A 49,285-nucleotide genomic window follows, 5' to 3' on the forward strand; every position below is an offset into this window, starting at 1 on the left:
TACGACAGGCCCGGCTGCGGCTGGTTGACGCGGCGACGGCGCAGCATCACCTGCCGCGTGCCGTCCCGGTACAGCCGCACCCGGGCCAACTCCCAGCCGGAGAACTCCGCCTGGATCGCCAGCTGCGCCGCAGCGGTCAACCGGTCGACATTCGAGGGCAACCGTAACGGCGCGTATTCGTAGTCCATGCTCCCTATGCTGCCCAGCGCTGCGGCCCTCCGCCACCCCCTGAAGGTGGTCCGGATCGTCGGCCGCCGCAGCCACCGTTCAGCCGTCGCGCTCTGGGTAACCCACCTCCAGCGCCGAGACGTCGTCAAGCGCCGTGGTGATCTCCTCGGGGAGGGTCATCCGCTCCACCTGGAGGGCACCGAGCAGTTGCCCGGCGGTGCGCGCGCCGAGGATCGGCGCGGTGACCCCGGGCCGATCCCGGATCCAGGCCAGCGCCACCTCCAGCGGAGAGACCCCGAGCCCGCTCGCGGCGGTGGCCACCGCCTCCACGATGCTGGAGCAGCGCGGCTCCAGGTAGGTGGCGACGAAGCGCTCGAAATGCGGTGACACCGCCCGGGAATCCGCCGGCCGCCCGTGCCGGTACTTGCCGGTGAGCACCCCGCGACCCAGCGGCGACCAGGGCAGCACCCCCAGTCCGAGCGCCTCGCAGGCCGGCAGCACCTCCCGCTCCACCCCCCGCTCCAGCAGCGAGTACTCCACCTGGGCGGCGACCACCGGCGCCCGCCCCGGCCAGGCCGCCTGCCAGGCCGCCGCCCGGGCGGTCTGCCAGCCGGAGAAGTTCGACACACCGATGTAACGGACCCGGCCACTGGCCACCGCGTGGTCCAACGCGGCCAGGGTCTCCTCCAGCGGGGTCTGCGGGTCGTAACAGTGCACCTGGAAGAGGTCGACGTGGTCGGTGCCCAACCGGCGCAGCGAGGCGTCCAGGGTGCGCAACAGGTGCCCACGGGAGTTGTCCCGACGCCGCGCCCCGCCCGGTCGCAACCCCGCCTTCGTGGCGATCAGCAGGTCCTCCCGAGGCACCAGGCTGCCCAGCAGCGAGCCGATCACCGACTCGGCGTCGCCGTCGCCGTACACGTCGGCCGTGTCGATCAGGTTGCCACCCGCGTCGAGATAACTCTTCAGTTGCGCCGCCGCGTCGTCGGCGTCGGTGTCCCGGCCCCAGGTCATCGTGCCGAGCGCGAGCCGGGAAACCGCCAGCCCGCTTCGGCCGAGCGGTCGCTGCTGCATGGGTGAACCTTATTTCGAACCAGGCCGGACCGATATCCTCGCTCCCGTCGAGTCTGCCGGCGACTCGGGGGTGAGCCGGTGATCCTCCCCTCCGCCGGCATTGCGTAACCTGATGCGACTGCGGATGGGGGAGGACTCTGTGCGACTCGGGCTAAGCCTCGGATACCAGACAGCGTGGAGCACACCGGCCGACCACCTGGCCCTGGCTCAGGAGGCGGACCGGCTCGGCTACTCGGTGGTGTGGTCGGCGGAGGCGTACGGCTCCGACTCGCCGAGCATGCTCGCCTACATCGCCGGGCAGACCGAGCGGATCGACGTCGGCAGCGCCGTGATGCAGATTCCCGCCCGTACGCCCGCGATGACCGCGATGACCGCGGCGACCATCGACGCGCTCTCCGGTGGCCGGTTCCGGCTCGGCCTCGGGGTCTCCGGCCCACAGGTCTCCGAGGGCTGGCACGGCGTACGCTTCGGCAAGCCGCTGGCCCGCACCCGGGAGTACGTGGAGATCGTGCAGCTGGCGGTGGCCCGCAAGGAGGTCGCCTACGACGGCGAGTTCTACACCCTGCCGCTGCCCGACGGTCCCGGCAAGGCGCTGCGGCTGGGCTTCCACCCGCCGCGCGAGCACATCCCCACCTACCTGGCCGCGGTCGGACCGAAGAACCTGGAGCTGGCCGGCGAGATCGCCGACGGCTGGCTGGCCGTCTTCTTCGCCCCCGAGTTCGCCGACGAGCAGCTCGCGGCGGTCAGCGCCGGCCGGGCCAAGGTCGGCAAGGAACTGGCCGGCTTCGACGTGGTGCCCTCCGTGCCGGTCGTGGTCGGCGACGACGTCGCCTCCTGCGCCGAACTGGTCCGCTGGTACGCGGCCCTCTACGTCGGCGGCATGGGCAGTCGGCAGCAGAACTTCTACAACCAGCTGGCCACCCGGATGGGCTACGGCGACGCCGCCCGCGAGGTGCAGGATCTCTACCTGGCCAAGCGGCAGCGCGACGCCGCCGCCGCGGTGCCGCTGGAGTTCATCGACCGGACCTCCCTGCTCGGGCCCAAGGAACGCATCGCCGAACGGATGCGCCAGTTCGCCGAGGCCGGGGTGACCACCCTCTCGGTGACCCTCTTCACCGCCGACCGCGAGAACGGGGTGCAGACCCTGCGGACCGTCGCCGAGGCACTGGAACTCTCGGGAGTCGGGGAGTGACCTGGATCGAAGCCATCGTCCTGGGCATCGTCCAGGGCCTGACCGAGTTCCTGCCGGTCAGCTCGTCGGGGCACCTGCGGATCACCTCGGCGATCTTCTTCGACCGCGACGCCGGTGCCTCCTTCACCGCGGTCACCCAACTCGGCACCGAGGCGGCGGTACTCCTCTACTTCGCCAAGGACATCTGGCGGATCGGTCGGACCTGGGTCATCGGCATCTGGGACTCCTCGGTACGTAGCAGCCTCGACTACCGGATGGGCTGGTACGTGATCGTCGGCTCCATCCCGATCGGCGCCTTCGGATTCCTGTTCAAGGACCAGATCCGGGAGACCGCCCGCAACCTGTGGGTGGTGGCCACCACCCTCATCGTCTTCGCCTTCGTGCTCGCGTTCGCCGAGTACTGGGGTCGGCAGACCCGGACCCTGCGCGACTTCCGGATGCGCGACGGTGTGGTGATGGGCTTCGCCCAGGCCCTCGCCCTGATCCCCGGTGTGTCCCGGTCCGGCGCGACGCTCACCTTCGGCCTCTTCCTCAACCTCACCCGGGAGACCGCGGCCCGCTACTCGTTCCTGCTGGCCATCCCGGCCGTGGTGATGTCCGGCATCTTCAGTCTGGGCGACGTCTTCGAACCGGCGGCCCCCGGCACCTCGGTGCCCTCCGTCGCGCAGATGGTGGTCGCCACCCTGATCGCCTTCGCGGTCGGCTACGCGGCCATCGCCTGGCTGCTGCGCTACGTCGCGCACCACACCCTGTACGTCTTCGTGCTCTACCGGGTCGCGGTCGGCACCCTCGTCCTCGCCCTCCTGCTCACCGGCACCATCAGCGCCACCTGAGGTGTAAGGAAGGGCCCCTTGTTAACGCCTCGTGCATAGCAGGGGCCCCTTCTAACACCACCGCCCTACCGCGCACCGCAGTAGCGGTGCGCGGTGGGTGGCGGGACACGTACGTGGTCGGTACCGGGGGCCTAGGGTGGTCGGTGTGGCGACCCTCTTGCTCCTGCGGCACGGACGTACCACCGCCAACGCGGACGGTGGGTTGGCCGGCCGGCAGCCGGTCGAACTGGATGAGACCGGCCGGGCCCAGGCCGGCGCGGTGGGCGAGCGGCTGCGGCCGGTGCCGCTGGCGGCCGTCGTGACCAGTCCGCTGATCCGCTGCCGGCAGACCCTCCAACTGGCGCTGCCGCAGGCGTCGCCGGTGATCGACGAGGGGCTGATCGAGTGCGGGTACGGCAGCTGGGAGGGGCAGCCGCTGAAGAAGCTGGCAAAGGAGCCGCTCTGGCCGGTCGTCCAGCAGCATCCCAGTGCGGCGGTCTTCCCCGAGGGGGAGTCGATGGCGCAGATGGCGGCCCGCGCGGTCGCGGCGGTACGCGCCTGGGACGCCCGGTTGACCGCCGAGCACGGCCCCGAGGCGGTCTGGCTGGCCTGCAGCCACGGCGATGTGATCAAGGCCATCGTCGCCGACGCGCTCGGCGTACACCTGGATCTCTTTCAGCGGATCGTGGTGGACCCGGCGTCGGTGACGGCGATCCGCTACACCCCGCTGCGTCCCTTTCTGGTCCGGCTCAACGACATCGGGGGTGACCTGAGCGGCCTGGTCCCGCCGCCGGGCAAGCGGCGCCGGCGGGCCGGCCGCCCGGCGGACTCGGACGCCGCGGTCGGCGGTGGTGCGGGAGCGCCCCGGTGAGTCGACCGGCAGGGGAGCGTCCGGGTGAGCCGGTCCGTGTCGGCCCCGGGGGGCAGCGATTCGGGTCGGTGGGGTGCGCGGTACGTGGGGGCGCCGGATAGGGTCTCTGGTATGACCCACCAGGTGCACGCCTTCGAGCCGCCGGAGCGGTTCGTCGCCGGGACCGTCGGGCCGCCGGGGGAGCGCACATTCTTCCTTCAGGCGCGCGGCGGTGGCCGGCTGGTCAGCGTCGCGCTGGAGAAGGTCCAGGTCTCTCTGCTCGCCGAGAAGCTGGAGGAACTGCTCACCGAGGCGCAGCGCCGGTTCGGGGTCGAGTTGCCCGAGGCGCCGGTCTCGCTCGGTGACAACGACCCGCTGGAAACGCCGGTCGACGAGGAGTTCCGGGTTGGCACGCTGGGCCTGGCCTTCGACGCGGACACCGCGACCGTGGTGATCGAGGCGATCGCGGTCGGCGAGGCGGAGGCCGAGATAGAGCTGGGTGAGTCGGAGGAGGACGAGGCCGACGACGTCGAGCCCGACGAGGACCTCGACCGGCTCCGGGTGCGGTTGACCCCCGAGGCGACCCGCGAGTTCATCGAACGTGCCCGCCGGGTGGTCAACGCCGGCCGTCCCCCCTGCCCGCTCTGCGGCCAGCCGCTTGACCCGGCCGGTCACCTCTGCCCCCGGAACAACGGCTACCACCGGTGACCTCGTCCGGCCTGGCACCCCGGCGGGAGGGCGACGCCGCGCTGCGTCTGCTGCGCGACGGCGAGCTGACCATCGAGGGGCGACTGGTCGACGCCTCGAACACCACCCTGCGCGGCATCCTCACCCTGGACGGCACCACCGCCCGATGCGTCTACAAACCGATCCGCGGCGAGCGTCCGCTCTGGGACTTTCCCGATGGCACGCTTGCCGGTCGGGAGGTGGCCGCGTATCTGGTCTCCGCAGCCACCGGCTGGGACCTGGTGCCACCGACGGTGCTGCGTCCGGGCCCCTTCGGTCCGGGTTCGTGCCAGCTCTGGATCGACGAGCCGGCCGACGGCGAACCGCTTGTCGCGTTCGTGCCTGCCGACGCGCTGCCGCCCCGGTGGTTCCCGATCGCGGCGGCCCGCGACGACGACGGCACCCCGTACGCCCTGGCGCACGCCGACGACCCGCGGCTGGCCCGGCTCGCGCTCTTCGACGCCGTGATCAACAACGCCGACCGCAAGGGCGGGCACGTCCTGGTCGGCCCGGACGACCGCATCCACGGCGTCGACCACGGGGTGAGTTTCCACGTCGAGGAGAAGCTGCGCACGGTCCTCTGGGGCTGGGCCGGCCGGCCGCTGCCCGAGGACGCGGTCGAGACGCTCGACCGGCTCGCCCGTCAGGTCGCCGAACCGCTCGGCGAGGAACTGGCCGAGCACCTCACCGTCAGCGAGATCGCCGAACTGGCGGCCCGGATCGACCGGCTGCGCGCCGACGGCCGGTTCCCCCAGCCGTCGCAGGACTGGCCGGCCGTGCCATGGCCGCCCCTGTAGCGCTCGCCTGAGGCGTTGATCACTGCCGGCCCTGCGTACCGGTGACCCACCGCTGGTTAGGCTGGCGGACATGGAGTCTTGGGTGGGGCACGAGGTGCCGCGGTTGCCGGGCAGGAGCGGGCCGCTGAGGTTGTTCGACTCGGCACGCCAGGGCGTGCACCCCACCGAGCCCGACGGTGTCGCGACGATGTACGTCTGCGGCATCACCCCGTACGACGCCACCCATCTCGGTCACGCCGCCACCATGATCACCTTTGATCTGGTGCAGCGGATGTGGCGCGACGCGGGCCACCAGGTGCGGTACGTGCAGAATGTCACCGACATCGACGATCCGCTGCTGGAGCGGGCCGAGCGGGACGGCGAGGACTGGAAGGTCCTGGCGATGCGGGAGACGGCGTTGTTCCGCGAGGACATGGAGGCGTTGCGGATCATCCCGCCGGAGCACTACGTCGGTGCCGTCGAGTCGATCCCGGACATCGCCGAAAAGGTGCTGCTGCTGCTCAAGGACGGTGCCGCGTACCGGCTGGACGACGGGAGCGGCGACGTCTACTTCGACATCTCGGCCGCGCCGCGCTTCGGCTACGAGTCGAACCTGTCCCGCGACGAGATGTTGAAGATCTTCCCCGAGCGCGGTGGTGATCCGGACCGGGTCGGCAAGCGTGATCCGCTCGACCCGCTGCTGTGGCGCGGTGCCCGGGAGGGGGAACCCGCCTGGCCCGGCGGCGACCTCGGGGCGGGCCGGCCCGGCTGGCACATCGAGTGCGCGGTGATCGCCCTGGGACTGCTCGGCTCCACCATCGACGTGCAGGGCGGCGGCAACGACCTGCTCTACCCGCACCACGAGTGTTCCGCCGCGCACGCCGAGCGGCTGACCGGGGCGGCGCCCTTCTCCCGGCACTACGTGCACGCCGGGATGATCGGCCTGGACGGCGAGAAGATGTCCAAGTCGCGCGGCAACCTGGTGTTCGTCTCCCGGCTGCGCGCCGACAAGGTCGACCCGATGGCGGTGCGGCTGGCGCTGCTCGCCGGCCACTACCGCGCCGACCGGTCGTGGACCGACGACCTGTTGGCCGCCGCCGAGGAGCGACTGGGCCGCTGGCGCCGGGCCGCCGCCGCAGCCGCCGGGCCGTCCGGGGAGGCCTTCCTGGCCGGCGTACGCGATCGCCTGAACGATGACCTCGACTCGCCCGGTGCCCTGCGGCTGGCCGACGAGTGGGCCGAGCAGACCGAGCGGCTCCCCGCCGGCACCCCCGCCGACCCCAGCGCCCCCGCCCTCTTCACCGCCACCCTCAACACCCTCCTAGGCATCCGCCTCTAACAGCCCTCCCCGCCTCCCCGCCTCCCCGCCTGCCCGCCTCCCCGAGCACCCGCGATCTTGCAGTTTTGGTCGCTGTTTTGCGGCTTCTGTGGCTTATGCGGCGACGGAAAGTGCAAGATCGCGGGCGGCTCGGGGTGGTGCGGGTGCTCGGGGTGGTGCGGGTTGGTGTCAGCCGAGGACTAGGCCGGGGTCGGGGTCGGGGGTGGCGGCGGGAGCGGGGATCTGGTACTCCTCGGTCAGCGTGGTGACCGGGCCGGGCCAGGTTGCCTGGGCCACCTCGATCGGCTTGTGCCGTGGGTCGTACGCCACGTGCAGCAGGTGCAGGACGGGAGTGTCCGGCCGGATCTGAAGGGTCTCCGCCTCCTCCCGGCTCGGCTGACGCGCCGTGATCGTGTCGGTGGCCGTGGCGTACCGCCGACCGGTGGCCTCCTCGGCCTCCTGGTAGAGGGGACGGCCGAACGCCTCGGCCCGCTCCAGCGAGGTGCCGGCGGTGTCGGCGGGCAGGAACCAGGAGGCGCCGACCTCGACCGGTGAGTCCTCGGTGCGGACCAGGTGGCGGCGGCAGAGCAGCTCGGTGCCGTCGGGTACGCCGAACGCGTCGGCCACCTCGGGCGGCGCGGGGGAGCGGCCGACGGAGACCAGTTGCTGCCGGTATCGGGCGGCCAGGTCGGTGTGGTAGCCGCGGAACCCGCCGTAGCGGCCCCGGGAGAGGCGGTTCAGCCGCCGTCGGGTGCCCCGCACGTACGTACCGGAGCCGGGCTTTGTGATCAGGATGCCCTCGACCCGCAGCTGGTCGACGGCGCGTTGCACGGTCTGCTTCGCCACGCCGAACATCTCCGCGATCGCCGGGATCGACGGCAGTCGTTCACCCGGTGCCCAGTCGCCGCGCCGGATCTGGGTCTTGAGTTGCGCGGCGATCTGCCGGTGCGGGAATTCCGCCGCCCCCGGATTGATCTGCATGTCCGCCTCCTAACAACTAGGTTCCTAGGATGCCGTACGCGGAGTGATCCCGCCACCCCGCCACGCGCACGGAAACGGGGCCCGGACAGATTCGCCCGGGCCCCGGAAGGTCGAACTGGAAAGGATTACCAGGAGCCGGCGGTGGGGCCGGCGGAACCGCCCCGACGGCGCAGATACTTCTCGAACTCCTGGGCGATCTCGTCCCCGGTCAACGGGGTGATGCCTGCGTCGCCGACGCGTTCCTCCAGCTCACGCACGTACTCGCCGAGTTCGGCGTCCTGCTCGGCGGCGCTGCGTACCCGCTGTTCCCACTCGGCGGCCTCCTCGGCCAGGTCGGCCATCGGCACCGGCAGGTCGACCACTTCCTCGACCCGGTGCAGCAGGGCGAGGGTCGCCTTCGGGCAGGGCGGGTTGTTTGCGTAGTGCGGCACGTGCACCCAGAACGAGACCGCGTCGACCTCGGCACGGGTGCAGGCGTCGTGCAGCACGCCCACGATGCCGGTCGGCCCGTCGTAGCGGGTCGGGGTGAGCTGGTAGCGCTTGGCGGCGTCGGCGTCGGAGGCGCTGCCGCTGATCGGCAGCGGCCGGGTGTACGGCACGTCGGCAAGCAGCGCGCCGAGCAGCACCACCCGCTCGACCTCCAGGCTGTGGCAGATCTCCAGCACCTGCTCGCAGAAGGTGCGCCAACGCATGCTCGGCTCGATGCCCCGGATCAGCACCACGTCCCGGTCCGTGCCGGAAGGGCTGGCCACGGTGAACCGGGTCGTCGGCCACTCCACCCGGCGGGTCGCGCCCTCCGACATCGCGATGGTGGGCCGGCTGACCTGGAAGTCGTAGAAGTCCTCCGGGTCCAGCTCGGTGATCGGTCGGGCCTGCCACACCTGCTCCAGGTGCTCGACCGCGGCGGTCGAGGCGTCGGCGGCGTCGTTCCACCCCTCGAACGCGGCGATCGCCACCGGAGACCGCAGCACCGGCAGTCCGTCGAATTCGGTCACGCCGTCACCTCACCCACTCGTCACCGGCGACGCCGGGGCCGGCCCCGGTCGTCTGCCCGCCGTGCATGGTGGTGTCGCTGTAGTCCCTCACATCAGTCAGCCTACGTGCCGCGCGGGAAGGTGGCCCGTCGGCCGCGCCGGATCACGGCCGGGTGCCCGCTCCGACCCTCCCTGGCCACCGGACCCGGATCCGCCCCGATTTGCCGGCATAGCAGCGCAAAGTGGGACAGCGTGATCCCGGTGACACGATGTGGGACGGGCCCGCACGGGAGGTTGCGGAACGCTCGCGCCGACTAACCTGGCAATGTGCGGACTTCGTTGCTCGACGCGCTGGCAGACCGGATCCTCGTCACCGACGGGGCGATGGGGACGATGCTCCAGGCCGCGGAGCTGACCCTGGACGACTTCGACGGCCTTGAGGGGTGCAACGAGATCCTCAATGTCACCCGCCCCGACGTCGTACGCGGGGTGCACGAGGCGTACCTCGCCGCCGGCGCGGACTGTGTGGAGACCAACACCTTCGGTGCCAACCTGGCCAATCTCGGCGAGTACGACATCCAGCACCGGATCCGGGAGCTGTCGGCGGCCGGCGCCCGGATCGCCCGGGAGGCGGCCGACGCGTACACCACGCCCGAACGACAGCGGTTCGTGCTCGGCTCGATCGGTCCCGGCACGAAGCTGCCCACCCTCGGCCACGCCGCCTACGCCACGCTGCGCGACGCGTACCAGGAGAACGCCGCCGGCCTGATCGAGGGCGGTGCGGACGCCCTGATCGTGGAGACCTGCCAGGACCTGCTCCAGGTCAAGGCCGCCGTGGTCGGGTCGCGGCGGGCCATGGCTGAGCTGGGCCAGCGGGTCCCGCTGATCTGCCACGTCACCGTGGAGACCACCGGCACCATGCTGCTGGGCAGCGAGATCGGCGCCGCGTTGACCGCGATCGAGCCGCTCGGCGTCGACCTGATCGGGCTGAACTGCGCCACCGGGCCGGCGGAGATGAGCGAGCACCTGCGCTACCTCTCCCAGCACGCCAGCATTCCGCTCTCGGTGATGCCGAACGCCGGTCTGCCGCAGCTCACCGCCGACGGCGCGGTCTACCCGCTGACCCCGGTGGAGTTGGCCGACGCCATGGAACGTTTCGTCACCGAGTACGGCGTCTCCCTGGTCGGCGGCTGTTGCGGCACCACGCCGGAGCACATCCGGCTGCTCGCCGAGCGGCTGGCCGGTGCCCGGCCCGGCCCGCGCGAGCCGCGTACCGACCCCGGTGTCTCCTCGATCTACCACCACGTGCCGTTCGCCCAGGACGCCAGCGTGCTGATGGTGGGGGAGCGGACCAACGCCAACGGCTCCAAGGCGTTCCGTGAGGCGATGCTCGCCGCCGACTGGCAGTCCTGCGTGGAGATCGCCCGCAGCCAGGCCCGCGACGGCTCACACCTGCTGGACCTCTGCGTCGACTACGTCGGCCGCGACGGCACCACCGACATGCGTGAGCTGGCCGGCCGGTTCGCCACCGCCTCCACGTTGCCGATCATGCTGGACTCGACCGAGCCGGCGGTGATCGAGGCCGGGCTGGAGATGCTCGGCGGACGATGCGTGGTCAACTCGGTCAACTACGAGGACGGCGACGGCCCCGAGTCCCGCTTCGGCCGGGTGATGCCGGTGATCAAGGAGCACGGCGCCGCGGTCGTGGTGATGTGCATCGACGAGGAGGGGCAGGCCCGTACCGCCGCGGACAAGGTCCGCATCGCCTCCCGGATCATCGATGACCTGACCGGGCGCTGGGGCATGCGGCTGCCGGACATCATGGTCGACGCGCTGACCTTCCCGATCTCCACCGGCCAGGAGGAGACCCGCCGCGACGGTGTGGAGACCATCGAGGCGATTCGTGAGATCGCCGCGCGCTACCCGGGGATCAACTTCACCCTGGGCATCTCCAACGTCTCGTTCGGACTGAACCCGGCGGCCCGGCAGGTGCTCAACTCCGTCTTCCTGCACGAGTGCGTGCAGGCCGGGCTCACCTCGGCGATCGTGCACGCCAGCAAGATCCTGCCGATGTCGAAGATCCCCGATGAGCAGCGCGAGGTCGCCCTCGACATGGTCTACGACCGCCGTCGCGAGGGCTACGACCCGCTCCAGCGCTTCATCGAGCTGTACGAAGGCGTGGACGCCGCCTCGGCGCGGGCTACCCGGGCCGAGGAGTTGGCCGCCCTGCCACTCAACGAACGTCTCAAGCAGCGGATCATCGATGGCGAGCGCAACGGCCTGGAGGCCGACCTGGACGCGGCGATGGCCGCTGGCACCGCACCACTGCTGATCATCAACGACATCCTGCTTGACGGCATGAAGGTCGTCGGTGAGCTGTTCGGCTCCGGCCAGATGCAGTTGCCGTTCGTGCTCCAGTCCGCCGAGGTGATGAAGACCGCGGTGGCGTACCTCGAACCGCACATGGAGAAGGCCGACGACGGCGGCAAGGGCCGCATCGTGCTCGCCACGGTCAAGGGCGACGTGCACGACATCGGCAAGAACCTTGTCGACATCATCCTCTCCAACAACGGCTACGAGGTGGTCAACATCGGCATCAAGCAGCCGATCGCCGCCATCCTCGACGCCGCCGAGCAGCACCGCGCCGACGCCATCGGCATGTCCGGCCTGCTGGTCAAGAGCACGGTCATCATGAAGGAGAACCTGGCCGAGATGGCGTCGCGCGGGGTCGCGGAGCGCTGGCCGGTCCTGCTCGGCGGCGCGGCGCTGACCCGGGCGTACGTCGAGGACGACCTGCGGTCGATGTTCCCGGGCCAGGTGCATTACGCCCGCGACGCCTTCGAGGGACTCTCCCTCATGGACCGGGTGATGACCGCCAAGCGCGGTGGAGCGCCGGTGATCGACGCCGAGCGGGAGGCCGCCCTCGCCGCCCGGCGGGCCCGTCGGGAACGGCAGCGCGCCGTGGTTGCCGAGTCGTTGCCGGACCTTGATGACGCCTCGGTCCGCTCCGACGTGGCGCTCGACGTGCCGGTGCCGACCGCACCGTTCTACGGCACCCGGGTGATCAAGGGCGTGCCGCTTGCCGACTACGCGGCGCTGCTGGACGAGCGGGCCACCTTCATGGGCCAATGGGGGCTGCGCGGCGCGCGCGGCGGCAAGGGCCCCTCCTACGAGGAGCTGGTGGAGACCGAGGGCCGTCCCCGGCTGCGTTACTGGCTGGACCGCCTCATCGCCGACCAGGTGCTGGAGGCGGCCGTGGTGTACGGCTACTTTCCGGCCTACTCCGAGGGCAACGACCTGGTGGTCCTGGACGAGAACGGGCACGCCGAGCGGGCCCGCTTCACCTTCCCCCGGCAGCGGCAGGAGCGGCGGCTCTGCCTGGCCGACTTCTTCCGCCCCCGGGGCGAGGAACCGGACGTGGTGGCGTTGCAGCTGGTCACCGTCGGCCAGCCGGTCAGCGAGTACGCGGCGAAGCTCTTCGCCGCCAACGAGTACCGCGACTACCTGGAGGTGCACGGCCTTTCCGTGCAGCTCACCGAGGCCCTCGCCGAATACTGGCACAAGCGGGTACGTGCCGAGCTGACCCTGCCCGACGGCCGTACCGTCGCCGACGACGACCCGGCGGACCTGGCCGGCCTGCTACGCACCGACTACCGGGGCTGCCGGTACGCGTTCGGCTACCCGGCCTGCCCCGACCTGGAGGACCGGGCCAAGATCGTGGACCTGCTCGGCGCCGAGCGGATCGGCGTGCAGCTCTCCGAGGAGTTCCAGCTGATGCCCGAGCAGGCCACCGACGCCATCGTCGTGCACCATCCCGAAGCCAGCTATTTCAACGCCAAGTGACGAACGCAGGTCGGTAGGTGCGGCTGCCCTGCTCCGCGGCCGACGCGGAGCAGGGCATTGGGCGGGCCTTGGTGACCGCCGCTGACTAGTCCGCCGTCACGTACGCGTACCCGCAGTTGTGCGGCGAGCCGTTGGTGCCGTTCTGCCGGCACACCTCGATCTCGAGGCGGTCTCCCCGAACGAAGTACCCGCCCAGGGTGGCGGAGCCGCGCGTGCCATTGGCGCCGTTGGCGTCTTCGGCCGAACCGACATGCAGACCTCCCAGGCTCATGTTCCAGACCCAGGCCTTGACCCGCTCACCGTCGCCGTAGTTGTCCCAGACCGTGAGGACGCGGGTCTTGGTGTTGAAGCTCGCGCTGCCGATGTACGACGGGCTGTCCTGGTGCCGGCGGGAGGGGGAGATGTTCGTCATGCTGCGGTCGGGCCCCGGTCTTGGTGGCGCTCGGCTAGGTGTTTGAGGTTCAGCAGCTGCCGTCGGGCCATGACCAGTTGTCGATCCAGTCGTAGGCGTACGGCGCCAGCCGCACCTGGGCCACCCAGGGCCACACCGTGGCGGCCGGCGCGGCCACCCGTACCCCTCGCCAGGCTTGCAGCGTGGGGGAGCGGACGAATTCGTCGCAGGGGTAGGCCCGCCGGATCTCGCTCTCCGTCACGCCCCAGCGGTCACCGAGCATCGTCCTTTCTTCGCCCCAGCACCAGCGTGGTGCGTAGGTCGAGGACGACGGTGCCGCCGAAGTCGTCGACCAGGCGGCTCAGCGCGTCCAGGCCGCGCTGTTGCTGCTCCGGTGGTCGGGTCAGGTACGGACCGAAGGTGCGGATCAGGGCGAGGTAGCGCTGCTTGTCCAGCGGCAGGGCCCGCCGGAACACCGTCTTGCGTACGTCGGTGAACTCGCCCTGGGCGAGGACATCCTGGTGGAACCAGTCTGCGGGCCGTTCCTGGATGGTCGGGTCGACGGCGTGCAGCGCGGTCTGGATCGCGGCCCGCTGGTCGGAGTCGGCGTAGTCGTAGCGGTGCCCGAAGATCGCCAGGGTGCCGCCCGGTGCGAGAGCCTGCCGGGCGCGGGCGTTGCGGGTGGCCGGGTCCAGCCAGTGCCAGGCCATCGCGGCGGCCAGCAGCCCGACCCCGCCGGCCGGCGGTGACCACCCTTCGAAGGTGACGGCCTCGACGCGGGCGGCCGGGAAGCGTGCGGCCAGCTTGGCCGCCATCCCCGGATCCGGTTCGACGCATGTCAGCGGCGCGCCGATGCGGGCAAGCACCTCGGTGCCCTTGCCCGTGCCCGCGCCGATTTCGACCACCGACGCCGGCTGGCCACCGTGGTACGCCACGATCGCGTCGGCGATCTCCGTCGGATAGCCCGGTCGAGTCGTGTCGTACAGGTCAGCCACCTGCCCGAAGACATCCATGGTCTCGCTCCTCCCGTGCGCGGTCGATGACGTCGTTTCTCCTGGCCCGCGTGTTCGAGCCGAGCCGCTGAGGGATCAGTAGGTGTTGTTCGCCGTGATCAGGCGTACCTCGCCGGCCGGCAGGTCCGGGCAGACCGGGGCGCCCTTGTAGGTCGCGCCGGGTGGGGTGATCACCCATACCGGCAGGTTGGCGTTACTGCCGATCAGGTAGGTGCCGAGGTCGTTGCCGGCAAACCGGTTGTGGTAGGACGAGCACTCGTCGGCAGCCTCGTTCACCTCCTCCCGGTAGTGCACCATCGACGGTGAGGAGCGTACGAATCCGTTGGCGCCGAACACGTTCTGCTCGAAGCTGTTGAAATTGCTGCCGTCACGAACCTTGATCGGTTCGCTGCTCACGCCCGTCACCTGGTTACCTACGAACCGGTTACGGGAACTCTTGTGCGTCACGTAGATGGCGTGGATGTAGCTGTGCTCGGAGTTGCGCAGGTCCACGAAGTGGTTGTTCTCGATGCGGTTGTCGGACGACTCGGTGAGCACGATCCCGCCGTAGCCGCACCGCCGGAAGTCGGGGTCGTCACAGGAGCCACCGGTGTAGGCGTTGCCGAGCTTCGTGAAGCGCATCCCGAAGACGGTGTTGCCGTCGAGCCCCCGGGCCGACGGCATTCCCGGTGGCGAGGAGCGTTGGTAGCTGCCACCGCACGAGCCCGCCGAGCCGTCCAGCGACAGTGCCGAGTTGGCGTAGTACTCCACCTGGAGGTAGTAGAAGCGCAGGCCAGCCGTGCCGCCCTCGGCGAGTGGCTGGCCGCTGTTGCCGGGACAGGCATGGAACCACGGCCCGGTGATGTAGCGGCCCGACCCGCTGGCGCGGCGGTTCTGGAAAACCGGGCGTGCCGCGATGCCACCGATGCCTTCGCCGTACTCGTAGTCGTCGGGCATGAACGTGATCGTGTGGCCCGGCCGGTAGGTCTGCCAGACGATGCCCTGGGCCACGTAGGTGCCGGCGTGGATGCGGACCTCGACATCCAGGTCGGGTGGGCCAGCGGCGATGAGCTGCTGCACCCGCACGAGGCTGCTTACGGCGGTGGCAGGTGTCGCACCGTCGCGGCTGTCGTCGCCGGCCGCGTTGAGATAGATGGTCTGCACGTCCGCCGCGGCGGCGGACGGAGCGGCCACCACCACCGCAGACAGCCCGATCATGACTGTCACCAGCAGTCGCCTGAACATCTTCATGGATTTTCTCCCCCGTACGCAGATCTGCCCGCCCTCCATCGAGCTGGCGGACGCCGATCTCTGCGATTGTCATGATGCCATTGGGCCCGAGCCGCTGGTGCCCCATCGCTTCGGCGTGCACCATTGTCTGGTGCCTCCATCGTCGACTGTCGCCCCGGCCGAATTGCGGCCACGCCGGTTCTGGTTCGCCGTCGCGGCGTCGGTCGCCGTCGGCGGTGTGCTGGCCTCGGCGGTGTTGATGTTGATCGTGCTCGGTGCCGAGGGTGAGTTGGGCCAGCGTGTCGTCGCGGGAGAGCCGGTCGCGGTGGCGCTCTCATCCGACGAGAAGGTGGTGTGGGTCCGGGAGCCGGACGGGGGCGGGCAGCGCATCAGCTGTGCCGCGTCGCCGCTGGACGGCCTGACGATCACCGAGTACGGAGCGGCCCACCTGGAGGCTCACCGGCTCGAACTGACGGTCGACGGCGAGCGGTGGCGCGGCCGGGTGGGGCTCTCCGCAGATCCGGCCGGGCGGTACGAGGTGACCTGCACGGCACCGGGAGCCGAGCCGCCACCGGCTCTCGCGATCGGTGATCCGCCCCGGTTCTCCGGTCCCCGGTCCGCCGCCCTGGCCACCCTGACGGCCGTCGGCGTCTCCGCGCTGAGCGTGCTTACCGGTGTCGTGCTGGCGGGGGTGGTGGCGGTTCGTCGTCGCCGGCATGCGCGCGCGTCGCGCCCGGGTACGGCGAGCTAGCGCACCGGGCGGTGGTGCCTCAACGCGTCGCCGTCCCGGCGGGCCGGGCGCGGCGTCCTGGCCGGTGCAGCCAGGGCGCGATCCGGGGCGCGGCACCGACCAGGGCGATCGCGAGCAGTGTGATCACCGCCTGCCCGATTCGGCCCGGTGTGATCCCGCCGGTCGGGTCGAGCACGTAGTTGGCGTAGCCGTTGGCCGCCGCGTCGGTGACCAGTACGGCGCAGCCGAGCAGCAGCCCCTCGATGCGGCGCAGGGCCAGCAGCAGCGCCGCGAGCGGGTCGAACAGGGTCAGGGAGGTGAAGTACAGCAGCAGCCAGGTGGGTGTCGTGGCGGTGTCGGGGCCGCCGGGTCGGAGGCCGAACAGGTCGCCGAGGTGCGCGATCCCGCCGTAGGCGAACACGCAGACGGCGACGATGATGACGAGGCGTACCCGGCGGGGCACGCCGGTCCAGCGTCGTGCCCGTGTCGCCGTGCTCATCAGCCCTCGTTCCGCCCGTCCGCGCGGCACCGATGCTAGCGGCTGGTCGGGGACTCTCGCCGCTTCAGCCACTGATGATCATCACGGCTGGCAGGATGAGGATCATGCTCGCGTTGCGCCGTACCATGACCACCTGGACCGTGTCCGTGCCGCTGGCCGCCCTCGTGGTGCTGGCACTGACCTGGAACCAGAAGCTCAGCGGCGTCATGGTGGTCGTGGTGGGGGCGTTCCTGGCCGGCGCGGTGCTGGCCGCCGTGCACCACGCCGAGGTCGTCGCGCACAAGGTCGGCGAGCCGTACGGCTCCCTGGTCCTCGCGGTGGCGGTCACCGTGATCGAGGTGGCGCTGATCGTCACCCTGATGATCAGCGGCGGGGAGAAGACCCAGTCGCTGGCCCGCGACACGGTCTTCGCCGCGGTCATGATCACCTGTAACGGCATTCTCGGTCTCTCCCTGCTCATCGGCGCGCTACGCCGACGGCTGGCGGTGTTCAACCCGGAGGGCACCGGCGGCGCGCTGGCCACCGTGGCCACCCTCGCCACGCTCAGCCTGGTCGTGCCGACCTTCACCATCGGCCGGGCCGGCCCGGAGTTCAACCCCGCCCAACTCACCTTCGCCGCCGTCGTCTCCCTCGCCCTCTACGGCCTGTTCGTGATGGTCCAGACCGGACGGCACCGCGACTACTTCCTACCCGTCGGCCGCGACGGCGAGGTGCTGCCCGAGGAGATGCACGCGGACCCGCCCTCCACCCGACGTGCCCTGGCCAGCCTCGGACTGCTGCTGGTCGCCCTGGTCGCCGTCGTCGGGGACGCCAAGTCCGTCTCGCCGGCCATCGAGGCCGGCGTCGCCGCGGTGAATCTGCCGCCGGCCTTCGTCGGTGTCATCATCGCCCTGCTCGTCCTGCTGCCGGAGACCCTCGCCGCAGCCCGCGCCGCGCGTCGCGACCGGGTACAGATCAGCCTCAACCTCGCCCTCGGCTCCGCGATGGCAAGCATCGGGCTGACCATTCCCGCCATCGCGATCGTCTCCATCTGGCTGGAGGGCCCGCTCCTGCTGGGTCTCGGCGGCACCCAGGTCACCCTGCTCGCGCTGACCGTCGTCACCGGTGTCCTCACCGTCGTACCCGGCCGCGCCACCCTGCTCCAGGGCGGCGTGCACCTGGTACTGCTCGCCGCCTTCGTCTTCCTCGCCGCCAGTCCCTGACCGGCCTCCAGCCGGCCCTGACCCGTAGCCGGCGATCGACCGGCCGCAGCGCGGATCACTCCCGGTCGAGACGGTCCGCCCGGGTGTTCAGGTAGCGCTGCTGCGCCAGGTTGGTCGCCCGCCCGGCCGCCGCGCGGTACTCGGCGCGGGCCGCCGCCGGGTCGCCGCGCCGCTCCAGCAGATGCGCGCGTACGGCGGGCAGCCGCGCGTCCCGGGCCAGCCGTCCGTCGGCCGCCACCGCGTCGACAAGCGCGAGCCCGGCGTCCGGGCCCTCGGTCATCGCCACCGCGACGGCGTGGTTGAGCGCCACCAGCGGGTTGTCGTCGAGCCGCCGCAGCGCCTCGTACAGCGCGGTTATCTGCGCCCAGTCGGTCTCCTCGACGTTCGCCGCCTCGTCGTGCAGTGCGGCGATCGCCGCCTGGATCTGGTACGGGCCGACGCGGCGCCGGGGCAGCACCTCGGTGACCAGGGCGACGCCCTCGGCGATCTGGTCGGCGCGCCAGCGGGAACGGTCCTGTTCGGCCATCGGCACCAACTCGCCGTGCGCACCGGTACGCGCCGGCGCGCGGGCGTCGGTGAGCAGCAGCAACGCCAGCAGCCCGGTCACCTCCTCGGCGTCGGGCAGCGCCCGGTGCAGCAGTCGGGTCAGCCGGATCGCCTCGGCGGCCAGGTCGGGCCGGAGCAGTCCCGGGCCGGAGGTGCTCGCGTACCCCTCGTTGAAGATCAGGTAGAGCGCCCGCAGCACGGCCGCGAGGCGCGCGGGGTGCTCGGCCGGCGTGGGCATCGCGAAGGGCAGGCCGCTGTCGCGGATCCGCTGCTTGCCCCGGGTGATCCGCCGGGTCATCGTCTCCTGCGGCACCAGGAACGCCCGAGCCACCTCCGCCGTGCTCAGTCCGCCCACCGCGCGCAGGGTGAGCGCGACCTGTGACGCGGCGGGCAGCGCCGGATGGCAGCAGAGGAAGAGCAGGATCAGCGTGTCGTCGCCGTCGGGCGCCGCCTCCACCGCAGGCACCGGGCGCCACTGGTCGAGCATCCGCCGGCCCGCGACCTCCTCCCGTCGTCGCCGGGCCTGCTCAGCCCGGAGCAGGTCGGTCAGCCGGCGGGCGGCCACGGTGATCAGCCAGGCCCGGGGATTGTCCGGTACGCCGTCGCGGGGCCAGCCGGTGGCCGCCGCGATCAGCGCCTCCTGGGTGGCGTCCTCGGCGGCGTCGAAGTGACCGTAGCGCCGCACCAGCGCGCCGAGGACCTGCGGCGCCATGCCCCGCAGCAGGTCCTCGACGGCCGGTACGCCCATCAGTACAACTCGTCGGTGTGCTCGGCGATCGGGCGGATGTCCACGTACTCGCCGGGGTTGTCGGGGTTGACGAACCTGGCCGCGATCTCGGCCGCCCGGTCGAAGCTGGCGCACTCGACCACCGTGTAGCCGGCCAGCACCTCCTGGGTCTCCGGGTACGGTCCGTCGGTGACCAGCGGCGCGCCGTCGCGCACCTGGACCCGCCGGGCGTGCACCGGGGCGGTCAACCCCTGGGCGTCGACGAGTTCGCCGGCGTCGGCCAACTCCTGGTGCAACTTGCCCATGTACGCGTGCATCGCGGCGACCTCCTCCGCCGACATGGCCGGCCGGTCGGTGGCCTGGCCGGCCATCGCGTCGTAGTCGCGCTGCGAGCCGTACAGCATGATCATGTATTTCACGGGTGTCTCCTTCGCCTCCGGCGCCGCACGGTGCCGGTCACCGGAGACGTCGGAGCCGCACCGCCGATCCGGACACGGCCGGCCGCACCCGATGGCGACCCTACCGGCCGACCCGTTCGCCTCGGTCTGAACCAGTTGGCGCGGTAGGCCGTAGCAGACGGCAAAGGGCGTGACGGCCGTACCGTCGGGGTACTGGATCCGGCAGCGCCGAGGCGGGAGGATGCGGTGGCGGTAGCTGGGCGAGGGCAACGTCAGGGAAGGCTCGCCGGCCTTGCGGTGGCGCTGGTGGCGGCCGCCGCCTGCATGGTGGAGCCGGTGGACGGTCCGGCGGCCCCGACCGAACCACGGCAGTCGGCGTCGCCGAGCGGCGAGGTGACCCGGGCCGACGGCACCGACACCGTCGAGGAGTTTCGGCAGGACATGGCCGACGCCCAGCGGCTCGCCGAACGCTACTGGGCCGACCAGTTCGAGGACTCCTCCTTCCAACCGATCCGGCAGATCATCCCGTACCAGCGCGACGGTGAGATCTCCTGCGGCGGGCAGGAGGTGCCGCGCAACAACGCGGTCTACTGCACGGTGAGCGACTTCATCGCGTACGACATCAACTGGTCCTTCGGCGCGTTCCGGCAGATCGGCGACGCGTTCGTGTTCTACCTGCTCGGTCACGAGTACGCCCACGGCGTGCAGACCCGGCTCGGCATCCGCTACAACTTCACGATCCAGCAGGAGTTGCAGGCCGACTGCATGGCCGGGGCGTACCTCGGCGACTCGGTACGCGCCGGCCGGCTCACGCTCGACGACGGTGACCTGGAGGAGTTCAACGAGGGGTTGCTGGCCGTCGGCGACGACCCCGGCCAGCCGTGGTTTGCCGAAGGCTCGCACGGCACCCCGGAGCAGCGCTCCGAGGCGTTCTTCCGGGGCTACGAGCGGTCGCTGTCCGCCTGTGGCCTGAGTTGACGGAGGTCACTGCGGCGGGCACCGCCGGGTACCGGTCGCGGCCCGGCTGACAGGATCGGCCGGGTAGCCGTAGGTGCCCGGCCGGTCAGGAAGGTCGCCACCGTCAGCCGAGGAGGATCGTGACCAGTCGCCATCCCGCCGCCGTGCTCTTCGACATGGACGGCACCCTGGTCGACAGCGAACGGCTCTGGGACGTCGCGTTGGCCGAACTCGCGCAGACCTACGGCGGCACTCTCTCCGCCGCCGCGCGCCGCGCGATCGTCGGCACCGCGATGGCCGACTCGATGCGCATTCTGCACGACGACCTGGGCCAGCCGCACCGCGATCCCGAGGTCAGCGCGGAGTGGGTCAACGCCCGGATCCTGGAACTGTTCCGTACCGGGTTGCAGTGGCGCCCGGGGGCGCTGGCGCTGCTCGACGCGGTACGGCAGGCGCGGATTCCGACCGCCCTGGTGACCTCCAGTGGCCGGGCACTTGTCGAGATCGCGCTGGACACCCTGGGCCGGGAGAGCTTCGACGTGGTGGTCTGCGGCGACGAGGTCGATTCGGCCAAGCCGCACCCGGAGCCGTATCTGACCGCCGCCCGGCTGCTCGGGGTACCGATCGAGCGCTGCGTGGCGATCGAGGACTCACCGACCGGGGTGGCCAGCGCGGTGGCGGCCGGGGCGGCGGTGCTGGCCGTACCGGCTGAGGTGCCGCTCGCGCCTCGCGACGGCGTCCACCAGTTGGAGAGCCTGCTCGCCGCGGACCTGGAACTGCTGGCCGGGCTGCTGCACCGCGCCTCCGCCTGAGCGCCGCCGCAGAGAAGGGCCCCTGGCGTTAACCAGGGGCCCTTCCTATGCACGAGGCGTTAACAAGGGGCCCTTCCTTGCACCTCAGTCGTGGGCGATGGCGCCCAGGACGTTGATTCGCGCGGCGCGGATCGCCGGTAGGACCGCGGCGATCACGCCGATCATCGCGGCGAGGCCGAGGAAGACGCCCATCTGGCCCCAGGGCAGCACCAGCTCGGTGATCCCCTCGTCCTTGAGCGCCTCGACCACCGCGGCACCCAGGCCGCTGCCGACGACCACGCCGAGCAGCGCGCCGAACACCGAGATCACCACGGCCTCCACGGTGATCATGCCCATGGTCTGCGAGCGGCGCAGGCCGATGGCGCGCAGCAGACCCAGCTCACGGGTCCGCTCCAGCACCGACAGGGCGAGGGTGTTGATGATGCCGAGCACGGCGATCACGATGGCCAGGGCCAACAGGATCTGGATCATCTGGAGCAACCCGTCGAGCTGGCCGGTCTGCTCCTCGAGGAACGCCTCCCGGTCGGCAACCGACACCTCCGGGCTGTCCGCCAGCAGCGCCTCGATCCGCGGCAGCACATCGCTGACGCCGGTGCCCGATTCGAGCTGGATGAAGGCCTGCATCGGCTGGGTGACGCTGAAGTTGCGGGCGGCGTCGGCCGGCAACATCACCGGCCCGAAGATCGGCGAGCTCTCGTAGATGCCGGTGACGGTGTAGGTCTGCGGCTCACCGCGGGCGAGCTGGACCGGCACCGTCGAACCGACCGAGAGCCCGCGGGACTCCGCCGTGTCCGAGCTGATCAGCATCTGGCCGGCGGCCAGCCGGTCGATGTCGCCGGCGGTGGCCTCGGCCCCGTAGATCTGCCGCATCGCTGCCGGCTCGGTGACCGCACCCACCCAGGTCCGTTCGTCGCCCACAAGCGCCATGTCGCCGTACTGGCCGTCGACCATGCGAACCCCGGGGATCGCCTTCGCCTCGTCCAGCACGGCCGGATCGAAGGTCGGCGGGCGGGGGCCGCTCTGCACCCCGGCGATGACCAGTTCCGCCTTGACGTTGTCCTGGATCAGCCCGGTGATGCTGCTCTTGGCCGAGTCGAGGATCACCGTGATGCCGGTGACCAGCGCGATGCCGACCATCAGCGCGGCGGCGGTGATCGCCGTACGGCGCGGGTTGCGACCGGAGTTGAGCCGGCCCAGCTTGCCCGGCACCCAACCGGAGAAGATCGCGCCGAGCGCCGCCACCACCGGCTTGCTGATCAGCGGCGTCAGCAGGGCCACCCCGATGAACGCGAAGAGCACGCCGCCGAGGATGGTGGCCAGGGTGTTGTCACCCGCGTGGCCGCCCAGGCCGAGGAAGAGCAGGACGGCGCCGACCGCGGTCACCAACGCGCCGGCGACGGTGATCTTGGTCAGTGGCCGGTCGGGCGTGGCCACGTCCTGCATCGCCGCGATCGGTGGGATCCGCGCGGCCCGCAGCGCCGGCAGCAGCGCCGCCAGCACGGTGATCACCAGGCCGACGCCGAACGCGCCGATCACCGCCGACGCGGGCACCGCCACCCCGGCCAGCGCCAGCCCACCGGCGAGGTTGCCGAACAGGTACGCCAGCAGCGCGCCGATGCCGATGCCGGCGGCCAGGCCGAGCAGCGAGGCGATCAGGCCGACCGCGACGGCCTCCAGCACCACCGACCCGATGATCTGCTTGCCGCTGGCGCCGACCGCCCGCAGCAACGCCAGCTCCCGGGTGCGCTGCGCCACGATGATCGAGAATGTGTTGAGGATCAGGAACGTGCCGACCAGCAGGGCCACCGCGGCGAAGCCGAGCAGGATCCGGTTGAAGAAGGCGAGCCCTTCCTTCAGCCCGGCAGCGGCGTCGGCGGAGAGCTGCTCACCGGTCTTGACCACGAAACCGTCACCCACCGCCGCGGCCACCGCGTCGCGCAGTTGCTCGTCGGAGACGCCGGAGGCGCCGGTGACCACGATGTTGTTGTAGACGTCCGGCTCGCCCAGCATCAGTTGCTGCGCCACCGGCGTGGTGAACATGACCTCGTTGACGCCGCCGAGGGAGTCCCGGTCGCCGCTGTAGCCGAAGATCCCGACGATTGTGAAGTCCCGGCGGGGCTCTAGGGTGAGCACCCCCACCCGGTCACCGAGCGCCACCTTGCCGGCGTCCGCCAACCCCTTGTTGATCACGATTTCGTCGTCGGCCTGCGGCTCCCGGCCCTCCCGCAGGCGTACCAGATCACTCTCGCCGAGCCAGTTGCCGCCCAGCTGCGGCGGCCCGAACGAGGTGACCGCCTTGCCGTTGCTGCCGATCAGCCGGGCCCCGTCGGTGGCGATGACGCCGGTGGCCTCGGCCACCCCGTCCACCGCCCGCACCGTCTCCAGGGTGGCCGCCGGGAAGGGCGCGGCCAGCTGCTCGCCCTCCATCTCGCCGAGTTCGAGCCGCGGCTTGGCGGCCACGTTGACGTCGACCTCCTCGTACGCGTCGGCGAAGATCTGGTCGAAGGAGCGGCCGAGGGTGTCGGTGAGCACGAAGGCGCCGGAGACGAACATGACGCCGAGCACCACCGCCAGGCCGGACAGCACCAGCCGGACCTTGCGGGCCAGCAGGCTCTTCAGAGTCGCCCGGAACATCAGCCTGCCACCTCGGCGGGAGTGTCCAGCTTCTTCATCGTGTCCAGCACCGTGTCGGCGGTCGGCTCGATCAGCTCCGAGACGATCTGCCCGTCGGCGAGGAAGACCACCCGGTCGGCGTACGCGGCCGCCGTCGGGTCGTGGGTCACCATGACGATGGTCTGGCCGTGCTCACGCACCGAGTTGCGCAGGAAGTTCAGCACCTCGGCACCGGCGCGCGAGTCCAGGTTGCCGGTCGGCTCGTCGGCGAAGATCACCTCGGGGCGGGCGACCAACGCCCGCGCGCACGCCACCCGCTGCTGCTGGCCGCCGGAGAGCTGCGCCGGCCGGTGGTCCAGCCGGTCCCGCAGCCCGACCGTGTCGATCACGATGTCGTACCACGCCGGATCGGGCTTGCGCCCGGCGATCGAGAGCGGCAGCAGGATGTTCTCCTTGGCGGTCAGCGTCGGCAGCAGGTTGAACTGCTGGAAGATGAAGCCGACCTTGTCCCGGCGCAGCTTGGTCAGGCCGGCGTCACCCAGCCCGGTGACGGTGGTCTCGCCGACCTGCACCGTGCCCCGGGTCACCGTGTCCAGCCCGGCCAGGCAGTGCATCAGCGTCGACTTGCCGGACCCGGACGGACCCATGATCGCCGTGAACCGGCCACGTTCGAACTCGGCGCTTACCCCCCGCAGCGCGATGACCTGAGCTTCACCGCTGCCGTACACCTTCCACACGTCGTTCGCCCGAGCTGCCGCCGATGCCGGCTGACCTGTCGTAGCGGTCACGTCACGTACCTCTCCGTCGCTGTCGAATCGCACCGCCCCCGCTGGTCCGGCGCGAGTCCATCATCTGTGCTGCACAGCGGGGATCCGTCCGACTCCGGGCGGAGCCGGGGCGGATTTCCGGCTGCGGGTACCCCCCACTCGGAGTCAGGGTTGTCCCCGACCCCACGCCGACCACATCACGGCCGACGTCAGAACGATCATCAACCCTCTCACCACGAGAGGGTCAACCGCTGCGCGCACCAGATCGTCACGGTAGGTGATGGATGCAACGAACGCGTTACGCCCCAGGCCGGACCAGGCCCGTCTCGTACGCCAGCACCACCGCCTGCACCCGGTCCCGCAGCCCGAGCTTGGTCAGCACGTGCCCGACATGGGTTTTGATCGTGGTTTCGCTCACCGACAGCGCCCGGGCGATCTCGGCGTTGGACAGGCCCCGCGCGACGTGCACCAGCACCTCCCGTTCGCGCTCGGTGAGCGTACTGAGCGCCTTCGGCGGCGACGCCGCCGGATCGGGCAGCACGTCGGCGAAGCGGTCCAGCAGCCGGCGCAGGATCCGCGGGGCCACCACCGCGTCCCCACCGGCCACCGTGTGGATCGCGGTGACCAGGTCCTCGGCCGGTACGTCCTTCGCCAGGAAGCCACTCGCTCCGGCCCGCAACGCGCCCACCACGTACTCGTCCAGGTCGAACGTGGTCAGGATGAGCACCCGCACGGGCAGCCGCGCGTCGACGATGGTCCGGGTGGCGGTCACCCCGTCCATCCGGGGCATCCGGATGTCCATCAGCACCACGTCGGGCAGCAGCCGGCGGGACAACTCCACCGCCTCCACCCCGTCGCCCGCCTCGGCCACGATGTCCAGGTCCGGCTCGGCACCGAGCACCATCCGGAACCCGGTGCGCAGCAGCGGCTGGTCGTCGGCGAGCAGGATGCGCACCGGCCGGGCCGGCGCCGTCGGGTCGACCATTCAATCCTCCCAGGTGGCGCTAACGGGTGACGCCGTCGGCCAGCGGCTCCACCGGGATCCGCGCGTACACCCGGTAGCCACCGCCGGGCCGCGCTCCGGTCCGTAGGACACCACCGTAGAGGGCGACCCGTTCCCGCATTCCGACCAGGCCGTGGCCGACCCGCTGCGGGTGCTCCGGTGCCGGTCCCCGGCCGGTGTCGGTGATCTCGACCTCCAGGGCACTGTCGGTGAAGCTCACCCGTACCTGCGCGGTGGCCGTGCCGGCGTGCTTGAGCGCGTTGGTGAGCGCCTCCTGCACGATCCGGTACACGGTAAGCGCCTCGCCCTCCTCCAGCGGCCCCGGAGTGCCCTGCACCGTCAGCGTCACCGGCAAACCGGCCTCGCGGACCTGCTCGGTCAGCGCCTCGATGCCGGCGATGCCGGGCTGGGGCGCCAGGTCGGCCGCCGGCTCCGCCTCGGTACGCAGCACGTCGAGCAGCCGGCGCAGCTCCCGCAGGGTGGCCCGGCTGGTCTCCTCGATGGTGCCGATCGCCTCGGCGGCGGCGTCCGGGTCACGGCGCAGCACCCGGCGGACCCCGGTGGCCAGCACCCCCATCACGCTTACGTGGTGTGCCACCACGTCGTGCAACTCCCGGGCGATGCGCCGCCGCTCGTCGGCCACCGCCTGGTCGGCCAGGGCCCGCTGGTTGGCCTCGGCGGTCCGGGCCCGCTCCCGCAGCGCCTCGGTGGAGGAGCGCCGGGCGTGCACCGTACGCCCCACCGAGAACGACACGATCCCCACCAGCAGGTTGTTAGCCACCACGTAGGCCGCGCTGATCTGCGGCAGCACCTCGGGCGACGCAAGCGTGTTGGCTGCCGCCACCGGCACCCAGAGCAGCACCGCGGCCAGCAGCGCCGGACGCATCGGCCGGTACGCGGCCAGCGTGTAGGTGAGCACGACGAAGGTGAAGCTCTGCGCGGCCGGCGCCACCTTGAACGCGACGGGCAGGACCAGGGTCGCCAACGCGGCCAGCACGGCGGCCCACGGCGCGATCCGGCGCACCAGCACCGGTGCGGCGCAGAGCAGGCTCCACCCCAGCGCCGCCGGCAGCGACCGCGGCCAGAACTCCCGCGGGGTGAGCAGGGTGAACACGACCTCGCCCAAGACCAGCCCGCCGGCCAGCAGCGCGTCACCGGCCAGCGGACGCCGGCGTAGCCACTCCCTCAGCTCGGTACCCACGCCCCGACGCTAGCCGCCCCCGCCGCCGAAAGATCGTCTTGCGCGGTGAGTCTGCCCTCATCCCTGGGGAGGAGACCTACTCGTCGGCGCCGGGCTGCGCCGGCCGGGAGCGGGCGTCACGCAGCGGATCCGGCGCCGCCGCCTGCTCGGGGAAGGGTGGCGGGGTGCCACCGTAACTGGGACAGTGCGCCTGGTGGCTGCACCAGTCGCAGAGCCGGCTCGGCCTGGGCCGGAAGTCCCGCGCGGCGGTCGCCTGCTCGATCGCCCGCCACAACGCCACCACCGTGCGCTCGAACCGCACCAACTCCTCGGCGTCGGGGGTGTAGTCGCACACCTCGGCGTCCTTGAGGTAGAGCAGGCGCAACACCCGGGGGACCACGCCCCGGGTGCGCCACAGCACCAGCGCGTAGAACTTCAGCTGGAACAGCGCCCGGGCCTCGAACGCCTCACGCGGCGCCCCGCCGGTCTTGTAATCCACCACCCGCAGCGCGCCGTCCGGTGCCACGTCGAGCCGATCCAGGTAGCCCCGGATCAGCAACTCGTCGTCGACCACGGCGGAGATCAGGGCCTCCCGCTCGGCCGGCTCCAGCCGGCGCGGATCCTCCACCGTGAAGTAGCCCTCCAGCAGGGCCGCCGCCGAACGCAGGAACTCGGCCGGATCGGCGTCGGCGAAGAGCCCGGCCAGCTCCGGCTGCTCGGTGACCAGCCGGTCCCACTGCGGGGCCACCAGGTCGCCGGCGGCCTGCGGGGTGCGCCCCGCCGCCGGCAGGTCGAACAGCCGCTCCAGCACCGCGTGCACCAGCGTGCCCCGGGCCTGCTCGATGGTGGGACGCTCGGGTAGCCGGTCGATGCTGCGGAAGCGGTAGAGCAGCGGGCAGGTCTTGAAATCCGCAGCCCGCGACGGGGACAGCGACGCCCGCACCGTGGCCGGCAACTGCGTCGGAGTCGGAGTCGGAGTCTGCGTACTGATCACCGGATCCGCCGTCATGCCCGGAAGAGTAGGGCACCGGTGTGACAGGACGGCCAGCGCCGCACCGGTACGTGATCTCCCGCCGCGTAGCATCAGCCCGATGGAGCGCAGCAGGAGATCGCGGCCGGCCCGGCGTCCCGGCCTCCAGGTGGGTCGGGTCTTCGGGGTGCCGCTCTACCTGAACGCCTCGATCCTGCTGCTCGCCCTGCTGATCATCGTGCTCTACGGCGAACTGGCCGGTCAGCGGTTGCAGCTCTCCCCGGCCGGCGGCTACCTGGTGGGCGCCGGCTTCGTCGTCTCGCTGCTCGGCTCCGTGCTGGCCCACGAACTCGGCCACGCCCTCACCGCCCGGCACTTCGGCATCGGTGTGCGGGGGATCACGCTGGAACTGCTCGGCGGATACACCGAGATGGACCGGGACGCGCCCTCGCCCCGAGTCGACCTGCTGGTCTCACTGGCCGGCCCGGCGGTCTCCGCGGTGCTCGGCGTGGCCGCGGTCGCCGCGATGCTGGCCCTGCCCGACCGCACCGTGGCCGACCAACTCGCCTTCCAACTGGCCGCGAGCAACATCATCGTCGCGCTCTTCAACATCCTGCCCGGGCTGCCGCTGGACGGCGGGCGGGCACTGCGCGCCGTGCTCTGGGCACTGACCCGGGACCGGCACCGGGCCACCGAGGTGGCCGGTTGGGCAGGCCGGGTCCTGGCGGTCGCCACCGCCCTCGCGGTCGCCCTCCTCTACGCGATCGACGTGCTCAGCCTGCTCGCGCTGCCGCTTACGGCACTTGTCGCACTGACGCTGTGGCACGGCGCCGGCCAGTCCATCAGGCTCTCCCGGATCAGCCGCCGGCTGCCCCTGGTCGACCTGGCCCGACTGGCCCGCCCCACCCTCGCCGTACCCTCCGGCACCCCGCTGGCCGAGGCGCAGCGCCGGGGCACCGAGGCGCAGGCGACGACGAGTCAGCCGGTCGCGTTGCTGGTGACCGACTCCGCCGGCCGGCCGGTGGCCGTGGTCGACCCGGCCGCCGCGGCCGCCGTACCACCGGAACGGCGGCCCTGGCTCGCCGTCGACATGGTCGCCCGATCCGTCGCCGACCTGCCGAGGATGCCCGTGGCGACAAGCGGGGAACAGGTGCTGGAGACCGTACAGGCCCACCCGGGCGCGCAGTACCTCGTGACGGCAGGCGAAGATGTCGTCGGCATCCTGCACATCGCGGATCTGGCTCAACTGCTCGAACCTCACCGGAAGATGAACACGTGACCGTGACCCATTCGACCCCGGCCGCCCCGGGCACCGACGTGCCCGCCGAGACACCGGAGCTGCCCGCCGTACGCCGTGGGCCGTTCCGGCCCGGTGACCGGGTGCAGCTGACCGACCCGAAGGGGCGGATGCACACGGTCACCCTGGAACCCGGCAAGGCGTTCCACACCCACCGGGGCATCCTCGAACACGACGCGCTGATCGGCCTGCCCGACGGCAGCGTGGTCACCACCTCCGGCGGCGGTACCGCGTTCCTGGCGCTGCGCCCGCTGCTCTCGGACTACGTGCTCTCCATGCCCCGCGGCGCCCAGGTGATCTACCCCAAGGACGCGGCGCAGATCGTCGCCATGGGCGACATCTTCCCCGGCGCCAAGGTGCTCGAGGCCGGCGCCGGTTCCGGCGCGCTGAGCTGCTCGCTGCTGCGCGCGGTCGGCACCGACGGCGAACTGCACTCGTACGAGCTGCGCGACGACTTCGCCCAGATCGCCCGGCGCAACGTCGAGGCGTTCTTCAACGGGCCGCACCCGGCCTGGCGGCTGCACGTGGGAGACGTCGCGGAGTGCGCCGAGACCGGTTTCGACCGGATCATCCTGGACATGCTGACCCCGTGGGAGAACCTCGACATGATCGAGCGGGCCCTGCTGCCCGGCGGGGTCTTCATCGGCTACGTGGCCACCACGCCGCAGCTCTCCGAGCTGGTCGAGGCGCTGCGCGAGCGGGGCGGCTGGACCGAGCCGCGGGCCTGGGAGTCGCTGGTGCGGGACTGGCACGCCGAGGGGCTGGCCGTGCGTCCCGACCACCGGATGATCGCCCACACCGCCTTCCTCGTCTCCGCGCGTAAGCTCGCACCGGGGGTCACCGCCCCGCCGCGCCGGCGCAAACCCAGCAAGGGCACCGAGGCGTACGCGCAACGGCGGCAGGCGCTGCGCGAGGCGGAGGCGGCGCGACAGGCGACAGGCGACGGGACGCGACCCGAGGCGATGCAGGAGGCGGACAGGCCGTGACGGCGGAATGGGGCGGCTGGGCGTGAACGGGCTGATCCTTCCGGCCCAGGTCGGCGCCGAGCGCAGCGAGGTGACGGCATGAGCCGTCCTGGATTCGGCGGGGGTGACCTGCCCGCCGTCTTTCCCGACTGGTCCCCCTACACCGATCTCGAATCGGCGGCCCGGGCCTACCTGCGGGACCCGGACGTCGCCCTGGAGGCGCTCGGCGGAGTGCTGCGCGGGGCGTCCGTGCTCGGGTTCACCCTGGAACGCTTCGTCAACGAGGTGAACGGGGTGTGGCAGGAGGTCGTCGTCTGCGACGGCAGCCGGCTGGTGCTCTGGCACGGCGAGGACGTGCCGGCGGGGGAGGGGCCGCCCGGTTCGATGACCTCGTCGCTGCGGGTGGTGCCGGTCTCCTCGGTCACCGAGGTCGGCTGCCGCCGCCGGCTGTTCCGGCACGACAACGGCGAGATCCGGGTCGACAGCATCGACGTCTACCTGCTGCTGACCTCGCTGGACGAGACCCCGCCCAGCGAGGAGGCCGCCGGCGCGCCCCGGCACGACGCGTTGCGATTCGGCAAGACCCTCGACGACGGCGGCGCCGGCCAGATCGCCCGGCTGGAGGAGTTCGCCCGACTGGTCGCCTCGGTGGTCGGTCGTCCGCTGCTGTAGCGGGCGGTCGCGTCCGCGCGTTCAGGTCGCGGGCGCGGTCACTCCTCGGCGTCCGGCCCGGCCACCTCGACACCGTCGCTGCCCCGGACCACGTGGATGCACTCGCCCGGGCACTCCTTCGCCGAGTCGATCACCTCGAGGCGCAGGTGCTCCGGGACCGCCACCCGTTGGCCCGGCGCCTGCCGCAGCTCACCGTCGGGGCCCTTGACGTACGCCAGACCGTCGACGTCGAACTCGAAGACCTCCGGTGCGTACTGCACGCAGAGCCCGTCGCCCGTGCAGAGATCCTGGTCCACCCAGACCTCCAGCTGATCGGTCGCGACCTCGGCCACCGGTGCACCCCCCATGTTCTCCCGTCCCACCCCCCGACGGTACCCGAATGCCGGTACCCGCCCGCCAACCCACCCTTGGCGATCAAGCTTCGGTGACGGGCGCGTTGCGGAGGACCGAATCGGGCTCATAGCGGCTAGTGTTAGGTCAGAACGTTCAAGCCCCCCGGGGAGGTGGGACGTGGCACGCAGCGACGACGCGGACTCGCGCGCCGCACGGTGGGAGAAGGAGGCCCACGATCTCTCCACGCAGGTCGCGTTCCTTCAAGAGGAACTCGCTCTGGTGCGGCGCAAGTTGACCGAAAGCCCCCGACACGTCCGGCAGCTCGAAGAGCGGCTGGCCGCCACCCAGGCGCAGTTGGCACGGCTGACCGAGAACAACGAACGGCTCGTGAGCACCCTCAAGGAGGCTCGCGCGCAGATCGTGACGCTCAAGGAGGAGATCGACCGTCTCGCCCAGCCGCCAAGTGGTTACGGCGTCTTCCTGGCCCGTCACGACGACGGCACGGTCGACGTCTTCACCGGCGGGCGCAAACTGCGCGTAGCCGTCTCGCCCTCGCTCGACGTGGGTGAGCTCCGGCGTGGCCAGGAGGTACTGCTCAACGACGCGCTCAACATCGTCGACGCGTTCGGCTACGAGCGGGTCGGCGAGGTGGTCATGCTCAAGGAGATCCTCGCGGGTCCCGACGGCGCACCGGGCGACCGGGCGCTTGTGGTCTCGCACTCCGACGAAGAGCGGATCGTGCACCTGGCCGAAACCCTGATCGGCAGCGCGATCAGGGCCGGCGACTCACTCATGATCGAGCCGAGGTCGGCGTACGCGTACGAGCGGATCCCGAAGAGTGAGGTCGAGGAGCTGGTCCTGGAGGAGGTGCCGGACGTCGACTACACCGACATCGGCGGCCTCCATTCCCAGATCGAGCAGATCCGGGACGCGGTGGAACTGCCGTTCCTGCACGCCGATCTGTTCCGGGAGCACCAGCTGCGCCCGCCGAAGGGCATCCTGCTCTACGGGCCGCCCGGCTGCGGTAAGACGCTCATCGCCAAGGCGGTCGCCAACTCGCTGGCGAAGAAGATTGCCGAGCGGCGGGGCGAGGAGAAGCACACCAGCTTCTTCCTCAACATCAAGGGCCCCGAGCTGCTCAACAAGTACGTCGGCGAGACCGAGCGGCACATCCGGCTGATCTTCCAGCGGGCCCGCGAGAAGGCCGGCGAGGGCACCCCAGTCATCGTCTTCTTCGACGAGATGGACTCGGTCTTCCGTACCCGCGGCTCCGGCGTCTCCTCCGACGTGGAGAACACAATCGTCCCGCAGCTGCTCAGCGAGATCGATGGTGTGGAGGGGCTGGAGAACGTCATCGTCATCGGTGCCTCCAACCGGGAAGACATGATCGACCCGGCGATCCTGCGCCCCGGCCGGCTCGACGTGAAAATCAAGATCGAGCGGCCGGACGCCGAGGCGGCCAAGGACATCTTCTCCAAGTACATCCTCTCCGGCCTGCCACTGCACGCCGACGACCTGGCCGAACACGGCGGCGACGCCCAGGCCACCGTCGCCGCCATGATCGACGCGGTGGTGCTCCGGATGTACTCGGAGACCGAGGAGAACCGCTTCCTGGAGGTCACCTACGCCAACGGTGACAAGGAAGTCCTCTACTTCAAGGACTTCAACTCCGGCGCGATGATCCAGAACATCGTCGACCGGGGCAAGAAGATGGCCATCAAGGAGTTCCTCACCTCCGGCCGTAAGGGGCTGCGGTTGCAGCACCTGCTCGACGCCTGCGTCGACGAGTTCCGCGAGAACGAGGACCTGCCCAACACCACCAACCCGGACGACTGGGCCCGCATCTCCGGCAAGAAGGGCGAGCGGATCGTCTACATCCGCACGCTCGTCTCCGGCGGCAAGGGCACCGAGGCCGGCCGCTCCATCGAGACCGCCAGCAACACCGGCCAGTACCTCTGACCGGCGCGCCACCAGGGCCCGTGACGCCAGGCGTCACGGGCCCTGCGCGTACTCCAGCGCGGCCTGGCCAGCGCGGGCCGCGGGCCACGCGACGTCCCTCGTCGCGTCGATCTTGCACTTTTGGTCGGCCTTACGCGTGTTATACGCGAAATGTCGCGACCGAAAGTGCAAGATCGCGGAGTGGCGACGGGGTGGTGCGAACGCGCCGACCACGGGAGGGCCCCGTCGGCGGGGGCGCGGACTACTCTCGACATGATGGGGGAGCCGGTCGGGCAAGCGGGAGCGGGTAGGTCGATGAGCGTAAGACGGATCATGGGTACCGAGGTCGAGTACGGCATCTCCGTGCCCGGTCAGGCCGGTGCCAACCCGATGGTCACCTCGTCCCAGGTGGTGAACGCCTATGGCGCCCGCCCGGAACTCAACCGCGGCGGCCGGGCCCGCTGGGACTACGAGGAGGAGTCGCCGTTGCGCGACGCCCGGGGCTTCACCTACTCCGGCGCCGCCTACGACCCGGCCGAGGCACTGGCCGACGAGGACCTCGGGCTGGCCAACGTCATCCTCACCAACGGGGCGCGACTCTACGTCGACCACGCCCACCCCGAATACTCCACACCAGAGGTGACCAACCCGCTTGACCTGGTCCGCTGGGACAAGGCGGGGGAGCGGGTGATGGCCGAGGCGGCGCGCCGCGCCGCCACCATCCCCGGCACCGCACCGATCCACCTGTACAAGAACAACACCGACAACAAGGGCGCCAGCTACGGCGCGCACGAGAACTACCTGATGCGCCGGCAGACGCCCTTCGCCGACATCGTCGCGTACCTGACGCCGTTCTTCGTGACCCGGCAGATCGTCTGCGGCGCCGGGCGGGTCGGCATCGGCCAGGACGGCGGCCAGAGTGGCTTCCAGATCTCCCAGCGTGCCGACTTCTTCGAGGTCGAGGTGGGCCTGGAGACCACCCTCAAGCGGCCGATCATCAACACCCGCGACGAGCCGCACGCCGACGCGGACAAGTACCGCCGGCTGCACGTCATCATCGGCGACGCCAACCTCTCGGAGATCTCCACCTACCTGAAGGTGGGCACCACCGCGCTGATCCTCACCATGATCGAGGAGAAGGCGCTCGGCAGCGACCTCGGCATCGCCGACCCCGTCGGCGAGCTGCGCGCGGTCAGCCACGACCCGTCCCTGACGCACCTGATGCGGCTGCGCGACGGCCGTCGACTCACCGCGCTGGACGTGCAGTGGGCGTACCTGGAGCGGGTCCGCGAGTTCGTGGCCGACCGCTACGGCGACGACGTCGACGAGCAGACCGCGAACGTGCTGGACCGGTGGGAGGCCGTGCTGGACCGGCTCGGCCGCGATCCGATGCTCTGCGCCGACGAGCTGGACTGGGTGGCCAAGCTGCGCCTGCTGGAGGGCTACCGGGATCGGGAGAAGCTCGGCTGGGGCTCGCACAAGCTCCAGCTGGTCGACCTCCAGTACTCCGACGTGCGGCCGGAGAAGGGGCTCTACCACCGGCTGGTCTCCCGCGGCTCGATGAAGACGCTGCTGACCGACGAGGAGAGCCGCACGGCGATGACCGACCCGCCGGAGGACACCCGCGCCTACTTCCGGGGCCGCTGCCTGGCCCAGTACGCCTCCGAGGTGGTCGCCGCCAGCTGGGACTCGGTCATCTTCGACGTTGGGCGGGAGTCGCTGGTGCGGGTGCCGATGATGGAGCCGGAGCGCGGCACCAGACGGCACGTCGGCGCCCTCTTCGACCGCTGCGCCAGCGCCAAGGACCTGCTGGAGACCCTGACCGGCGGCTGACCGCGGGTCGATTGGAACGCTTGTCGCGCGTCGGGTTCCATCCCGGCGCGCGGTGAGCGTTTCGTCGCTCCCGCGAGGTAAGTTCATCGCAGGGAGATCGTGGAGGAGGCAGCAGTGGCCACTCGTGACAGCGGCGGTCAGTCGCAGTCGGGCAAGTCCCGCCAGGGCGAAGAGGTCGAGGACGTCACCGTCGAGGCGAATCCGGAGGTCGCCGAGCGGCATGCCGAGATCACCGAGGACGTCGACGACCTGCTCGACGAGATCGACTCCGTCCTCGAAGAAAACGCCGAAGAGTTCGTGAGAGGATATGTCCAGAAAGGGGGGGAGTGAGGCGTATGTCTGATTCGCCCTCCCCGGCGGAGAAGACATGCCCACAGTGCCAGCGCTCACTGCCCCCGACCTAGTTCCCGGGCACCATCCGGAAGGCCAGCTGGCAGAGCAGGGTGGGGTCTGCGGGGTGTGCGGTGACCCCGATCCGGAACATGTGGACCACGATCATCGCACCGGATGGATACGCGGGATACTCTGCTTCAACTGCAACGGTGGTCTTGGCCAGTTCCGTGACAGTCCGACGAGGCTGGCCAGGGCCATCACGTACCTGAGAGGAACCACGTGGCAGCGGGTTTTGATCCATCCGGGCGTCTACCAGATGTGTTCACCAACGCGGGGACGTCCTCCTTCACCACGTTTCTGAGCAAGGTCGCCCCCGAGATGCTGCCCGGCCGCCGGCCGCTGCCCCCGGGGATGGCGGCCGAGTTGGCCCCGCACGCCACCACCATCGTGGCCATCTCCGCCGCGGGTGGCGTGGTGATGGCCGGCGACCGGCGGGCCACCATGGGCAACCTGATCGCGCAGCGGGACATCGAGAAGGTGCATCCGGCCGACGCGTACTCGTTGGTGGGCATCGCCGGCACCGCGGGCGTCGGCATCGAGCTGATGCGGCTGTTCCAGGTGGAGTTGGAGCACTACGAGAAGATCGAGGGCGCGATGCTCTCGCTCGACGGCAAGGCCAACCGGCTGGCCTCGATGATCCGGGGCAACCTCGGCGCGGCCATGCAGGGGCTGGCCGTGATCCCGCTCTTCGCCGGCTTCGACCTGGCCGCGAAGGACCCGGCTCGGGCCGGTCGGATCTTCAGCTTCGACGTCACCGGCGGCCCGTACGAGGAGACCGGCTACGACGCGATCGGCTCCGGTTCGCTCTTCGCCAAGTCGGCGCTGAAGAAGCGGTACCGGGCCGGGCTCTCGGTGGACGACGCGGTACGGCTGGCCGTGGAGGCGCTCTACGACGCGGCCGACGACGACACCGCGACCGGTGGACCCGATCTGAGCCGGCGAATCTTCCCGGTGGTGATGACCGCGACGGCGGAGGGGACGTACCGGCTCACCGACGCGGAGACGGCGGCGCTCGGCGAGAGCGTGGTCGCCGGCCGGATGGAGAACCCGGGCGGCTGAGCCCGTCCTGCCCCGTACTGACCCCGCAGTTCCCAGCACAGCGCCTGAAGGAGAGCCGCCGCCGTGGCCATGCAGTTCTACGCCTCGCCCGAACAGATCATGCGCGACCGTTCCGAGCTTGCCCGCAAGGGCATCGCCCGGGGACGTAGCGCGGTGGTCCTGAGCTACGCCGGTGGGGTCCTTTTCGTCGCGGAGAACCTCTCCAGCACCCTGCACAAGGTCGGCGAGATCTACGACCGGATCGGCTTCGCGGCCGTCGGTCGGTACAACGAGTTCGAGAATCTGCGGCGGGCCGGGGTGCGGATGGCCGACCTCAACGGACTGAGCTACGACCGGCGGGACGTGACCGGGCTGGCGTTGGCCAACACCTTCGCGCAGATCCTCGGCACCATCTTCACCGAGCAGTCGAAGCCCTTCGAGGTGGAGATCTGCGTGGCGGAGGTGGGTGCCACGCCGGACGAGGACTCGCTGTACCGCCTCACCTACGACGGCTCGGTGAACGACGAGCCGGGCCGGATGGCGATGGGTGGACAGTCCGAGGCGATTGCCGGGGCACTGAAGTCGAATCACCGGCCGGACATGTCGCTCGGTGACGCGGTTCAGGTGGCGGTGCAGGCGCTGGGCAGCGTCGGCGGTGAGGGCGGCGCGGCCAGGACGATCGCCGCCAACCAGCTCGAGGTGGCGGTGCTGGACCGCAACCGGGTCGGGCGTACGTTCCGACGGATCACCGGGGCGGCGCTGACCGCGCTGCTGGATGGCGGTGCGGCGGAGGATGCCGGGCCCGAGGGGAACCGGGAGAAGACCCCGACCACGCCGACCGAGGAGGCGCACAAGCCGACCACCTCGGCGGGCTCCGCGGACCTGGAGGACAAGCCGGGCGACAAGTCCGAGGAGAAGCCGGGCGAGAAGTAGGACGGTCAGGCGGGGGCGGCCGGCGTACCGGTGGTGGCTGCGTCGTGCAGTGTGGCGTGCCAGTCGGGCAGGGTCGGCAGCCCCGCTTCGGCCCACCGGTCATGCCCCAGGACGCTGTAGGCCGGTCTGGCGGCGGGACGCGGAAAACGGGCGCTGCTGGTGGGCCGGATCCGTTCGGGATCGAGTCCGTGCCGGGCGAACACGGCGCGGGCCAGCCCGTACCAGGTGGTCTCGCCGGAGCAGGTGCCGTGGTAGGTGCCGGGTGCAGCCCGACCGGCCAGGGCGGCCTCGGCGAGCGCGACCAGTTGCCGGGCCAGGGCGTACGACCAGGTGGGTTGGCCGCGCTGGTCGTCGACCACGTCGAGGAATTCGCGCTGCTCGGCCAGGCCGAGCATGGTGGTGACGAAGTTGCGGCCGTGGGTGCCGTAGAGCCAGGCGGTCCGCACCACGTATCCGGCGTCGGGTAGCAGCCGGGCGACGGCCTGCTCGCCGACGAGCTTGCTGCGGCCGTACGCGTTGATCGGGGCGGTCGGCGCGTCCTCCGGATAGGGGCTGGCGGCGTCACCGGAGAAGACGTAGTCGGTGGAGATCTGGAGCAGTCGGGCGCCGTGTGCGGCGCAGGCCGTGGCGAGGTTGGCCACCGCCGCGCCGTTGGCCGTGGTGGCCGCCGCCTCGTTCCGCTCGGCGCCGTCGACGTCGGTCCACGCGGCGGCGTTGATCACCACGTCGTGACCGGCCACGGCGGTGTGCGCGGCGGTGGCGTCGGTGATGTCGAGTTCGGCCCGGGTGGCGGCGGTCGCGACGTGTTCCGGGTGCCGGTCGAGCAGGTCGACCAGGTCCCGCCCGAGCATTCCGGCGGCACCGGTCACCAGCACCCTCATCGGGCCGCCGCCGTCCGGAGCGGCTCCCACCAGGAGCGGTGATCGCGGTACCAGCGGACCGTGTCGGCCAGGCCGGTGTCGAGGCTGATGCTCGGGGCGTACCCCAGCTCGGTCCTGATCTTGGTGATGTCGAGCGAGTAGCGGCGGTCGTGGCCCTTGCGGTCGGGGACCGCGACGACCCGGTCCCAGCTGGCACCGCAGGCTTCGAGCAGTCGGGCGGTCAGTTCCTTGTTGGTGAGCTCGGTGCCACCGCCGATGTGGTAGATCTCGCCGGCGCGGCCCCGCTGCTGCACCAGGGCGATGCCCCGGCAGTGGTCGTGCACGTGTAGCCAGTCCCGTACGTTGCCGCCGTCGCCGTAGAGCGGCACGGTGCGCCCGTCGAGCAGGTTGGTCACGAAGAGCGGGATGACCTTCTCGGGGTACTGGTACGGCCCGTAGTTGTTGGAGCAGCGGGTCAACACCACGTCCAGGCCGTGGGTGCGGTGGTAGGCCAGGGCGAGCAGGTCGGAGCCGGCCTTGGAGGCGGAGTACGGCGAGTTGGGCGCCAGCGGCCACTGCTCGGTCCAGGAACCTTCGGCGATGGAGCCGTAGACCTCGTCGGTGGAGATGTGCACGAACCGGCGTACGCCGTGTCGCAGCGCGGCGTCGAGCAGCGTCTGCGTGCCGAGCACGTTCGTGGTGACGAACGGCGTCGCGCCGGCGATCGAGCGGTCGACGTGCGACTCGGCGGCGAAGTGCACGATCACGTCGTGTCCCGCGACGACCTCGTCGACCAGTTCGGGGTGCCGGATGTCGCCGGGCACGAAGCGCAGCCTGGGGTCGTCGCGAACCGGGGCCAGGTTGGCCAGGTTGCCGGAGTAGGTGAGCGCGTCGAGCACCGTCACCTGGCTGGGTGCCAGCGAGATGAACTCCTCCGCGTCGCGTCCGGTTGCCGACAGTAGCAACCGGACGTACGCCGAACCGATGAACCCGGCGCCGCCGGTGACCAGGATCCTCACAGGACGAGGAGTCTACGGGACACACCTGGGCTTAGGGTGAGCGACACGTGACCGATTGTGCTGCCTGCCGGTACGCTCCCCGAGTGCGTGGAATCCTGCTCGCCGGCGGCACCGGATCGCGGCTGTGGCCGATCACCCGGGCGGTGTCGAAGCAGCTCATGCCGGTCTTCGACAAGCCGATGATCTACTATCCGCTCTCCACTCTGGTGATGGCCGGGGTGCGGGAGATCCTGGTGATCACCACGCCGGAGGAGCAGGGCCAGTTCCGGCGTCTGCTCGGTGACGGCAGTCAGTTCGGGCTGCGGCTCGAGTACGCCAGCCAGGCCCGGCCCGAGGGCATCGCCCAGGGGTTCGTGCTCGGCGCGGACTTCATCGGTGCCGAGGCGGTGGCACTGATCCTCGGCGACAACATCTTCCACGGGGTGGGGTTGGGCCGGCAGTTGGCCGCGGCCGGTGATCCGGTGGGTGGGCGCATCTTCGCCTACCCGGTGGCGAACCCGCAGGCGTACGGGGTGGTGCAGTTCGATGCCGACGGTCGGGTGCTGTCGATCGAGGAGAAGCCGCAGCGCCCCGCATCCCGGTACGCGGTCCCGGGGTTGTACTTCTACGACAATCGGGTGGTGGAGATCGCGCGCGGGTTGGTGCCGAGCGCCCGTGGGGAACTCGAGATCACCGCGGTGAACGAGGCGTACCGGCGGGCGGGGGAGTTGTCGGTGACCGTACTGGACCGGGGCACCGCCTGGCTGGACACCGGGACCTTCACCTCGCTGGTGCAGGCCGCCGAGTTCGTCCGGGTGATCGAGGAGCGGCAGGGCATGAAGATCGGCTGTGTCGAGGAGGTGGCCTGGCGGGCCGGGCTGATCGACGACGACCAGCTGCGGGCGTTGGCCGAGCCGCTGACCAGGAGCGGCTACGGCGAGTACCTGCTCGAGCTGCTGGCCGCCGGTCGTGACGGGTCGATGTCGACCCCCGGTCGGGACGAGTCGGCCGGGAAACCCGTCGGCTCGGTGGTGGGGCCACGGAAGGAGATGTCGTGAAGATCCGACCGATGGGCATCGAGGGTGCCTGGGAGATCAGCCCGCAGCAGTTCACCGACCCGCGTGGCCTGTTCCTGGAGTGGTACCGCTTCGACCGGCTCGCCGAGGCGGTCGGTCATCCGCTGCGGCTGGCGCAGGCCAACATCTCCGTCTCGGCCCGGGACGTGGTGCGGGGCGTGCACTTCGCCGACGTGCCACCGGGACAGGCGAAGTACATCACCTGTGTGCGGGGGGCGGTGCTCGACGTGGTGGTCGACCTGCGGATCGGCTCACCGACCTTCGGGCGCTGGGAGGGCGTCCGCCTGGACGACACCGACCGGCGCGCGGTCTACCTGGCCGAGGGGCTCGGTCACGGCTTCTGTGCGCTTACCGACGACGCCACGATCGCCTACTTCTGCTCGACCACCTACAACCCGTCCGGCGAGCACGCGGTGCATCCGCTGGACGAGGAGTTGGGCATCGAGTGGCCGCCCGCCGCGCCGCTGCTCTCCGCCCGGGACGCCGCCGCGCCGACGCTGGCGCAGGTGCGCAGCGCGGGCCTGCTTCCGCAGTACGCCACCTGCCGCGACTACGCGGTGAGCCTGGACGCCGGGGCACATTCGGGCCTGCTCTGACCCGGCCAGCTCCGCCGCGCTGACCCGGACCGGGGGCCGTTCTGATCCGTACAGCTGCCGCGACAGTGACGAAGAGGGCCTCGATACGGCTAATGTCTCATCATGGAACGGCGAATCTTCGGTCTGGAGACCGAGTACGGCGTCACCTGCACCTACCGTGGGCAGCGGCGGCTGTCCCCTGACGAGGTCGCCCGGTACCTCTTCCGCCGAGTGGTGTCCTGGGGCCGGTCGAGCAACGTCTTTCTGCGTAACGGCGCGCGGCTCTACCTGGATGTCGGCTCGCACCCGGAGTACGCCACCCCGGAGTGCGACTCCGTTGTCGACCTGGTCGCCCACGACCGGGCCGGTGAGCGCATCCTGGAAGGGCTGCTGGTCGACGCGGAGAAGCGGCTGCACGACGAGGGCATCGCCGGGGAGATCTACCTGTTCAAGAACAACACCGACTCGGCCGGCAACTCGTACGGCTGCCACGAGAACTACCTGGTCTCCCGGCACGGCGAGTTCGGCCGGCTGGCTGACGTGCTGATCCCGTTCCTGGTCACCCGCCAGTTGATCTGTGGCGCGGGCAAGGTGCTGCAGACGCCGCGCGGGGCGGTGTACTGCCTCTCCCAGCGGGCCGAGCACATCTGGGAGGGCGTCTCCTCGGCGACCACCCGCAGCCGGCCGATCATCAACACCCGGGACGAGCCGCATGCGGACGCCGAGCGGTACCGCCGGCTGCACGTCATCGTCGGTGACTCCAACATGAACGAGGTCACCACCCTGTTGAAGGTGGGTACGGCCGACATCGTGCTGCGGATGATCGAGGCCGGGGTGGTGATGCGCGACCTGACCCTGGAGAACCCGATCCGGGCCATCCGGGAGGTGTCGCACGACATCACCGGCCGGCGCAAGGTGCGGCTGGCCTCCGGCAAGGAGATCAGCGCGCTGGAGATCCAGCAGGAGTACCTCGCCAAGGCGATCGAGTTCGTGGAGCGCCGGGGCGGCGACCAGACCGCCAAGCGGGTGGTCGAGCTCTGGGGGCGGGTGTTGCGGGCGGTGGAGACCGGTGATCTGGAGCCGGTCTCGCGGGAGATCGACTGGGTGACGAAGCTCCGGTTGATCGAGCGTTACCAGCGCAAGCACGACCTGCCGCTGTCGCATCCGCGGGTGGCGCAGATGGACCTCGCGTACCACGACCTGCGCCGGGGCCGCGGGCTGTACGCGCTGCTGGAGCGGCGGGGAGACGTGGACCGGGTGGCCACCGACCCGGAGATCTTCGAGGCCAAGGAGACGCCGCCGCAGACCACCCGGGCCCGGCTGCGCGGCGAGTTCATCCGGCACGCCCAGGAGAAGCGGCGCGATTTCACCGTCGACTGGGTGCACCTGAAGCTCAACGACCAGGCGCAGCGCACCGTGCTGTGCAAGGACCCGTTCCGGGCGTACGACGAGCGGGTGGAGCGGCTGATCGCCAGCATGTGAGCGTGACCCGGCCCGTCCGCAGCGGGCGGGCCGGGTAGGCTGGCCGCGTCATGATTCCTCCCGAGCAGCCCCCGCGCCGTGCCGGCCACGGCACCGAGCCACAGACTTGGCTTGACCGCCGCCGCGAGAAGGTCCGCGCCGAGATCGAGCGCAACCGGCGCGGCGAGTACACGGTTCCGACCTGGGTGTTGGCGCTGGCCCTGGCGCTGATCGTCGGCGCTTGGATCGCCTTGATCATCTTCGCCTGAGGTGTAAGGAAGGGCCCCCTCTTAACGCCTGCGGTAGAGGAAGGGCCCCTTTTTAACACTTCCGCGGGTCGCGCTCGGCGTGCGGCGTACCGGCTGCGGCCAGTCGCGCGGCGTGCCGGCCGGCCGCCGCGGCGGCCAGGAAGTAGGCGTGGTCGGCGTCCAGCCCGCGCCCCATCGTCGACAGCGGCACCGGGCTGCGGCGCAGCGCCGCGTCCAGGCCGGCGGTGTCCACCCGGAGCACGTCGTGCCGCTCGGCGAGCGGCGTGAGTGCCTCGGCGACCTCGGCGTCCAGCGTCGGATCCAGGCCGTCGGGCACCACCAGCTCCGCGCGCGCCAGCGCCACCCGGCCGTACGCGGTGATGCTGTGGTGTGAGACGCCGCGGTGCCGCGGGCGCGAGTCGGCGGCGGAGATCCGCAGCGAGCCGACCGCCCGCCCACCCAGCGCGGCGACGGCGTTGACCGCCTCGCCCACCGCAACCCCGGAGAAGCCCCACCGGGTGCCGGTGCCGAGATTGCCCGGGCCCTGCGCCACCACCGCCACCTCGGCATGCAGTACGTGCCGGGCCGCGAGCAGGCCGCTGTGCAGCGTGGACGCCTCCAGGTCGCCGCCGAACGCCTGCCCGACGCTGATCGTGCCGACCAGTTCGTCGCGCAGCCCGGCGAGGGTGCGGGAGAACCAGGCCGGCAGCGCCCCACCGTCGGTGAGCAGGTACGCCACCCGCAGCTGCGCAGCGTCGGCGCGGATCCCGGCCAGGATCGCCGGCAACGCCGAGTGCAGGTCGGCGGTGACCACCGGCAGGCCGCCGAGGTCCTCGGCGGCGGCGAGCACCTCGTGATGTGGAGACGCCGGCTCGTCGACGCCGAGCAGGATCGGTTGCAGCGGCGTGTAGCGGGCCTTGACCAGGTGACCGGCGTCGCGGGAGTCGAGGGCCTGCGGCGGGTCCGGCGGCAGCCGGTCCGGCAGCGCGACGACCAGGGCGTACCCGCCGGTACCCAGGCCCATCAGCAGCGCGCCGGCGTTGAGCAGCACCCGGTCGCCGGGCTCGGGCATGCCGACCAGCGACGGGTACGCCAGGGCCCGCATAGTGCCGCCGTCGGCGAGTTCGACGTCGAGCTCGACCGCACCGGTCCACTGCCGCCGCAGCGTCGCCACCGTACCCGCCCGCCATCGCACCATGCCCCGCACGCTAGCTTCCACGCCACACCACCGGACGCGGCGGGGTGCGCGCGCCGATGTGGATCATGTGCGCCGGTTGGCGTGGTGTCGACCGGCGGCGTGGTGTCGATCGGTAGCGTGGTGTCGATCGGTGGCGTGGTGTTAACAAGGGGCCCTTCCTATGCACCAGGCGTTAACAAGGGGCCCTTCCTTACGACCGTGTGGGGTGCGTGCCGGGGGGTGGGTGGGCTGCTAGCGTCTACGGGGTGTCGCGTAGTCGCACTGAACGCCTGGTCAACCTGGTGATCTGCCTGCTCTCCACGCGGCGGTTCCTGACCGCCGCGCAGATCGCCGCGACCGTGCCCGGTTACGAGCACGACCCGGACGACGCCCGCGAGCACGAGGCGTTCCAGCGCAAGTTCGAACGGGACAAGGCGGAGCTGCGGGAACTGGGCGTGCCGCTGGAGACCGGGACGGCCAGCGCCTTTGACGCCGAGCCCGGTTACCGGATCGCTCGCCGGGAGTACGCGCTACCCGACATTCCGCTCAAGCCGGACGAGGCCGCCGCGGTGGGGATCGCCGGGCGGCTCTGGCAGCATGCCGGGCTCGCCGCCGCCGCGTCGTCCGGGCTGGCGAAGCTGCGTGCCGCCGGGGTGGATGTGGATCCGCAGGCCACGCTCGGTCTGGAACCGATGGTCACGGTCGACCCGGCGTTCGCACCGCTGACCGCCGCCGCCCGGGACCGGCGCGAGGTGCGCTTCGACTACCGGGTCCCGGACCGGGACACGTCCGACCGGCGCCGCCTGCAACCGTGGGGCGTGGTCTGCTGGCGGGGCCGCTGGTACGTGGTCGGTCACGACCTGGACCGCGACGCCACCCGCTGCTTCCGGCTGTCCCGGGTGGTCGGCCCGGTCCGGGTCACCGGCGACGCCGGCGCCTACCAGCCACCGTCCGGGGTCGACCTGATCAGCCATGTGGCCCGCTGGTCCGGTCCGGCCGAACGCGCCGGCCGGGCGACCGTGCTGGTCACTCCCGGGCGCGCCGCCGGGCTGCGCCGTTGGGCGGTGGAGGTCACCGCCGGGCCGGCGGGGGACCGGCTCGTCCTGCCGTACGCCGACGCGGACCACCTCGCCGGCCACCTCGTCGGCTACGGTCCCGACGTGCGGGTGATCGACCCGCCCGAGTTGCGCGAGGCGGTCATCCAACGGCTCAAGGAGATCGCCGCCCGACACGAGTCGCTGGCGGCGGCCCGGTGAGCGCGTTCGCGGTGACCGTGCTCCGTCTCGGAGGGGAGGTCCGGTGAAGGCTGGTTCGCGTACCTCCGCCGACCGGCTGGCGCGGCTGCTCAACCTGGTGCCCTATCTGCTCGCCCGGCCCGGGATCGAGATCGCCGAGGCGGCCGGCGACCTGGGCGTCACCGAGCGGCAGTTGCGCGAGGATCTGGAGCTGTTGTGGGTGTGCGGGCTGCCCGGTTACGGCCCGGGTGACCTGATCGACATGGCCTTCGACGGCGACCGGGTGACCATCACCTACGACGCCGGCATCGACCGGCCGCTGCGGCTCACGCCGGACGAGGCGCTCGCCCTGGTGGTGGCGCTGCGGATGCTGGCCGAGACACCCGGTGTGGCCAACCGGGACGCCGTCGAGCGGGCCCTGGCCAAGATCGAGGACGCGGCCGGCGACCTGGTGGCCGCTCCGGTTGAGGTCCGGCTGCCCGGCGACACCCGGCGGGCGGCGGAGCTACGCGCGGCGGTGGAGAGCGGCCGGGCGCTGCGCATCACCTACTACACCGTGGCCCGGGACGAGACCACGGAGCGCGTGATCGATCCGTTGCGGGTGCTGATGGTCGGCGGCCGGACGTACGTGGAGGCGTGGTGCCGGCGTGCCGAGGCGGTGCGGCTGTTCCGGGCCGACCGGATCGACGCCGTCGCCGAGCTGGCCGAAGCGGCCGTGGTGCCGCCGCAGGCCCGTCCACAGGACCTCAGCGAGGGAGTGTTCCGGCCGTCGCCGGACCTGCCGCTGATCACGCTGCGGATCGGCCGGGGAGAGCGCTGGATCACCGAGTACTACCCGTGCGAGCGGGTGGAGTCCGACGGCGAGCGGTGGGTGGTCTCGCTGCGCGTCACGGATCTCAGCTGGGCTCGTCGGTTCGTGCTCGGCCTCGGCCCGGACGTCACAGTCGTCGCCCCGGCCGAGTTGGCCGACCAGATCCGGGACGCGGCGGTGGCCGCGCTGGACGCGTACGCGACGCCGGTGCCGCCTGGTGCGGACCCGGCGGCGACCGCGGTCAGGCAGTAGGCTGGCGTCCGTGCTGAAGTGGATCGTGCTCGCGCTGGTGCTGGTGCCGTTGATCGTGCTCGTGCTGGCGGTCCGACCCGTGCTCGCGCGGCTGCCCCAGCTGCGCCGGGCGGTGCTCAAGCTACAGCGACGCGCCGACGAGGCGGTGGCGCTGCGGGAGGCGGCGGAGAGCCTCCAGCAGCGGGCCGAAGGGTTGCAGGGCCAGCTGGCCACCACCGAGCAACGGGTCGCTCTGATCCGTTCCCGACGCGGCGACTGACCACGAAGATCCAGGGAACTGGTTGACGGGACGCGCGCGGTTGGTCGAAACTTCACCCACCGGGATCAACCACCACCGTCCCGGTGGGTGGCAACAGCCCTGGACGCACGTACGATGGGCTGCGGCACACTCTCATCAACACAGTGCGACTGGAGCCCCCATGCATGCCCTCAAGCCCTGGCACATCGCCGTACTCGTGGTCGTGCTGATCCTGCTCTTCGGTGCGAAGCGCCTCCCCGACGCGGCCCGTTCCCTGGGCCGCTCGCTGCGCATCATCAAGGCCGAGACCAAGAGCCTCTCCGACGACGACCGCGACCTGGCCAGCAAGGCCGACGCGCAGGCCGGCTACCAGCCGTACCCGCCGCAGCAGCCCACCCAGCAGGCGCCGCAGCAGCAGGCGTACCCGGGAGCGGCGCCGCAGCAGCCGTACCAGGGCACGGTCCAGCCGCCGGTCGTCGACCCGGTGCAGCGCGTCCGCGACAACTGATCACGGGGGCCGATCACCGTGGCCTTCGGACTCCGCAAGCGCGGTTCGAGCAACTTCGAACGGGCCTCCGACGGCTCGATGACCCTCGTCGAGCATTTTCGTGAGCTGCGTAACCGGCTGTTTCGTGCCTCGCTGGCGATCGTCATCGGTTTCTTCGTCGGTTTCGCCCTGGCGGACCTGGTCTTCGACCTGCTCGCTGGCCCGTACTACCGGCTGCTGCCGGACCAGAGGTTCATCCAGCTCGGGCCGGCGGACGCCTTTCTGTTGAAGCTCAAGCTCGCGCTCTGGATCGGGCTGATCGTCGCCTCGCCGGTGTGGTTCTACCAGCTCTGGGCGTTCATCGCGCCGGGCCTGCACCGGCACGAACGCAAGTACGCCTACATTTTCGTGGCGATCGCCGCGCCATTGTTCATGGCCGGCGCGGCGCTGGCGTACTTCGTCGTGGACAAGGGCCTGACGTTCCTGCTGGAAGCGGGCGTGACCGGGATCGACACCTCCCTGGAGGTCACCCGCTACATCTCCTTCGTCACCAACATGATCCTGATCTTCGGGGTGGCGTTCGAGTTCCCACTGGTCGTGCTGATGCTCAACTTCGTCGGCATCGCCAGCGCGAAGCGGCTGCTCAGCTGGTGGCGGGTGGCCGTCTTCATCTTCTTCGCCTTCTCCGCGGTGGTCACGCCCACGCCGGACCCGTTCGGCATGACCGCGCTGGCGCTCTGCCTGTGCGCGCTCTACTTCGCCGCGGTGGGGGTGGCGTTCCTCAACGACAAGCGCCGGGGACGTGGCAAGGAGATCTACGCCGGTATCGACGACGACGAGGTTTCCCCGCTGGAGTTCGACAACCAACCGGTCGAGGCCGCTGCGTCGGTCGACGCGCCAACCCCGGTAGATGCCCCGGAGCCGGTCGCGGCGCCCGCCCCGATCGAGCGCCGTTACGACGAGATAACCTGACCGGCTGCCCGGCGTCGGGCAGCCGACGGTGCGGCGATGTTCGATGAGCATCGCCGCACAGTCATGCCTACGTCGTACCTGCTGGCGCTTTAGCGCACAGCCCATCCCGCTGTCAGCGGTGCAGTCGGTAATCCGTCATCGGGCTTCCACGATGCGAGTTCGGGTAATGACATATTCACGAGTGTCATCCCACCACCTTTCACCCACCACCCGACTGACCTCACCATCTCGCTGACCGACTGGCCGAAAGCTGCCACGGCGGGCGATATCCCGTCCGCCGACTCGACCTTCGTCGTGGACGGGTCGGGCGCTGATACGGCCGGCAGGTCGGCGCGCGTCCAGGGGCACCACCGTCCACCACCCCCGGCTGGGCGAGAGAGTCCTGTCAAAGGGACCCGGCCGCCGCAGCGTATGTGCCAGATCGGAGCAAGATATTGATCCGCGTCGCCGTCGTCGAGGAGATGAGCCTGCTGCGCACCGCGCTGTGCGCCGCCTTGTCGAGCGAGGAGGGGATGGAGGTGGTTGCCGAGATCGCCGTGATGGGGGAACTTTCCGCAGTGGTGCGGCAGCATCGCCCCGACATCGTGCTGGTGGACCTGGCGTCGGACGTTCCACAACCGGTCGAGGTGGTCAACCAGATCATTCGGGCGGCGCCCGGCGCGGCGGTGCTGGCGATGGGACGTCGGTGGGGTCCGGCGCTGGTCGGGGACCTGATCGGCGCCGGGGTGCGAGGGCTGGTCGGTAAGGATGCGCCGGTGGAGGCCCTGGTCGCGGCGGTGCGGGAGGTTGCTGATGGGGGGCGGGTGATCGATGCGGAGGCTGCCGCGACCGCGCTGCGTCCGCCGCGCAGCCCGCTGACCCGCCGGGAGGCGGAGGTGCTGCGGGCGGCCGCCGAGGGTCTGCCGCTCAAGGACATCGCCCGTCAGCTCTTTCTGGCGCACGGGACGGTACGAAACCACCTGTCGGCAGTCATGCGTAAGACGGGTGCCCGCAACCGGATGGAGGCGGTCTGGCAGGCCCGCTGGCACGGTTGGATCTAGCCGGGTGGCCGGCGGATGGCTTTCCGAATGGCCGGCGCCAGCGCCGTCAGCGTCACCGAGCGTTACTCATCGGTACGTGTTTGACTGTTGACGGTTCGTGATCCAACTGGCGATTTCTCGGGAAGGTCGACTGTGATCCGTACCCTGCTCGCGCTCGACGGTGCCCTGATCCGTGGTGCCCTCTCCCTCGTTCTCGCCGCCGAGGAGGACATCAGTGTGGTGGCGGAGCTGGATCGGGGTGATCCCCTCACATCAGCGGTCCGGGCCAAGCGTCCGGACGTCGCCGTGGTCGACCTCGACCTCGTCGACGACGGCCGCGCCGACGAGGCCGGCGTGCCGGGTCAGTGCCCGATGTTGGTGCTTGCCGACCGGCGACGGGTCCACCGGCTGCACCGGATTCTGGTGCCGGGGCGCACCGTCGGCATCCTCGGCAGCGACGTCGCCCCGCAACGGGTGGTGGACGGGGTCCGGCGGCTGTCCCGGCAGGAGTCGGTGATCGACGCCGACCTGGTGCTGGCGGCGTTGACCCGGGAGAGCCCGCTGACCTCGCGGGAGACCCAGATTCTCGCCCTGACCGCAGCTGGTGCGCCGGTCGTGGAGGTCGCCCGGACGCTCGGCCTGGCCCCGGGCACCGTACGTAACCACCTTGGCCGGATCGCCCGTAAGGCGGGCGCGCGTACCCGGGTGGAGGCGGTGCGGGTCGCCCGCGAAGCCGACTGGATCTG

At 71.1% G+C, this 49,285-nt stretch carries 51 protein-coding genes; 31 read left to right on the forward strand and 20 right to left on the reverse strand.

The genetic code is table 11. The annotated features are described in order from the left end of the window. The coding region (locus AC507J_RS28460) for a DUF5703 family protein (RefSeq protein ID WP_496292924.1) at window positions 1–188 on the reverse strand (188 nt) is incomplete at its 3' end. Between the two features lie 79 nt (window positions 189–267). Further along, window positions 268–1,239 (reverse strand): aldo/keto reductase, encoded by a 972-nt coding sequence (locus AC507J_RS28465; RefSeq protein WP_496292926.1) that lies wholly within the window; start codon window positions 1,237–1,239, stop codon window positions 268–270. Window positions 1,240–1,378: 139 nt separating this feature from the next. Here AC507J_RS28465 and AC507J_RS28470 point away from each other — a divergent pair, with 139 nt between their 5' ends. The 6 genes from AC507J_RS28470 (at window position 1,379) to mshC (ending at window position 6,934) form a co-directional block, all read left to right on the forward strand. Then, window positions 1,379–2,431 carry an LLM class F420-dependent oxidoreductase gene (locus AC507J_RS28470; RefSeq protein ID WP_496292928.1) on the forward strand — a complete coding sequence of 351 codons (1,053 nt, stop codon included), beginning with the start codon at window positions 1,379–1,381 and terminating at the stop codon, window positions 2,429–2,431. After that, window positions 2,428–3,264, forward strand: a complete 837-nt coding sequence (locus AC507J_RS28475) for an undecaprenyl-diphosphate phosphatase (RefSeq protein ID WP_496292930.1) — start codon at window positions 2,428–2,430, stop codon at window positions 3,262–3,264. The genes AC507J_RS28470 and AC507J_RS28475 overlap by 4 nt, the downstream gene beginning before the upstream one ends. Window positions 3,265–3,400: 136 nt before the next feature. Then, window positions 3,401–4,114, forward strand: a complete 714-nt coding sequence (locus tag AC507J_RS28480) for a histidine phosphatase family protein (RefSeq protein WP_496292932.1) — start codon at window positions 3,401–3,403, stop codon at window positions 4,112–4,114. Window positions 4,115–4,225: 111 nt separating this feature from the next. Continuing rightward, on the forward strand, window positions 4,226–4,801 hold the full coding sequence (locus AC507J_RS28485; protein ID WP_496292934.1) for a DUF3090 domain-containing protein: 576 nt from the start codon (window positions 4,226–4,228) through the stop codon (window positions 4,799–4,801). After that, complete coding sequence (locus tag AC507J_RS28490) at window positions 4,798–5,616, forward strand: SCO1664 family protein (protein WP_496292936.1); 819 nt, start codon at window positions 4,798–4,800, stop codon at window positions 5,614–5,616. The genes AC507J_RS28485 and AC507J_RS28490 overlap by 4 nt, the downstream gene beginning before the upstream one ends. Before the next feature lie 70 nt (window positions 5,617–5,686). After that, complete coding sequence (gene mshC, locus AC507J_RS28495; RefSeq protein ID WP_496292938.1) at window positions 5,687–6,934, forward strand: cysteine--1-D-myo-inosityl 2-amino-2-deoxy-alpha-D-glucopyranoside ligase; 1,248 nt, start codon at window positions 5,687–5,689, stop codon at window positions 6,932–6,934. 168 nt (window positions 6,935–7,102) lie between these two features. On the opposite strand, the gene AC507J_RS28500 is transcribed toward mshC, so the two are convergent. Together AC507J_RS28500 and AC507J_RS28505 are read right to left on the reverse strand one after the other, a co-directional pair. Beyond that, complete coding sequence (locus AC507J_RS28500; RefSeq protein WP_496292940.1) at window positions 7,103–7,894, reverse strand: GntR family transcriptional regulator; 792 nt, start codon at window positions 7,892–7,894, stop codon at window positions 7,103–7,105. Window positions 7,895–8,019: 125 nt separating this feature from the next. Further along, window positions 8,020–8,889: a PAC2 family protein gene (locus AC507J_RS28505; protein ID WP_341715936.1), complete on the reverse strand. Its 870-nt coding sequence runs from the start codon at window positions 8,887–8,889 to the stop codon at window positions 8,020–8,022. A gap of 306 nt (window positions 8,890–9,195) precedes the next feature. On the opposite strand from AC507J_RS28505, the gene metH reads away from it, so the two are divergent. Further along, a complete protein-coding gene (metH, locus tag AC507J_RS28510) occupies window positions 9,196–12,711 on the forward strand; it encodes a methionine synthase (protein WP_496292942.1) in 3,516 nt (1,171 codons plus the stop codon). An 85-nt stretch (window positions 12,712–12,796) separates the two neighbouring features. On the opposite strand, the gene AC507J_RS28515 is transcribed toward metH, so the two are convergent. From AC507J_RS28515 to AC507J_RS28530, 4 genes are all read right to left on the reverse strand, one after another. Beyond that, window positions 12,797–13,123 carry a hypothetical protein gene (locus AC507J_RS28515; RefSeq protein ID WP_496292944.1) on the reverse strand — a complete coding sequence of 109 codons (327 nt, stop codon included), beginning with the start codon at window positions 13,121–13,123 and terminating at the stop codon, window positions 12,797–12,799. Between the two features lie 49 nt (window positions 13,124–13,172). Beyond that, window positions 13,173–13,385 (reverse strand): hypothetical protein, encoded by a 213-nt coding sequence (locus tag AC507J_RS28520; protein WP_496292946.1) that lies wholly within the window; start codon window positions 13,383–13,385, stop codon window positions 13,173–13,175. Continuing rightward, window positions 13,375–14,115 (reverse strand): class I SAM-dependent methyltransferase, encoded by a 741-nt coding sequence (locus tag AC507J_RS28525; RefSeq protein WP_496292948.1) that lies wholly within the window; start codon window positions 14,113–14,115, stop codon window positions 13,375–13,377. The genes AC507J_RS28520 and AC507J_RS28525 overlap by 11 nt, the downstream gene beginning before the upstream one ends. Before the next feature lie 75 nt (window positions 14,116–14,190). Further along, window positions 14,191–15,345: a right-handed parallel beta-helix repeat-containing protein gene (locus tag AC507J_RS28530; RefSeq protein WP_496292950.1), complete on the reverse strand. Its 1,155-nt coding sequence runs from the start codon at window positions 15,343–15,345 to the stop codon at window positions 14,191–14,193. 130 nt (window positions 15,346–15,475) lie between these two features. Here AC507J_RS28530 and AC507J_RS28535 point away from each other — a divergent pair, with 130 nt between their 5' ends. Next, window positions 15,476–16,075, forward strand: a complete 600-nt coding sequence (locus AC507J_RS28535; protein ID WP_496292952.1) for a hypothetical protein — start codon at window positions 15,476–15,478, stop codon at window positions 16,073–16,075. 19 nt (window positions 16,076–16,094) lie between these two features. Here AC507J_RS28535 and AC507J_RS28540 read toward each other — a convergent pair whose 3' ends face one another. After that, a complete protein-coding gene (locus AC507J_RS28540) occupies window positions 16,095–16,553 on the reverse strand; it encodes a hypothetical protein (protein WP_496292954.1) in 459 nt (152 codons plus the stop codon). A 104-nt stretch (window positions 16,554–16,657) separates the two neighbouring features. Between AC507J_RS28540 and AC507J_RS28545 the strand changes: the two genes are divergently transcribed. Further along, the gene (locus tag AC507J_RS28545; RefSeq protein WP_496293010.1) at window positions 16,658–17,755 is read left to right on the forward strand and encodes a calcium:cation antiporter; all 1,098 of its coding nucleotides are present in this window, start codon (window positions 16,658–16,660) and stop codon (window positions 17,753–17,755) included. A gap of 55 nt (window positions 17,756–17,810) precedes the next feature. On the opposite strand, the gene AC507J_RS28550 is transcribed toward AC507J_RS28545, so the two are convergent. Continuing rightward, the gene (locus AC507J_RS28550) at window positions 17,811–19,049 is read right to left on the reverse strand and encodes an RNA polymerase sigma factor (RefSeq protein ID WP_496292956.1); all 1,239 of its coding nucleotides are present in this window, start codon (window positions 19,047–19,049) and stop codon (window positions 17,811–17,813) included. Continuing rightward, entirely contained in the window at window positions 19,049–19,438 is a 390-nt protein-coding gene (locus AC507J_RS28555; protein WP_496293012.1) for a YciI family protein, read from the reverse strand. The genes AC507J_RS28550 and AC507J_RS28555 overlap by 1 nt, the downstream gene beginning before the upstream one ends. A gap of 234 nt (window positions 19,439–19,672) precedes the next feature. On the opposite strand from AC507J_RS28555, the gene AC507J_RS28560 reads away from it, so the two are divergent. Both AC507J_RS28560 and AC507J_RS28565 read left to right on the forward strand, forming a co-directional pair. Next, window positions 19,673–20,404, forward strand: a complete 732-nt coding sequence (locus tag AC507J_RS28560; RefSeq protein ID WP_496292958.1) for a neutral zinc metallopeptidase — start codon at window positions 19,673–19,675, stop codon at window positions 20,402–20,404. 143 nt (window positions 20,405–20,547) lie between these two features. Further along, window positions 20,548–21,195, forward strand: coding sequence for an HAD family hydrolase (locus AC507J_RS28565; protein ID WP_496293014.1), 648 nt, complete (start codon window positions 20,548–20,550; stop codon window positions 21,193–21,195). Window positions 21,196–21,279: 84 nt separating this feature from the next. Here the strand turns inward: AC507J_RS28565 and AC507J_RS28570 are convergent, their stop codons facing one another. The 5 genes from AC507J_RS28570 to AC507J_RS28590 form a co-directional block, all read right to left on the reverse strand. Beyond that, window positions 21,280–23,829: an ABC transporter permease gene (locus AC507J_RS28570; RefSeq protein ID WP_496292960.1), complete on the reverse strand. Its 2,550-nt coding sequence runs from the start codon at window positions 23,827–23,829 to the stop codon at window positions 21,280–21,282. Then, window positions 23,829–24,596 carry an ABC transporter ATP-binding protein gene (locus AC507J_RS28575; RefSeq protein WP_496292962.1) on the reverse strand — a complete coding sequence of 256 codons (768 nt, stop codon included), beginning with the start codon at window positions 24,594–24,596 and terminating at the stop codon, window positions 23,829–23,831. Before AC507J_RS28575 ends, AC507J_RS28570 begins: the two co-directional genes overlap by 1 nt. 277 nt (window positions 24,597–24,873) lie before the next feature. After that, window positions 24,874–25,560: a response regulator gene (locus tag AC507J_RS28580; RefSeq protein ID WP_496292964.1), complete on the reverse strand. Its 687-nt coding sequence runs from the start codon at window positions 25,558–25,560 to the stop codon at window positions 24,874–24,876. Between the two features lie 19 nt (window positions 25,561–25,579). Beyond that, window positions 25,580–26,779, reverse strand: coding sequence for a sensor histidine kinase (locus AC507J_RS28585; protein ID WP_496292966.1), 1,200 nt, complete (start codon window positions 26,777–26,779; stop codon window positions 25,580–25,582). A 76-nt stretch (window positions 26,780–26,855) separates the two neighbouring features. After that, complete coding sequence (locus tag AC507J_RS28590; protein ID WP_496292968.1) at window positions 26,856–27,767, reverse strand: RecB family exonuclease; 912 nt, start codon at window positions 27,765–27,767, stop codon at window positions 26,856–26,858. Window positions 27,768–27,849: 82 nt separating this feature from the next. Here AC507J_RS28590 and AC507J_RS28595 point away from each other — a divergent pair, with 82 nt between their 5' ends. From AC507J_RS28595 to AC507J_RS28605, 3 genes are all read left to right on the forward strand, one after another. After that, complete coding sequence (locus AC507J_RS28595) at window positions 27,850–29,007, forward strand: M50 family metallopeptidase (protein WP_496292970.1); 1,158 nt, start codon at window positions 27,850–27,852, stop codon at window positions 29,005–29,007. After that, window positions 29,004–30,011: a tRNA (adenine-N1)-methyltransferase gene (locus tag AC507J_RS28600; protein ID WP_496292972.1), complete on the forward strand. Its 1,008-nt coding sequence runs from the start codon at window positions 29,004–29,006 to the stop codon at window positions 30,009–30,011. The genes AC507J_RS28595 and AC507J_RS28600 overlap by 4 nt, the downstream gene beginning before the upstream one ends. Before the next feature lie 78 nt (window positions 30,012–30,089). Continuing rightward, on the forward strand, window positions 30,090–30,662 hold the full coding sequence (locus AC507J_RS28605; RefSeq protein WP_341715926.1) for a hypothetical protein: 573 nt from the start codon (window positions 30,090–30,092) through the stop codon (window positions 30,660–30,662). A 38-nt stretch (window positions 30,663–30,700) separates the two neighbouring features. Here AC507J_RS28605 and AC507J_RS28610 read toward each other — a convergent pair whose 3' ends face one another. Beyond that, complete coding sequence (locus AC507J_RS28610) at window positions 30,701–30,994, reverse strand: ferredoxin (protein ID WP_496293016.1); 294 nt, start codon at window positions 30,992–30,994, stop codon at window positions 30,701–30,703. Window positions 30,995–31,172: 178 nt separating this feature from the next. Between AC507J_RS28610 and arc the strand changes: the two genes are divergently transcribed. The 6 genes from arc (at window position 31,173) to prcA (ending at window position 37,130) form a co-directional block, all read left to right on the forward strand. Further along, window positions 31,173–32,954 (forward strand): proteasome ATPase, encoded by a 1,782-nt coding sequence (arc, locus tag AC507J_RS28615; protein ID WP_341715925.1) that lies wholly within the window; start codon window positions 31,173–31,175, stop codon window positions 32,952–32,954. 294 nt (window positions 32,955–33,248) lie between these two features. Beyond that, window positions 33,249–34,766, forward strand: coding sequence for a depupylase/deamidase Dop (gene dop, locus AC507J_RS28620; protein WP_496292975.1), 1,518 nt, complete (start codon window positions 33,249–33,251; stop codon window positions 34,764–34,766). Window positions 34,767–34,880: 114 nt separating this feature from the next. Next, window positions 34,881–35,096 carry a ubiquitin-like protein Pup gene (locus AC507J_RS28625; protein ID WP_092380345.1) on the forward strand — a complete coding sequence of 72 codons (216 nt, stop codon included), beginning with the start codon at window positions 34,881–34,883 and terminating at the stop codon, window positions 35,094–35,096. A gap of 154 nt (window positions 35,097–35,250) precedes the next feature. Further along, window positions 35,251–35,460: an endonuclease domain-containing protein gene (locus AC507J_RS28630; RefSeq protein WP_496293018.1), complete on the forward strand. Its 210-nt coding sequence runs from the start codon at window positions 35,251–35,253 to the stop codon at window positions 35,458–35,460. Next, window positions 35,379–36,218, forward strand: coding sequence for a proteasome subunit beta (gene prcB / locus AC507J_RS28635; protein ID WP_496292978.1), 840 nt, complete (start codon window positions 35,379–35,381; stop codon window positions 36,216–36,218). Before AC507J_RS28630 ends, prcB begins: the two co-directional genes overlap by 82 nt. A gap of 63 nt (window positions 36,219–36,281) precedes the next feature. Next, window positions 36,282–37,130, forward strand: coding sequence for a proteasome subunit alpha (prcA, locus tag AC507J_RS28640; protein WP_496292980.1), 849 nt, complete (start codon window positions 36,282–36,284; stop codon window positions 37,128–37,130). A 5-nt stretch (window positions 37,131–37,135) separates the two neighbouring features. Here the strand turns inward: prcA and rfbD are convergent, their stop codons facing one another. Continuing rightward, window positions 37,136–38,011 carry a dTDP-4-dehydrorhamnose reductase gene (rfbD, locus tag AC507J_RS28645; RefSeq protein ID WP_496292982.1) on the reverse strand — a complete coding sequence of 292 codons (876 nt, stop codon included), beginning with the start codon at window positions 38,009–38,011 and terminating at the stop codon, window positions 37,136–37,138. Beyond that, a complete protein-coding gene (rfbB, locus tag AC507J_RS28650; RefSeq protein ID WP_496292984.1) occupies window positions 38,008–39,009 on the reverse strand; it encodes a dTDP-glucose 4,6-dehydratase in 1,002 nt (333 codons plus the stop codon). The genes rfbD and rfbB overlap by 4 nt, the downstream gene beginning before the upstream one ends. An 83-nt stretch (window positions 39,010–39,092) precedes the next feature. Between rfbB and rfbA the strand changes: the two genes are divergently transcribed. From rfbA to AC507J_RS28670, 4 genes are all read left to right on the forward strand, one after another. Beyond that, complete coding sequence (gene rfbA, locus AC507J_RS28655) at window positions 39,093–40,046, forward strand: glucose-1-phosphate thymidylyltransferase RfbA (protein ID WP_496292986.1); 954 nt, start codon at window positions 39,093–39,095, stop codon at window positions 40,044–40,046. Beyond that, window positions 40,043–40,660: a dTDP-4-dehydrorhamnose 3,5-epimerase family protein gene (locus tag AC507J_RS28660; protein WP_496292988.1), complete on the forward strand. Its 618-nt coding sequence runs from the start codon at window positions 40,043–40,045 to the stop codon at window positions 40,658–40,660. The genes rfbA and AC507J_RS28660 overlap by 4 nt, the downstream gene beginning before the upstream one ends. 102 nt (window positions 40,661–40,762) lie before the next feature. Next, on the forward strand, window positions 40,763–42,121 hold the full coding sequence (gene pafA / locus AC507J_RS28665) for a Pup--protein ligase (RefSeq protein ID WP_496292990.1): 1,359 nt from the start codon (window positions 40,763–40,765) through the stop codon (window positions 42,119–42,121). A gap of 50 nt (window positions 42,122–42,171) precedes the next feature. Beyond that, the gene (locus tag AC507J_RS28670; protein WP_496292992.1) at window positions 42,172–42,369 is read left to right on the forward strand and encodes a hypothetical protein; all 198 of its coding nucleotides are present in this window, start codon (window positions 42,172–42,174) and stop codon (window positions 42,367–42,369) included. A 52-nt stretch (window positions 42,370–42,421) separates the two neighbouring features. Here AC507J_RS28670 and AC507J_RS28675 read toward each other — a convergent pair whose 3' ends face one another. Further along, window positions 42,422–43,546, reverse strand: a complete 1,125-nt coding sequence (locus AC507J_RS28675; RefSeq protein ID WP_496292994.1) for a DUF3866 family protein — start codon at window positions 43,544–43,546, stop codon at window positions 42,422–42,424. 245 nt (window positions 43,547–43,791) lie between these two features. Between AC507J_RS28675 and AC507J_RS28680 the strand changes: the two genes are divergently transcribed. From AC507J_RS28680 to AC507J_RS28710, 7 genes are all read left to right on the forward strand, one after another. Next, entirely contained in the window at window positions 43,792–44,781 is a 990-nt protein-coding gene (locus tag AC507J_RS28680; protein ID WP_496292996.1) for a helix-turn-helix transcriptional regulator, read from the forward strand. 43 nt (window positions 44,782–44,824) lie between these two features. After that, on the forward strand, window positions 44,825–45,823 hold the full coding sequence (locus tag AC507J_RS28685) for a helix-turn-helix transcriptional regulator (protein ID WP_496292998.1): 999 nt from the start codon (window positions 44,825–44,827) through the stop codon (window positions 45,821–45,823). Between the two features lie 10 nt (window positions 45,824–45,833). Continuing rightward, on the forward strand, window positions 45,834–46,082 hold the full coding sequence (locus AC507J_RS28690) for a hypothetical protein (protein WP_496293000.1): 249 nt from the start codon (window positions 45,834–45,836) through the stop codon (window positions 46,080–46,082). Window positions 46,083–46,242: 160 nt separating this feature from the next. Next, the gene (gene tatA, locus AC507J_RS28695) at window positions 46,243–46,569 is read left to right on the forward strand and encodes a Sec-independent protein translocase subunit TatA (protein WP_496293002.1); all 327 of its coding nucleotides are present in this window, start codon (window positions 46,243–46,245) and stop codon (window positions 46,567–46,569) included. Between the two features lie 18 nt (window positions 46,570–46,587). Then, the gene (gene tatC / locus AC507J_RS28700) at window positions 46,588–47,520 is read left to right on the forward strand and encodes a twin-arginine translocase subunit TatC (RefSeq protein WP_496293004.1); all 933 of its coding nucleotides are present in this window, start codon (window positions 46,588–46,590) and stop codon (window positions 47,518–47,520) included. Window positions 47,521–47,954: 434 nt separating this feature from the next. Beyond that, window positions 47,955–48,560, forward strand: coding sequence for a LuxR C-terminal-related transcriptional regulator (locus AC507J_RS28705; RefSeq protein ID WP_496293006.1), 606 nt, complete (start codon window positions 47,955–47,957; stop codon window positions 48,558–48,560). Between the two features lie 132 nt (window positions 48,561–48,692). Continuing rightward, window positions 48,693–49,285 (forward strand): response regulator transcription factor (locus AC507J_RS28710; RefSeq protein WP_496293008.1); only part of this gene is annotated, 593 nt, incomplete at its 3' end.

This window comes from Micromonospora sp. PRAS1, from assembly GCF_059553435.1.

Bases quoted from the DNA above. Each gene is read 5' to 3' on its own strand.
- AC507J_RS28675 (WP_496292994.1), bottom strand. From the start codon at position 43,546: ATGGTGCGATGGCGGGCGGGTACGGTGGCGACGCTGCGGCGGCAGTGG.
- AC507J_RS28555 (WP_496293012.1), bottom strand. From the start codon at position 19,438: ATGATCATGCTGTACGGCTCGCAGCGCGACTACGACGCGATGGCCGGC.
- AC507J_RS28545 (WP_496293010.1), top strand. From the start codon at position 16,658: ATGCTCGCGTTGCGCCGTACCATGACCACCTGGACCGTGTCCGTGCCG.
- AC507J_RS28465 (WP_496292926.1), bottom strand. From the start codon at position 1,239: ATGCAGCAGCGACCGCTCGGCCGAAGCGGGCTGGCGGTTTCCCGGCTC.
- AC507J_RS28485 (WP_496292934.1), top strand. From the start codon at position 4,226: ATGACCCACCAGGTGCACGCCTTCGAGCCGCCGGAGCGGTTCGTCGCC.
- AC507J_RS28580 (WP_496292964.1), bottom strand. From the start codon at position 25,560: ATGGTCGACCCGACGGCGCCGGCCCGGCCGGTGCGCATCCTGCTCGCC.
- dop (WP_496292975.1), top strand. From the start codon at position 33,249: ATGAGCGTAAGACGGATCATGGGTACCGAGGTCGAGTACGGCATCTCC.
- rfbD (WP_496292982.1), bottom strand. From the start codon at position 38,011: ATGAGGGTGCTGGTGACCGGTGCCGCCGGAATGCTCGGGCGGGACCTG.
- AC507J_RS28515 (WP_496292944.1), bottom strand. From the start codon at position 13,123: ATGACGAACATCTCCCCCTCCCGCCGGCACCAGGACAGCCCGTCGTAC.
- AC507J_RS28525 (WP_496292948.1), bottom strand. From the start codon at position 14,115: ATGGATGTCTTCGGGCAGGTGGCTGACCTGTACGACACGACTCGACCG.
- AC507J_RS28540 (WP_496292954.1), bottom strand. From the start codon at position 16,553: ATGAGCACGGCGACACGGGCACGACGCTGGACCGGCGTGCCCCGCCGG.
- AC507J_RS28520 (WP_496292946.1), bottom strand. From the start codon at position 13,385: ATGCTCGGTGACCGCTGGGGCGTGACGGAGAGCGAGATCCGGCGGGCC.
- AC507J_RS28500 (WP_496292940.1), bottom strand. From the start codon at position 7,894: ATGCAGATCAATCCGGGGGCGGCGGAATTCCCGCACCGGCAGATCGCC.
- AC507J_RS28550 (WP_496292956.1), bottom strand. From the start codon at position 19,049: ATGGGCGTACCGGCCGTCGAGGACCTGCTGCGGGGCATGGCGCCGCAG.
- AC507J_RS28670 (WP_496292992.1), top strand. From the start codon at position 42,172: ATGATTCCTCCCGAGCAGCCCCCGCGCCGTGCCGGCCACGGCACCGAG.
- AC507J_RS28530 (WP_496292950.1), bottom strand. From the start codon at position 15,345: ATGAAGATGTTCAGGCGACTGCTGGTGACAGTCATGATCGGGCTGTCT.
- AC507J_RS28570 (WP_496292960.1), bottom strand. From the start codon at position 23,829: ATGTTCCGGGCGACTCTGAAGAGCCTGCTGGCCCGCAAGGTCCGGCTG.
- tatA (WP_496293002.1), top strand. From the start codon at position 46,243: ATGCATGCCCTCAAGCCCTGGCACATCGCCGTACTCGTGGTCGTGCTG.
- AC507J_RS28595 (WP_496292970.1), top strand. From the start codon at position 27,850: ATGGAGCGCAGCAGGAGATCGCGGCCGGCCCGGCGTCCCGGCCTCCAG.
- AC507J_RS28605 (WP_341715926.1), top strand. From the start codon at position 30,090: ATGAGCCGTCCTGGATTCGGCGGGGGTGACCTGCCCGCCGTCTTTCCC.
- pafA (WP_496292990.1), top strand. From the start codon at position 40,763: ATGGAACGGCGAATCTTCGGTCTGGAGACCGAGTACGGCGTCACCTGC.
- AC507J_RS28590 (WP_496292968.1), bottom strand. From the start codon at position 27,767: ATGACGGCGGATCCGGTGATCAGTACGCAGACTCCGACTCCGACTCCG.
- mshC (WP_496292938.1), top strand. From the start codon at position 5,687: ATGGAGTCTTGGGTGGGGCACGAGGTGCCGCGGTTGCCGGGCAGGAGC.